General features: G+C 57.1%; 56 protein-coding genes (1 of these 56 only partly in view). 33 read left to right on the top strand and 23 right to left on the bottom strand.

Translation table 11 applies throughout. The annotated features are described in order from the left end of the window. Together hslO and AC07N8_RS23775 are read left to right on the top strand one after the other, a co-directional pair. On the top strand, positions 1–60 hold the 3' end of the coding sequence (gene hslO, locus AC07N8_RS23780) for an Hsp33 family molecular chaperone HslO (RefSeq protein WP_483840908.1). Its footprint begins 843 nt before the window's first position; only the last 60 of its 903 coding nucleotides appear in the window; its start codon lies beyond the left edge, outside the window; it ends in the stop codon at positions 58–60. 180 nt (positions 61–240) lie between these two features. After that, positions 241–1782, top strand: a complete 1542-nt coding sequence (locus AC07N8_RS23775) for a phosphoenolpyruvate carboxykinase (protein WP_483840909.1) — start codon at positions 241–243, stop codon at positions 1780–1782. A gap of 143 nt (positions 1783–1925) precedes the next feature. Here AC07N8_RS23775 and AC07N8_RS23770 read toward each other — a convergent pair whose 3' ends face one another. From AC07N8_RS23770 to AC07N8_RS23740, 7 genes are all read right to left on the bottom strand, one after another. Continuing rightward, the gene (locus AC07N8_RS23770) at positions 1926–2279 is read right to left on the bottom strand and encodes a DUF1493 family protein (protein ID WP_493145971.1); all 354 of its coding nucleotides are present in this window, start codon (positions 2277–2279) and stop codon (positions 1926–1928) included. 83 nt (positions 2280–2362) lie between these two features. Beyond that, on the bottom strand, positions 2363–2977 hold the full coding sequence (locus AC07N8_RS23765; protein ID WP_493145972.1) for a Fic/DOC family protein: 615 nt from the start codon (positions 2975–2977) through the stop codon (positions 2363–2365). Next, on the bottom strand, positions 2977–3147 hold the full coding sequence (locus AC07N8_RS23760; RefSeq protein ID WP_493145973.1) for a YhfG family protein: 171 nt from the start codon (positions 3145–3147) through the stop codon (positions 2977–2979). Before AC07N8_RS23760 ends, AC07N8_RS23765 begins: the two co-directional genes overlap by 1 nt. A gap of 259 nt (positions 3148–3406) precedes the next feature. After that, on the bottom strand, positions 3407–3703 hold the full coding sequence (locus AC07N8_RS23755; protein ID WP_483840911.1) for a hypothetical protein: 297 nt from the start codon (positions 3701–3703) through the stop codon (positions 3407–3409). A 228-nt stretch (positions 3704–3931) separates the two neighbouring features. Beyond that, positions 3932–5059: a hypothetical protein gene (locus tag AC07N8_RS23750; protein WP_483840912.1), complete on the bottom strand. Its 1128-nt coding sequence runs from the start codon at positions 5057–5059 to the stop codon at positions 3932–3934. A 75-nt stretch (positions 5060–5134) separates the two neighbouring features. After that, complete coding sequence (locus AC07N8_RS23745; protein ID WP_483840913.1) at positions 5135–5407, bottom strand: hypothetical protein; 273 nt, start codon at positions 5405–5407, stop codon at positions 5135–5137. A 318-nt stretch (positions 5408–5725) separates the two neighbouring features. After that, positions 5726–5872: a hypothetical protein gene (locus AC07N8_RS23740; RefSeq protein WP_483840914.1), complete on the bottom strand. Its 147-nt coding sequence runs from the start codon at positions 5870–5872 to the stop codon at positions 5726–5728. 263 nt (positions 5873–6135) lie between these two features. Here AC07N8_RS23740 and AC07N8_RS23735 point away from each other — a divergent pair, with 263 nt between their 5' ends. The 3 genes from AC07N8_RS23735 (at position 6136) to AC07N8_RS23725 (ending at position 9888) form a co-directional block, all read left to right on the top strand. Continuing rightward, on the top strand, positions 6136–8070 hold the full coding sequence (locus tag AC07N8_RS23735; protein WP_493145974.1) for a RecQ family ATP-dependent DNA helicase: 1935 nt from the start codon (positions 6136–6138) through the stop codon (positions 8068–8070). A gap of 141 nt (positions 8071–8211) precedes the next feature. Further along, positions 8212–9438 (top strand): 3-hydroxyacyl-CoA dehydrogenase, encoded by a 1227-nt coding sequence (locus tag AC07N8_RS23730; protein ID WP_493145975.1) that lies wholly within the window; start codon positions 8212–8214, stop codon positions 9436–9438. A 30-nt stretch (positions 9439–9468) separates the two neighbouring features. Further along, entirely contained in the window at positions 9469–9888 is a 420-nt protein-coding gene (locus AC07N8_RS23725) for an acyl-CoA thioesterase (protein ID WP_483840917.1), read from the top strand. 70 nt (positions 9889–9958) lie between these two features. Here the strand turns inward: AC07N8_RS23725 and AC07N8_RS23720 are convergent, their stop codons facing one another. The 4 genes from AC07N8_RS23720 to AC07N8_RS23705 all read right to left on the bottom strand — a co-directional run bounded on the left by AC07N8_RS23720 (position 9959) and on the right by AC07N8_RS23705 (position 14949). Continuing rightward, positions 9959–10447, bottom strand: coding sequence for a glycine zipper domain-containing protein (locus AC07N8_RS23720; RefSeq protein ID WP_483840918.1), 489 nt, complete (start codon positions 10445–10447; stop codon positions 9959–9961). Positions 10448–10784: 337 nt separating this feature from the next. Continuing rightward, complete coding sequence (locus AC07N8_RS23715) at positions 10785–13133, bottom strand: FdhF/YdeP family oxidoreductase (RefSeq protein ID WP_493145976.1); 2349 nt, start codon at positions 13131–13133, stop codon at positions 10785–10787. Continuing rightward, entirely contained in the window at positions 13130–13969 is an 840-nt protein-coding gene (gene fdhD, locus AC07N8_RS23710) for a formate dehydrogenase accessory sulfurtransferase FdhD (RefSeq protein WP_027922220.1), read from the bottom strand. Before fdhD ends, AC07N8_RS23715 begins: the two co-directional genes overlap by 4 nt. Positions 13970–14061: 92 nt before the next feature. Further along, the gene (locus AC07N8_RS23705) at positions 14062–14949 is read right to left on the bottom strand and encodes a LysR family transcriptional regulator (protein ID WP_123435391.1); all 888 of its coding nucleotides are present in this window, start codon (positions 14947–14949) and stop codon (positions 14062–14064) included. A 137-nt stretch (positions 14950–15086) separates the two neighbouring features. Here AC07N8_RS23705 and lysM point away from each other — a divergent pair, with 137 nt between their 5' ends. Further along, positions 15087–15527, top strand: a complete 441-nt coding sequence (gene lysM / locus AC07N8_RS23700) for a peptidoglycan-binding protein LysM (RefSeq protein WP_027922218.1) — start codon at positions 15087–15089, stop codon at positions 15525–15527. Positions 15528–15642: 115 nt separating this feature from the next. On the opposite strand, the gene yrfG is transcribed toward lysM, so the two are convergent. Continuing rightward, positions 15643–16305, bottom strand: a complete 663-nt coding sequence (yrfG, locus tag AC07N8_RS23695) for a GMP/IMP nucleotidase (protein ID WP_493145977.1) — start codon at positions 16303–16305, stop codon at positions 15643–15645. 90 nt (positions 16306–16395) lie between these two features. Here yrfG and nudE point away from each other — a divergent pair, with 90 nt between their 5' ends. Then, complete coding sequence (gene nudE, locus AC07N8_RS23690; protein WP_483840921.1) at positions 16396–16962, top strand: ADP compounds hydrolase NudE; 567 nt, start codon at positions 16396–16398, stop codon at positions 16960–16962. Beyond that, entirely contained in the window at positions 16959–17786 is an 828-nt protein-coding gene (cysQ, locus tag AC07N8_RS23685; RefSeq protein ID WP_483840922.1) for a 3'(2'),5'-bisphosphate nucleotidase CysQ, read from the top strand. The genes nudE and cysQ overlap by 4 nt, the downstream gene beginning before the upstream one ends. A gap of 160 nt (positions 17787–17946) precedes the next feature. Here cysQ and AC07N8_RS23680 read toward each other — a convergent pair whose 3' ends face one another. The 4 genes from AC07N8_RS23680 to rfbC form a co-directional block, all read right to left on the bottom strand. Beyond that, entirely contained in the window at positions 17947–18402 is a 456-nt protein-coding gene (locus AC07N8_RS23680; RefSeq protein WP_493145978.1) for a thioesterase domain-containing protein, read from the bottom strand. A 40-nt stretch (positions 18403–18442) separates the two neighbouring features. Continuing rightward, positions 18443–19834 (bottom strand): sigma-54-dependent transcriptional regulator, encoded by a 1392-nt coding sequence (locus AC07N8_RS23675; RefSeq protein ID WP_483840924.1) that lies wholly within the window; start codon positions 19832–19834, stop codon positions 18443–18445. Further along, positions 19831–21639: a sensor histidine kinase gene (locus tag AC07N8_RS23670; RefSeq protein WP_123435584.1), complete on the bottom strand. Its 1809-nt coding sequence runs from the start codon at positions 21637–21639 to the stop codon at positions 19831–19833. The genes AC07N8_RS23675 and AC07N8_RS23670 overlap by 4 nt, the downstream gene beginning before the upstream one ends. A gap of 104 nt (positions 21640–21743) precedes the next feature. Then, positions 21744–22289, bottom strand: coding sequence for a dTDP-4-dehydrorhamnose 3,5-epimerase (gene rfbC / locus AC07N8_RS23665; RefSeq protein ID WP_483840925.1), 546 nt, complete (start codon positions 22287–22289; stop codon positions 21744–21746). A 197-nt stretch (positions 22290–22486) separates the two neighbouring features. Between rfbC and AC07N8_RS23660 the strand changes: the two genes are divergently transcribed. The 10 genes from AC07N8_RS23660 to AC07N8_RS23615 all read left to right on the top strand — a co-directional run bounded on the left by AC07N8_RS23660 (position 22487) and on the right by AC07N8_RS23615 (position 32944). After that, on the top strand, positions 22487–25399 hold the full coding sequence (locus AC07N8_RS23660) for an aminotransferase (protein ID WP_493145979.1): 2913 nt from the start codon (positions 22487–22489) through the stop codon (positions 25397–25399). 213 nt (positions 25400–25612) lie between these two features. Then, positions 25613–26491: an N-carbamoylputrescine amidase gene (aguB, locus tag AC07N8_RS23655; RefSeq protein WP_483840927.1), complete on the top strand. Its 879-nt coding sequence runs from the start codon at positions 25613–25615 to the stop codon at positions 26489–26491. A gap of 5 nt (positions 26492–26496) precedes the next feature. Then, positions 26497–27603, top strand: coding sequence for an agmatine deiminase (aguA, locus tag AC07N8_RS23650; protein ID WP_493145980.1), 1107 nt, complete (start codon positions 26497–26499; stop codon positions 27601–27603). A gap of 245 nt (positions 27604–27848) precedes the next feature. Further along, positions 27849–28061: an HAD family hydrolase gene (locus AC07N8_RS23645; RefSeq protein WP_123435406.1), complete on the top strand. Its 213-nt coding sequence runs from the start codon at positions 27849–27851 to the stop codon at positions 28059–28061. A 300-nt stretch (positions 28062–28361) separates the two neighbouring features. Beyond that, the gene (locus tag AC07N8_RS23640; RefSeq protein ID WP_493145981.1) at positions 28362–28976 is read left to right on the top strand and encodes a DsbA family protein; all 615 of its coding nucleotides are present in this window, start codon (positions 28362–28364) and stop codon (positions 28974–28976) included. Between the two features lie 229 nt (positions 28977–29205). Further along, complete coding sequence (locus AC07N8_RS23635) at positions 29206–30492, top strand: OprD family porin (RefSeq protein ID WP_493145982.1); 1287 nt, start codon at positions 29206–29208, stop codon at positions 30490–30492. Positions 30493–30722: 230 nt separating this feature from the next. After that, positions 30723–31472, top strand: a complete 750-nt coding sequence (locus AC07N8_RS23630; RefSeq protein ID WP_493145983.1) for a 2OG-Fe dioxygenase family protein — start codon at positions 30723–30725, stop codon at positions 31470–31472. 46 nt (positions 31473–31518) lie between these two features. After that, a complete protein-coding gene (locus tag AC07N8_RS23625; protein WP_493145999.1) occupies positions 31519–31932 on the top strand; it encodes a GNAT family N-acetyltransferase in 414 nt (137 codons plus the stop codon). Then, positions 31929–32648: an AzlC family ABC transporter permease gene (locus AC07N8_RS23620; protein WP_493145984.1), complete on the top strand. Its 720-nt coding sequence runs from the start codon at positions 31929–31931 to the stop codon at positions 32646–32648. Before AC07N8_RS23625 ends, AC07N8_RS23620 begins: the two co-directional genes overlap by 4 nt. Further along, entirely contained in the window at positions 32627–32944 is a 318-nt protein-coding gene (locus AC07N8_RS23615; protein WP_483840931.1) for an AzlD domain-containing protein, read from the top strand. The genes AC07N8_RS23620 and AC07N8_RS23615 overlap by 22 nt, the downstream gene beginning before the upstream one ends. Here AC07N8_RS23615 and AC07N8_RS23610 read toward each other — a convergent pair. Beyond that, the gene (locus AC07N8_RS23610; protein WP_483840932.1) at positions 32861–33787 is read right to left on the bottom strand and encodes a LysR family transcriptional regulator; all 927 of its coding nucleotides are present in this window, start codon (positions 33785–33787) and stop codon (positions 32861–32863) included. The genes AC07N8_RS23615 and AC07N8_RS23610 overlap by 84 nt on opposite strands. A 417-nt stretch (positions 33788–34204) precedes the next feature. Here AC07N8_RS23610 and AC07N8_RS23605 point away from each other — a divergent pair, with 417 nt between their 5' ends. The 5 genes from AC07N8_RS23605 (at position 34205) to fic (ending at position 39759) form a co-directional block, all read left to right on the top strand. Continuing rightward, positions 34205–35218, top strand: coding sequence for a 2-keto-3-deoxygluconate permease (locus AC07N8_RS23605; RefSeq protein WP_077432267.1), 1014 nt, complete (start codon positions 34205–34207; stop codon positions 35216–35218). Further along, positions 35215–36495, top strand: a complete 1281-nt coding sequence (locus AC07N8_RS23600) for a four-carbon acid sugar kinase family protein (RefSeq protein WP_493145985.1) — start codon at positions 35215–35217, stop codon at positions 36493–36495. The genes AC07N8_RS23605 and AC07N8_RS23600 overlap by 4 nt, the downstream gene beginning before the upstream one ends. Positions 36496–36500: 5 nt before the next feature. After that, positions 36501–37502, top strand: a complete 1002-nt coding sequence (pdxA, locus tag AC07N8_RS23595) for a 4-hydroxythreonine-4-phosphate dehydrogenase PdxA (RefSeq protein WP_046031370.1) — start codon at positions 36501–36503, stop codon at positions 37500–37502. Between the two features lie 55 nt (positions 37503–37557). Further along, on the top strand, positions 37558–38331 hold the full coding sequence (locus tag AC07N8_RS23590) for a DeoR/GlpR family DNA-binding transcription regulator (RefSeq protein ID WP_483840934.1): 774 nt from the start codon (positions 37558–37560) through the stop codon (positions 38329–38331). Positions 38332–38634: 303 nt separating this feature from the next. Next, positions 38635–39759: a protein adenylyltransferase Fic gene (fic, locus tag AC07N8_RS23585; RefSeq protein ID WP_493145986.1), complete on the top strand. Its 1125-nt coding sequence runs from the start codon at positions 38635–38637 to the stop codon at positions 39757–39759. Between the two features lie 63 nt (positions 39760–39822). Here the strand turns inward: fic and AC07N8_RS23580 are convergent, their stop codons facing one another. The 3 genes from AC07N8_RS23580 to AC07N8_RS23570 all read right to left on the bottom strand — a co-directional run bounded on the left by AC07N8_RS23580 (position 39823) and on the right by AC07N8_RS23570 (position 43956). Continuing rightward, positions 39823–40116, bottom strand: a complete 294-nt coding sequence (locus AC07N8_RS23580) for a DUF3077 domain-containing protein (RefSeq protein WP_493145987.1) — start codon at positions 40114–40116, stop codon at positions 39823–39825. A gap of 895 nt (positions 40117–41011) precedes the next feature. Beyond that, complete coding sequence (locus tag AC07N8_RS23575; protein ID WP_493145988.1) at positions 41012–42043, bottom strand: DNA cytosine methyltransferase; 1032 nt, start codon at positions 42041–42043, stop codon at positions 41012–41014. A 71-nt stretch (positions 42044–42114) separates the two neighbouring features. Continuing rightward, entirely contained in the window at positions 42115–43956 is a 1842-nt protein-coding gene (locus AC07N8_RS23570) for an ATP-binding protein (protein ID WP_493145989.1), read from the bottom strand. Between the two features lie 423 nt (positions 43957–44379). Between AC07N8_RS23570 and AC07N8_RS23565 the strand changes: the two genes are divergently transcribed. From AC07N8_RS23565 to AC07N8_RS23555, 3 genes are read left to right on the top strand one after another with little or no spacing between them, the layout of a single operon-like run. After that, the gene (locus tag AC07N8_RS23565) at positions 44380–44601 is read left to right on the top strand and encodes a tautomerase family protein (RefSeq protein WP_123435413.1); all 222 of its coding nucleotides are present in this window, start codon (positions 44380–44382) and stop codon (positions 44599–44601) included. Next, entirely contained in the window at positions 44598–45254 is a 657-nt protein-coding gene (locus AC07N8_RS23560; RefSeq protein ID WP_493145990.1) for a DsbA family oxidoreductase, read from the top strand. Before AC07N8_RS23565 ends, AC07N8_RS23560 begins: the two co-directional genes overlap by 4 nt. Before the next feature lie 44 nt (positions 45255–45298). Continuing rightward, complete coding sequence (locus AC07N8_RS23555; RefSeq protein ID WP_493145991.1) at positions 45299–46009, top strand: SDR family NAD(P)-dependent oxidoreductase; 711 nt, start codon at positions 45299–45301, stop codon at positions 46007–46009. Positions 46010–46082: 73 nt separating this feature from the next. On the opposite strand, the gene AC07N8_RS23550 is transcribed toward AC07N8_RS23555, so the two are convergent. After that, complete coding sequence (locus AC07N8_RS23550; RefSeq protein WP_493145992.1) at positions 46083–47072, bottom strand: Abi family protein; 990 nt, start codon at positions 47070–47072, stop codon at positions 46083–46085. Between the two features lie 301 nt (positions 47073–47373). Beyond that, positions 47374–47586 (bottom strand): hypothetical protein, encoded by a 213-nt coding sequence (locus tag AC07N8_RS23545; RefSeq protein ID WP_094469636.1) that lies wholly within the window; start codon positions 47584–47586, stop codon positions 47374–47376. Positions 47587–47987: 401 nt separating this feature from the next. On the opposite strand from AC07N8_RS23545, the gene AC07N8_RS23540 reads away from it, so the two are divergent. From AC07N8_RS23540 to AC07N8_RS23515, 6 genes are all read left to right on the top strand, one after another. Continuing rightward, positions 47988–49430 (top strand): tyrosine-type recombinase/integrase, encoded by a 1443-nt coding sequence (locus tag AC07N8_RS23540; RefSeq protein WP_493145993.1) that lies wholly within the window; start codon positions 47988–47990, stop codon positions 49428–49430. Positions 49431–49950: 520 nt separating this feature from the next. After that, a complete protein-coding gene (locus AC07N8_RS23535; RefSeq protein ID WP_314639882.1) occupies positions 49951–50178 on the top strand; it encodes a helix-turn-helix domain-containing protein in 228 nt (75 codons plus the stop codon). 2 nt (positions 50179–50180) lie between these two features. Beyond that, on the top strand, positions 50181–51251 hold the full coding sequence (locus AC07N8_RS23530) for a toprim domain-containing protein (RefSeq protein WP_493145994.1): 1071 nt from the start codon (positions 50181–50183) through the stop codon (positions 51249–51251). Continuing rightward, positions 51248–52936 carry a DUF3987 domain-containing protein gene (locus AC07N8_RS23525; RefSeq protein ID WP_493145995.1) on the top strand — a complete coding sequence of 563 codons (1689 nt, stop codon included), beginning with the start codon at positions 51248–51250 and terminating at the stop codon, positions 52934–52936. The genes AC07N8_RS23530 and AC07N8_RS23525 overlap by 4 nt, the downstream gene beginning before the upstream one ends. Next, the gene (locus tag AC07N8_RS23520) at positions 52933–53505 is read left to right on the top strand and encodes a hypothetical protein (protein ID WP_493145996.1); all 573 of its coding nucleotides are present in this window, start codon (positions 52933–52935) and stop codon (positions 53503–53505) included. Before AC07N8_RS23525 ends, AC07N8_RS23520 begins: the two co-directional genes overlap by 4 nt. Then, complete coding sequence (locus tag AC07N8_RS23515; protein ID WP_493145997.1) at positions 53502–54107, top strand: hypothetical protein; 606 nt, start codon at positions 53502–53504, stop codon at positions 54105–54107. The genes AC07N8_RS23520 and AC07N8_RS23515 overlap by 4 nt, the downstream gene beginning before the upstream one ends. 677 nt (positions 54108–54784) lie before the next feature. Here AC07N8_RS23515 and AC07N8_RS23510 read toward each other — a convergent pair. Next, positions 54785–55036: a hypothetical protein gene (locus AC07N8_RS23510; RefSeq protein WP_103751198.1), complete on the bottom strand. Its 252-nt coding sequence runs from the start codon at positions 55034–55036 to the stop codon at positions 54785–54787. Between the two features lie 100 nt (positions 55037–55136). On the opposite strand from AC07N8_RS23510, the gene AC07N8_RS23505 reads away from it, so the two are divergent. Next, entirely contained in the window at positions 55137–56372 is a 1236-nt protein-coding gene (locus AC07N8_RS23505; protein ID WP_493145998.1) for a hypothetical protein, read from the top strand. Positions 56373–56523: the final 151 nt, after the last annotated feature.

The following is a 56523-nucleotide window of genomic DNA, read 5'->3' as shown; positions in this document are numbered from 1 at the left end:
GATATCGCTCAATTATTCGCCGGGGCGGGCGTCGACACGCCGTCAGATACCCGTCACTAAAACGGTTCAGCGCAGGTAAATTCACTGGTTAGCGCCGGTATTACGCCGTTACGACGGGAGGGCCCTACTCTTTTTGGGCTTTTCTGGCATAATCCGGCCCACTTTTTCTCGCGGTAGTAGTGCACGACTTTCTACTACAAAACGTTTGGAGCACTCGGCCACTGGCCGATGGGGAACCTCATGACGCAAGCCAATAACGCCGTGTACACCGATCTGAGTGTTGATGATCTGGTTAAAGAAGCCCTGAATCGCGGTGAAGGCGAGCTTGCCGATACCGGCGCGCTGGTTGTTCGCACCGGTCACCGTACCGGCCGTTCGCCAGTCGACCGTTTCATCGTTGACGAGCCGACCACTCAGGCCGCTATTGCCTGGGGCCCGATCAACCGCAAGTTCCCGGCCGACAAGTTCGATGCCCTGTGGGACCGCGTCGAGGCGTTCAACAACGCGCAAGAGCATTTCGTTTCCCACGTGCATGTAGGCGCGGCTGCCGATCACTACCTGGCCGTGAAAATGACCACCCAGACTGCCTGGCAGAACCTGTTCGGTCGTTGCCTGTTCATCAACCCGGCCGAGTACAACCCGGCTGGCCGTGATGAGTGGCAAGTGCTCAACGTCGCCAACTTCGAATGCGTTCCTGAGCGTGACGGCACCAACTCCGATGGTTGCGTGATCATCAACTTCGCACAGAAGAAAGTGCTGATCGCTGGTATGCGTTACGCCGGTGAAATGAAGAAAGCCATGTTCTCCGTGCAGAACTTCCTGCTGCCGGCTTCCGACGTGCTGCCAATGCACTGCGCTGCCAACATCGGCGAAGCAGGCGACGTGACCCTGTTCTTCGGTCTGTCCGGCACCGGTAAAACCACCCTGTCGGCCGATGAAAGCCGTTACCTGATCGGTGACGACGAACACGGCTGGGGCGAAGGCGTTGTCTTCAACATCGAAGGCGGTTGCTATGCCAAGTGCATCGACTTGTCCGAGAAGAACGAGCCGGTCATCTGGAAAGCCATCAAGCACGGCGCAGTCCTGGAAAACGTCGTTATCGACGATGCCAAGCACGCCGACTACGCTGACGTCAGCCTGACCCAGAACAGCCGCGCAGCCTATCCGCTGGAGCACGTTGCCAAGCGTTCCGAGCAGAACCTCGGTGGCGAGCCAAACGCTGTGATCTTCCTGACCTGCGACCTGACCGGCGTGCTGCCGCCAGTGTCGATCCTCAGCGAAGAACAAGCGGCCTACCACTTCCTGTCCGGCTACACCGCACTGGTGGGCTCGACCGAAATGGGTTCCGGCAGCGGCATCAAGTCGACCTTCTCCACCTGCTTCGGCGCACCGTTCTTCCCGCGTCCGGCTGGCGAATACGCAGAGCTGCTGATCAAGCGCATCCGTGGCTTCGGCTCCAAGGTTTACCTGGTTAACACTGGCTGGACCGGCGGCGGCTACGGCGTTGGCAAGCGCTTCAACATCCCGACTACCCGTGGCGTGATCGCAGCGATCCAGAGCGGTGCGTTGATCGGTGCTGAAACCGAACACCTCGACACCATCAACCTCGACGTGCCATTGGTTGTACCGGGCGTTGAGACTGGCCTGTTGAACCCACGTAACACCTGGGCTGACAAGGCTGCTTACGATGAAGCCGCTAAAGCACTGGCTGGATTGTTTGTCGAGAACTTCAAGAAGTTTGAAGTGAGCGACGCGATCAAGGCTGCCGGTCCTAAGTTGTAAGTGTTGGTTTGATGTAATGAAAAAGCCGCCCTTTGAGGGCGGCTTTTTTGTGGGCGTTCGGTTTTCAGCAATGACCCTACAACTGCCAATATTCCAGCTGAAAGCGCGTCAAACGACCAGAAGAATGGCACTTATAGGGTTGGCTAGATGCCTTCCAGTTTCTCCGTGTCCCACCGTTGTGTCTTGATAGTTTGGTAGAGCATGCCAATGGTCAGTGGGAGCTTGTCGCCACGACCCTTCGCGCGGCGCTTGAGGGAAACGTCAAAGCCGTCGGGCTGAAAGTAGCGATAGGCGTCGTAGTCCACCAAATCGACCCTGAACTGCTCTTCCAGCGCTTCCATCAAATGCTGCGCATCGGCACCGTCGCAACCCAGGTCGAAATTGATCGAGGTGGTCAGGCTGATGGTTTTGCGTTCGGGCAGACCGAGTTCTTCATGCAGCAACTGCATGAGCAAGTGCATGGTGTGGTCGTCGGGGAAGTTGGGGGCGAGGTTCATTGCTCAGGTGTCTGGTTGGGCTTACGCGGATCTTATTGGGGGGCTGACTTTGGGGGAAGGGTGGATCTAGAGGGTGAGATCGTTTAAATCCGCGGCAATGACCTGTCCAAAGGGTCACCGATGCATCGCTCAAAAATCGCTTTCAAACCACTGTAGTCGCACATTACTGCGTCTATATTCGCGGGTATCCAAGCGGCATCTTTGATAAGCCACCAATCGACAGCAAATCCTGCATTGATGATTATCTGTTCAAATAAAATGCGTTGAGCTCGGCCGTTTCCTTCTCGAAAAGGATGAATAACGTTGAGGTCACCATAGGCTTCGGCAATCTTTACGACTAATTCAGCTTTACCGATGCCTGCGAACCAGGCCGCACGTTCCATGACACGAAAGATTTTTTCAGCTTCCGGGATGATTCGTTCTGCCGTACAAAAAAGCGTCTCGCCCTTCTGAATGTTCACGGTTCTCAGCAATCCAGCCCATTCATAGACGTCTCCAAAAAGGGTCTTATGAACATGCTGTAGGAGATTGAGGTCGTATGGCGGGGGGAGGAGAGGTAAATTGCTGACGGCGATTTCTGAAAGTTCTCGCTCAGCTTTGTGTAGGATTTCTTCATCTTGGATATGGAGCAGATTACGCAGTACCCCGCTGTCGGGGTAACAATAGGGGTCTTGGCCGACCCCGTATTTATCGATCATCAGCGTGGATTCTGACGATATTTACTAAGAACCGATTCCCGTGAAGGGAGCGGTTTTTCAGCTTCGGAACGCGTGGTATCGAAGCCTTCAAGACGTAAGCTCGCCAGGTAATTTGACCGGCGGACTTTTTCGTAATAATCCTGTTTTTGCTGAAACGTCAGTTCGCTCATGACATCTGCCTCTCGATGCAAGGTTCAAGTGTAGCTCAAACGACCTAGCCAATTGGTCGGTATTCTTGATGCTTTGGAGCTTTAGGCGTGTAGCTCTGACGCTTTTGTTTATTGAAAAATATCCGATTCCGCATGGTTCATGATAATGACTAATACCGGATATTTAGGGGCATTTGATCGTTCCCACGCTCCGCGTGGGAATGCAGCCCGGGACGCTCTGCGTCCCAAGAGCCGGACGCGGAACGATCTTCACGCAGCATCAGGCTGGTGCTTTCCAGCCCATCATGCGTTGCTGGGCGACTTGCATCAGGTCGAAGCCGTCCTGGGTCAGCAGGTAAAGTGCGTGGGTAATGTGGGGGATGTCTTCGACGTCACCGTGTTTGAAGCAAATGCAGTGCAGGGTTTTAAGCAGGTCGCTGGATGCGCGGATGCGCTGCATGGCAGCTTCGAGGATGTCCTGGGGGTTGGCCTCTGTGTCGATGATCAGGGGCGGGGTATCGGTGAGGTTGGTTTGCAGGGGGCGGTAGCGATCAAAAAGAGGATTTAACGTTGTCACTGATGAACACCTATATGTAATGGGTAATGTGAGCTCTCTTTGTCGGGTGACCAAGCCCGAGTCGCTGATTTTGCAGCGACGGTCACGACTATAGGTCGAGCCACCAACCAGCGATAGACGACAAAGAGTCCAGACCTGTAGGAACCGGCCGAACCTCGGCTAGTCCCTTTCTATAGGAATTTTCCGCGACACAATTTCTCTCGTTTTCTCGATCCGGCGCCCCTCACTTCAACGAATATGCCGATAGGAATCCACATCCGCCAAGCCAGTGTTCAACCCGGTCGCCGGCGCGTAGATCGTGCCCCGCACCGCCGAGAACTTCACCCCGTTACTGCCCAGCGAAACATACCGCTCGCCCTGGTCCAGTTCGGTGAAGTAGGTGTACGAGTACTTTTCCATGGCTTTGTATTTTGCGGCGTCGCGGGTCATGGTGTTGTGATGGTTTTGCAGGTCGGCCGGGGTCAGGTTGAGGGTTTTGTTCAGCGGTACGCCCCAGCGCTTCAAGCACACTTCGGCAAAGTGGCGGACGATCAGGCCAGGCTCGGCCAGGGTTTTGGGGCCGCTGACACCATCGGCTGAGGCATTGCCGACCAGCGTGCCATGGCGGCCGGGCAGGGGGTAAATGTGGGTTCGGGTGCCGGTGGCCGTTTGCGGGATGACACAGCTGAAGCCTTTGGAGCGCTCGTCGCGGGCGTAGAAGCCGACATACTCCTTTACATTGGCATTGAGTTTTACTCTGTCTTCCTGAAAGTTACTGATGCCGGGTACGGGATCAATCGCAAAGATACTGACGGGAATGTTTTTTAATGCCGCATCTTTAAACATGGCGTTGGCCAGCATATGGCAACTTATGCCTCCACGGCTCCAACCGACCAAATTAACTTTGGTGGGGATAATGCCGTCTTTGCGGAAGGTCTTGATGATTTGTTCCTGTAATTTTTGTTGGGTCACGCTGCGTTCGCCATAATTATATTTACGCCATAGCCAGGAACCTTCGACTTTCACATCTTCAATCGGAATACCGGCAGCTTTGAGGCGGTTGTATTCGGTCTCGGTCAATTGTTCCCGCTGCCAGTCACATTTGCCTTTGATGACATTGACGGCGTGTTTGACGTTCTCCTCCCAGCCTTTTCCGAACAAGGTGCCGCTGAGGCCGTAGTCTTTGGACTGGGTGAACAGTTCATCCGCTTGCAGGTTACTGGTGCCGGGGCCATCGATCACGATCCATTCGGCAAACTCTCGCCCACCGTGCAGGGAAGCCAGGGTCGAAACCAGTTCGCCGTTCCAGTAAGTTGGATTTTTACTGTCAAATTTAGTCGAGCCGGTTCCGCAAAAGAAAATAGTTAAAGTGGTCATTGTTGTGCTCTTGTTTGATTAAAGAGCGGGCAGGTTAGTGTCGGTCGTTTAAATATTGAAAGTGATGGATTGTTTCTATGTTTGTGAGGGTGGTGTTCTTTGTCTGGCAATATCGAGAAGTTCACAGCCGTCCTGTGTTAATAAATACAGCGCATTTACTATGTTGGGAATATCTTTTACATCCGCCTGTTTGAAGCACAGGCAATAAAGCGTTTCGAGCAAGTCACTGGCCGCGCGCAAGCGTTGTTGCGCGGCGTCAAGGATCGCGCCGGTACTGGCAGCGGTATCAATGACCAACACGGGAGTTTCGCTGTAACTGGTTTTGAGTGGGCGATAGCGATCTTGCATGAGGTCCGTCCTGTTTTCAGCGGCGCGGCAAACTATAGGGGCCTGCATCGAAGCCTCGCAATACCGCGCAAATGGACAGGGTTTGTAGGGGATTTACTGCTGTTGTCGCCTTTTGCCTACGTGCGGCCCGAGGTTTTTTTCAGCAATACCCTTGGGAGGCGAATTTCCTACGGGATCGTCAGGCACAGCGCTTCAAACCTCGGAAGAGGTTGCTTCAGAATCTGTAGGACGTTTCGAAAACGACTGTGCGCTTACGGGGAATCAGCCCGGCTTAAGCTGTGTGGGCGAGCAAGAGCCGGGACACTTGACCCGCAGTTGTCAGGAAGTTCGCCAAGCCTGTTGGGTCGAACACTCCAGGGTGTCGCACGTAGCGAGTAACGGTGGCTCCGTCAGTGGTCCATCGCAGGCACTCAGCAGCAGGGACGTCAGGATCAGCGCAACAGCAACAATCGATTTTTGGAGCATGGTCATTCCTTGTTCAAATGCCGCGCCCATCAGGCGTCCTGCCGTGATGTGAAGTGCGCGGACGGTTGTTTTGCGAGAAAGACCTTACCGTCAGACTGAATGGCACTGCGAGGAACAAAGTGTTTCGTTTGTTTCATTCTGTGGCCAAGCCCCATAGGGCGACGCTGTATCATCCCGTATCGTTTTGGTCCCGACCTTTTCTCGACTCGCTGCGTTTGCCGGCTAGGCTTTGGGCTTCGCAGCGGTCAACGGAGTGACAGCTTATGCACAACACCCTGGAACAGGTTTTCGGTTATCCACAGTTTCGACCCGGCCAGGAGGCGGCAGTCAGCGCGGTGTTGGCCGGGCGCTCGGCAGCGGCGATTTTTCCCACCGGTTCAGGCAAGTCTCTTTGCTATCAGCTGCCGGCCCTGTTGCTGCCGCACCTCACGCTGGTGGTTTCTCCGTTGCTGGCGTTGATGCAGGATCAACTGGCGTTCCTGCAACGCCACGGCATTGCGGCGGGCAGTATCGATTCGGCGCAGAGTCGCGATGACGCCAGCGATGTGATGGCTCGGGCCAAGTCCGGTGAGTTGAAGATCTTGATGATTTCCGTGGAGCGGCTGAAGAACGAGCGCTTCCGCAACTTCCTGCAGCAAGTCCCCATCTCGCTGCTGGTGGTGGACGAGGCGCACTGCATCTCGGAGTGGGGCCACAACTTTCGCCCCGATTACCTCAAGCTGCCCGACTACCAGCGTCAGTTCAATATCCCGCAGGCACTGCTGCTGACCGCGACTGCGACGCCCAAGGTGATCGCCGACATGCAGGCCAAATTCGCCATCGCCCCGGAAGACGTGGTGACCACGGGTTTCTACCGGCCAAACCTCAATTTGTTGGTCGAGCCCGTTCGCGGTCAGGACAAACGCCGACGTCTGGTCGAATGGATGAGCGAACGCCCCAATCAGCCAAGCATCGTCTACGTCACCCTGCAAAAAACCGCTGAACACATCGCCGAACACTTAGGGCGCAACGGTATTCAAGCGGAGGCCTATCACGCCGGTTTACCTCACGATCAACGTGAAGGCATACAGAAGCGGTTCATGGCCGGACAGTCCAATTGCATTGTCGCCACCATCGCGTTTGGCATGGGGATCGATAAAAGCGACATCCGCAACGTGGTGCATTTCGACCTGCCCAAATCCATTGAAAACTACAGCCAGGAAATCGGCCGCGCCGGGCGTGACGGGCAGCCATCCGACTGCCTGGTATTGGCCAACCGCGACAGCCTCAACGTGCTGGAAAACTTTGTCTACGGCGACACACCTGAGCAGGACGGGATCCGCTGTGTGCTCGATGAAATGCTCGCCGCCGCGCCTGAGGGGCAGTGGGAGTTCTTGTTGGGGCCGTTAGCCGATCAAAGCAACATTCGCCAGTTGCCACTCAAGACCTTGCTGGTTCAACTGGAGCTTCGCGGCTTGATCGCCCCGCGTTACGCCTACTACGCCGAATACCGGTTCAAGTATTTGCAAGAGCCGGACGCCTTGCTTGCGCGGTTCGAGGGTGAGCGCAAGGAATTCGTCGCCGCGATCATCCAGACCTCCAGCCGCGCACGAACCTGGGCCACGGTGAATTTCGATGCGCTGTACGAGCAGCATCAGGCCGAGCGCAATCGGGTGGTCAAGGCGCTGGATTATTTCCAGGAGAAGGGTTGGGTCGAGCTTGAGAGCAAGCAGATGACCGAGGTGTACAGCTTGCTGCAAACGAGTTTTGACAGTCAGGCCTTGAGTGCCGAACTGCACGCTTATTTCACACAACATGAGCGTACCGAGATCGCGCGGATTCACGCCATGTTGGATCTGTTCGCCACTGACCGCTGCCTGGGCTACCGCCTGGCCGAGTATTTCGGCGACGAAAATGCGCCTCGGCAATGTGGGCATTGCTCGGTGTGTCACGGGCATGTGGCGCGGTTGCCTGCGCCGCCTGAATTGCCGACGCTTGTGGATAAAAATTTTGAAGCGCTGTGCGCTGACTTTATCCACAGGCATGAGCAACACACTGGCAACGTTCCATCTGCTGAACGGGTGACGCGTTTCCTGTGCGGGATCAGCGTGCCGCTGTTTACCAAGATGAAGGCGCGGGCTGTTTCAGGGTTCGCGGCGCTGGAAAACTATCCGTATGCCCAAGTGCGGGAATGGGCAGAGCAACATCTCTCGGGCTGAACCGCTCCCACAGGAATTTGCGGTGATCTTGCGGCCACATCCATCCGCTGAATGTTGCTCATCACAGGAATAAATTTCAAAAAACTACGATGGCTGACTATGGTGGGGGCTGTCTTTGGATCGCCAACAAGAGAGCAAATCATGAGCCAGACGCCATTCAATATTCAGCGCGCCGCCGTCATCGGGGCGGGCACCATGGGCCGTGGCATTGTCATGTGCCTGGCCAACGCCGGGGTGCCGGTACAGTGGGTGGATAACAATCCGCAGATGCTTGAACAGGCGCTGGCCACGGTGGCCGAAACCAACGCACATAATGTGCGACAAGGGCGTATCGATCAGGCTGAGGCCGATGCGCGTACTGCGCGAGTGACCGCAGTGGCGGATTACGCAGCGATCCGCGAGGTCGATCTGGTGATCGAAGCGGTATACGAAAACCTCGAACTGAAACAGAAAATCTTCCGCGAGCTGGACGGCCTGCTCAAACCCGAAGCGATTCTGGCCAGTAACACGTCGGCGCTGGATATCGACGCCATCGCCGCCGCCACTCGCCGTCCGCAGCAAGTGCTGGGCCTGCACTTCTTCAGTCCGGCCCACATCATGAAACTGCTGGAGGTGGTCCGTGGCGCCCAGACTGCGCCGGCGGTGCTTGATGCAGCGCTGGCACTGGGCAAGCGCATGGGCAAGGTGAGCGTGGTGGCGGGCAACTGCGACGGTTTTATCGGCAACCGCATGCTCAATACCTACGTGCTCGAAGCGCGCAAGATGCTGCTGGAGGGCGCTTATCCCTATCAGGTGGATGCCGCGCTGCAAGGTTTCGGTTTCGCCATGGGGCCGTTCCGTATGTACGACGTGGTGGGCGTCGACCTCGGGTGGCGCGCTCGGGAACTGTCGGGCACAGGGCAGGATGCACCGGAGGTTCGAGTGGATAACCGGCTCTGCGAGCTCGGGCGTTTCGGTCAGAAGAGTGGCAACGGTTATTACCACTACGAGCCCGGCAGCCGTCAGGCCGAGCACGATGTGGAAGTCGATGCGCTGGTGCTGCAGGTCAGCGAAGGATTGGGCTTCCAGCGTCGTGAGATCAGCGCTGAGGAGGTTCTTGAGCGTTGCTTGCTGGCACTGGTCAACGAAGGGGCGAAGATCCTTCAGGAAGGCATTGCGCAGTCCGCTCACGATATCGATCTGGTGTACCTCAACGGCTACGGCTTCCCGGCGGCCAAGGGCGGGCCAATGGCCTGGGCGGATCAGCAAGGCCTGGCAGACATCCACCAGCGCTTGATGGCCCTGGAAACCCGGCAGGGCGACCACTGGAAACCGGCACGCCTGATCGGCGAGTTGGCTGCGATGGGTAAAGGCTTTGCAGACCGGTAGACTTCAGCCACTTCCAGACGAGAGCTGCGCATGAACCAACGCACCGACTACCCACACTTCCAGCCCATCACCACGCGCTGGCACGACAACGATGCTTACGGTCACGTCAACAACGTCACCTACTACAGCTTCTTCGACACGGCGGTGAACACTTACTTGATCGAAGTGGGTGGCCTGGATATCCATGACGGCGAAGTGGTGGGTTTTGTCGTGAGTTCGGCGTGCGATTACTTTGCGTCCATCGCCTTTCCGGACCGGATCGAGATCGGCCTACGGGTCGGCAAGCTCGGCAACAGTTCAGTGCAATACGAATTGGCGGTGTTCAAGCACGGGGACGACGATGCCTGCGCGGCCGGGCGCTTTGTGCATGTGTTTGTCGATCGTGCTTCGAATCAGCCGGTGCCGATTCCTGCCGGGTTGCGTGGGGCGCTGGAGCGCCTGGTGGTGTAACCAAGGCAAAAAAAATCGCAGCCCAAGGGCTGCGATTTTTTATGTACCGGTCAACGAGGCGATTGAAGCCTTAGTCGCGGTAATACTTGTGATGCTTGCGATGCCCGTAGGCATGACCGCGGCCAGGGTGGCGGTCACGGTAGTAGCGACGATCATCGCCATGGCCACGATAGGAGCGATGATCATCGTCGTCATCATTGCTCTTGTTGCCCATGTAGTTACCCAGCGCGCCACCGGCGCCGCCGCCTGCTGCGGAGCCGATCAGGCTGCCGGTGGTGCCGCCCATGCTGCGGCCGACCACGTTACCGCCTGCTGCGCCCAGAGCACCACCGATGGCGGCTTCGCCGCGGCTGTGTTTGTTTGCGCCAACTGCGCTACCACCCGCGCCGCCCAGGGCCGCGCCGATGGTGGAACCTGTATTGCCGCCCAGCGATTGACCGACGACCGAGCCAAGAACCCCGCCCAATGCGCCGCCCACACCTGCTTCGGTGGTGCCGCCAGCAGAAGCAAGGCCACTGAACAAGCCAAGGGACAACAAGAGAATCGAGGAGAACTTCATGGAGGAACCTCAAGGGGATGACGGCGCGATCCTGAGGCTGTGTCAGGGTGGTGACAATCGAAATCCGACGAGTAACACGACTTCAGCACATTTCTATAAGTTACTGTTTTTTAGACGGAACTTAACTGTTTTTCGCCGGTCTTTAGTTACTTCGGATAGGCCGTTTCTTTATAGAAACGGCCTTTTTTGTGGGCGATTGGAAAGTGGTTGATCCGAGAAATTCGCCAAATGACCTATCGCCATCGCGAGCAGGCTCGCTCCTACAGGGATCTTGTATTCAACACAGATCCATTGTGGGAGCGAGCCTGCTCGCGATGGGGCCAGATCAGACGCTGCGTTAAGCCGATTTGGCCAATATCAACCCAGTCTCACTCGCCATTTCCAACCGGATCGCCACAAACTTCGACGTCGGCGTATGGCTGCCATCCCCGATGCTTTCCAGCGGCACCAGCGGATTCACTTCCGGATAGTAAGCCGCCGCTTGCCCCGCCGGAATATCAAACGCCAACAGCGTGAAGCCCTTCACGCGGCGCTCACGCCCGTCATCCCAGATCGAAACAATGTCGGCCTTCTGCCCCGGTTTGAAACCCAGGCGAATGATGTCGGCTTCGTTCACAAACAACACATCGCGCTGGCCTTTCACCCCGCGGTAACGGTCATCAAGACCATAAATCGTGGTGTTGTACTGATCATGGGAACGCATCGACTGCATGATCAGATCGGGCAGCACGCCCGTCGCGCGGGTGCGTTCGTGCACCAGGTCTTTGGGCAAGACGTTCGCACGGAAATTCGCACGGCCCGACGCAGTATTCCACTTACGCGAACCGGCGCTGTTGCCGAGGTAGAAACCGCCCGGATTCTTGACCTTTTCGTTGAAGTCCCGGAAGCCCGGGATCGTGTCGGCAATCAGATCGCGGATGCGGTTGTAATCGGCCACCAGCCAGTTCCAGTCCACTGGTTTGCTGCCCAGCGTGGCGGCGGCGATGCCGGCAATGATCGACGGCTCCGAGCGCATCTGGTTCGACAGCGCCTGCAGCTGGCCGTTGGAGGCGTGGACCATGCTGAACGAGTCTTCCACGGTCACCGCTTGCGGGCCTTCGGTCTGGATATCGATGTCGGTACGGCCCAGGCACGGCAGGATCAACGCGTCTTTACCGTGAGCCAAATGGCTGCGGTTGAGCTTGGTGCTGATCTGCACGGTCAGGTCGCAATTGCTCAACGCCTGGAAAGTGCGCGAGCTGTCCGGCGTGGCTTGGGCGAAGTTGCCACCCAGGCCGATGAACACTTTGGAGCGACCGTCGGCCATGGCATGGATCGCTTCGACCACGTTGTGGCCATTGTCACGCGGCACCTTGAACTGGAAACGGCGCTCCAGCGAATCGAGGAACGCCACCGGCGGACGCTCGTTGATGCCCATGGTCCGGTCGCCCTGCACGTTACTGTGGCCACGCACCGGGCACAGACCGGCACCCGGTCGGCCGATGTTGCCGCGCAGCAGCATCAGGTTGGCGATTTCCTGGATGGTCGCCACCGAATGGCGGTGCTGGGTAATCCCCATCGCCCAGCACATGATGACGTTCTTGGCCTTGACGTACATGCGTGCCGCTTGCTCGATCTCCACCAGGGTCAGGCCGGACTGCTCGACGATCTGTTCCCACGGCGTATCGTCGACGGCGGCCAGGTAATCCAGCACGTTGGCGCTGTGTTCGTTGAGGAAGTCGTGGTCGAACACCGCAGGCTCATCGGCCTTCTGCGCATCGCGTTCCCATTGCAGCAGGAACTTCGCCATGCCACGCATGATCGCCATGTCGCCGCCCAATGCCGGACGGAAGTACGCGGTGTTGGTCGGCTTGTCGCCGTTGGTGAGCATTTCGATCGGGTGTTGCGGGTGCTGGAAGCGTTCCAGGCCACGCTCTTTCAGCGGGTTGATACACACCACCTGCGCGCCGCGTTTCACCGCCTCGCGCAGTGGTTCGAGCATCCGCGGGTGGTTGGTGCCGGGGTTCTGGCCCCAGACGAAAATCGCGTCCGCATGTTCGAAGTCGTCAAAGGTCACGGTGCCTTTGCCAACGCCAACGCTCTGCGCCAATGCCACACCGCTGGCCTCGTGGCACATGTTCGAGCAGTCGGGGAAGTTGTTGGTGCCGTAAGTGCGCACGAACAATTGATAGAGGTACGCCGCTTCGTTGCTGGCGCGGCCCGAGGTGTAGAACTCGGCCTGGTTGGGGCTCGACAGGCCTTGCAAATGCTTGGCGATCAAGGCGAACGCGGCTTCCCAGCTGATCGGCTTGTAGCGATCGGTTTCGGCGTCGTAGCACATCGGCTCGGTCAAACGGCCCTGGTACTCGAGCCAGTAATCACTTTGCTCCAGCAACGAGCTGACGCTGTGCCGGGCGAAGAACGCACCATCGACACGGCGCTTGGTCGCTTCCCAGTTCACCGCTTTGGCGCCGTTCTCGCAGAACGCCACCATGCCGGCTTCCTTGGAGTCGCCCCAGGCGCAACCCGGGCAGTCGAACCCACCGTTCTTGTTGGTCTTGAGCATCATGCGCAGGTTTTTCAGCGCGTTGTCGCTGGTCAACCAGGCCCGGGCAACGCTGGCCAGCGCGCCCCAACCACCGGCCGGACCTTTGTAAGGCTTGTAACGAGGAACAGGTGTCTGGTCGGCTTGACGGTGTTGACTCACGCTTGATTCTCCAAAGCCGGGCTGTAGACCCGCGGCGCATTCTTCTGGGGCAGATGGATGAGGTTGAGGTTGTGACGTCGGGCCCATTGCACGGCAAGGCCCGTGGGCGACGACAGGCTGACGAGGGTCTGGATGCCTGCACGCAACACTTTCTGGATCAATTCGAGGCTGCAACGGCTGGTGACAATCGCCAGGCCGCCGGTGGTCGGGATCTTCTGGCGGATCAGCCCGCCAATCAGCTTGTCGAGGGCGTTATGGCGGCCGATGTCTTCGCGGCCCAGCAGCAACTCGCCCTGACCGTTCATGAACACCGCCGCATGCACCGCACCGCAGTGCTGACCGAGCGGCTGGAATGCGCCGATGCGCTGGCGCAGGCCATCGAGCCATTCGGCGGGCGGCAGTGGCGCGCCCGGCAATACCTTGAGGTCGGGCAATGCCTGTTCAACCGCTTCCACGCCACACAGCCCGCAACCGCTGGTGCCGGCCAGTTGCCGACGTTGCTGCTTGAGGTTCCAGAAGGCGCGATTGGCGATGGTCACTTGCGCGTATTGCGCCGACCCCGAGCCGCTGAGTTGCAGGTCATAGATGTCGGTGGCGTCTTCGATGATGCCGCTGCCCAGGCTGAAACCGACGATGAAGTCTTCAAGGTCAGTCGGCGTCACCAGCATCACCGCCTGGCTGATGCCGTTGTAGGCGATCGCCAACGCCACTTCCTCGGCGAGCGCGGTGCTGGCCGATTCGGTGTATTGGAGGTCGCTATAGCTGTAGGTCTGGCTTGCGTCTGGCGCGGGCGTTTCAAGGGCTGGCGCCGCGCAGGAAGGGCGCTTGGCGTTCATGGCATCACCGACGGATTGGTCAGGCTTAAGCCTAGGCGCGTCAATAGGTCGCGTCTAATCGCTATTACTGATCTGCCGATAGATGACGTCGATCAAGAGTCTGTCGGTGATTTCTGATAGATCGCGAAACAGGCCTCCGCCAAGGCCGAACGCGGTGCGCTTCGACGCATGATCAGCCCCAGCCGGGCGAGGGTCTGGGCTTTTTCGATGGGTTGCAGGCGCAAATGATCGGTGAGGTTTTCCAGGCCTCCATCCAACGGCATCACCGCGCAGCAGAGGCCGCCGTGCACCGCTTGTAACAATTGATGGACGGCGTCGGTTTGCAACAGGGGTTGGGGCGTCAGGCCGCGGCTGTGGAAGTTGTGGTCAATGGACTGACGAAAGTGCATGCCGCTGGTGAGCATGCCCAAGGGCAACTCGATCAGCGATTCCCATGTCAGCGGCGCTTCGCCGAAACTGAAGAAACGATGATCGTAGAGCAGGCCCATGCGGGTTTCGCTGAAGGCCAGCGAGTCGAAACGCTCGCCGTCCAGGCGTTCCAGGTAGGACACGCCGAGGTCGAGGCGGTTGTTCGCCAGTTGTTCGAGGATTTGCTCGGAGCTTAGGGCCGAGAGTTCGAAACGCAGGTTCGGGTGTTCGGCATGCAGGCGTTGCATCAAGGGCAGTGGGTCGAAACTCGACAGCGGCACCACGCCCAACCGCAGCGTACCGACCAGATTGCCGCGACACGCCGCGGCTTCAGCCTGCAAACCGTCGTAAGCAGCCAGCACCGTGCGCGCCCACGCCAGCACCCGTTCACCCGGTGCCGTGAAACCTTCAAAGCGCTGGCCGCGATTGACCAGTGGCAAATCAAGTTCTTCTTCGAGGCTGCGCAGGCGCATGGACAGGGTCGGCTGGGTGATGTGGCAGCGCGCAGCGGCTTGACCGAAGTGCCGGGTTTCGTCGAGGGCGATGAGGAATTTCAGCTGCTTGATGTCCATCTTCGCTCCAGGGCGCGGTGAGGGAGGGGATTCTAGCGCTTGCGCCGGATCAACGTCATTGGTCGGGTTGGAACCGGGGATTACAAGCTTGGTCTAGGCTTTTGCGTCTGGAACCCAAAACCCAAGGAGAGTGCACCATGAGTCTTTTGAGCTTTGTGAAAGAAGCAGGCGAAAAACTGCTCGATTTGCTGACCCCCGGCAATGCCAATGCCAGCGAACAGTTGAAGGAACACATCAGCAAGGTCGGCCTGGGTAACCCGAATGTGCAGGCCACGGTGGATGGCGACAAAGTGACCGTGACCGGGGAAGTCGGCAGCCAGGAGGAGAAGGAAAAGATTCTGTTGGCGGTGGGCAATATTGCCGGCGTGGGCAGTGTGGATGATCAGATCACAGTGACCGGGCCGGTGGCGGTGGCCGCGAGATTCGTCGTTGTTGAGAAGGGCGATACTTTAAGTGCGATTTCGTTACGCGTTTACCATGACGCCAACAAGTATCAAAAAATCTTTGAGGCCAACAAGCCAATGCTCAAGGATGTGAACAAGATCTATCCGGGACAAACCTTGCGGATTCCTGAGTAATCCCTGTGGCGAGGGAGCTTGCTCCCGCTGGGGCGCGAAGCGCCCCCAAAGTCTTTGCGACTGCTCCGCAGCCGAGCGGGAGCAAGCTCCCTCGCCACAATGACCGCATCTTGAATCAAAGCCCGGCAATCAGCTCCCGATAATCCCCCACCGCCGCAAACTCCGCCGTGTCCTTGGGCCCTTTGCGACTGTCCGGCTCACTCACCGCCAACAGATGCGCTACGCCAAAAGCGCGCGCACTGCGCAGGATCGGCAACGTATCGTCGATAAACAGACTGCGCGCCGGATCAAAGCCGATATCGGCCTGCAACGCCTCCCAGAATTGCGGATTCTCCTTGGGAAAACCGTAATCATGCGAGCTGATCAAACGCTCGAAATACGGCGCCAGTTCAATCCTTTCCAGCTTCAATGACAGCGAATCGCGGTGCGCATTGGTGATCATCACCACCCGCTTGCCGGCCTGTTTGATCGCCGCCAGAAACGTATCCGCATCCGGGCGCAAGGCGATCAAGTGCGCGGTTTCCAGCTTCAGTTCGCGCACCGGCAGTTTCAATTCGGCGCTCCAGAAATCCAGGCAGTACCACTGCAACTGGCCGGCATTGCGTTCGAACAGCGGCTGCAACTCCATCTCGGCCATGGCCCGGCTCACCCCGTGCAACTCGGCGTAACGCTGTGGCAAGTGCTCCATCCAGAAATGGTTGTCGTAATGCAGGTCCAGCAGCGTGCCGTCCATGTCCAGCAGAACGGTGTCGATGTCGCGCCAGGGCAGCAGGGACATAAAAAACTTCTCCAGCGGTAAAAGAGATATCCGAGGTCAACAATCAGGATAGGCCGGGTATAGTAACGCGTTCACGCCCAGGAGCTTTTCATGCGCCAGAAACCCACCGTACTCGCCCGCGAGATCGTCGCCACCAGCCGTCTGTTCTGTGTCGAGGAGCTGAAACTACGCTTTTCCAATGGCGTGGAGCGCACCTACGAGCGTCTGGTCGGCAAAGGCGCAGGCTACGGCGCGGTGATGATCGTGGCCATGCTCGATGCCGATCACGCGGTGTTGGTCGAGGAATACTGCGGCGGCACCGATGAATATGAACTGTCCTTGCCTAAAGGCCTGATCGAGCCGGGTGAAGACGTGCTGGCGGCGGCCGAGCGTGAGCTCAAGGAAGAAGCCGGGTATGGCGCGCGGCAATTGGAGCATCTGACCGAGTTGTCGTTGTCGCCCGGTTACATGAGCCAGAAAATCCAGGTGGTGCTGGCCACCGATCTGTATGAAGAAAGCCTTGAGGGCGACGAGCCCGAGCCGATGGGCGTGGAAAGGATCAACTTGCGTGAGCTGTCTGCGCTGGCACAGAACCCGCGTTTCACCGAAGGCCGTGCCTTGGCGGCGCTGTACCTGGCCCGTGATCTGCTGACCCAGCGCGGGGTGTATCTGCCATGAATTTTCCACATCCATTGATGGCGCCGGTGGTTGAACTGGCGTTGAAGGCTGGCGATGCGATTTTGCCGTTCTGGCGCACCGGCACGGCGGTGACGGCCAAGGCTGACGATTCGCCGGTGACCGCTGCCGATCTGGCGGCTCACCATTTGATTCTGGCCGGGTTGACCGCGCTGGACCCCAGCATCCCGGTGCTGTCCGAAGAGGACGCCAACATCCCGCAAAGCGTGCGCGCCGGGTGGCAGCGCTGGTGGCTTGTGGACCCGTTGGACGGCACCAAGGAATTCATTTCCGGCAGTGAAGAATTCACCGTCAACATCGCGCTGATTGAGCAGGGACGGGTGGTATTTGGCGTGGTGTCGATGCCGACCAACGGGCGTTTCTACGTCGGTGGTGCCGGTTTGGGCGCCTGGCGTGGCGACAAGGGCAGCTCGCCATTGCCGATCCAGGTCCGCGAAGTGCCTGCGGCGGGGGAAGCGTTTACGGTGGTTGCCAGTCGTCGACATTCGAGCCCGGAGCAGGAGCGCTTGCTGGCCGGGTTGAGCGATAGCCTGGGGGAGTTGCAATTGGCCAACATCGGCAGTTCGTTGAAGTTCTGTCTGTTGGCGGAAGGGGCGGCGGATTGTTATCCGCGCCTGGCGCCGACTTCGCAGTGGGACACGGCCGCGGCGCAAGGCGTGCTGGAAGGCGCGGGCGGCGAAGTGCTGGATTTGAGCGGTGCGCCGTTTTGCTATCCGGCGCGGGAGTCGTTGTTGAATGAATTCTTTTTGGCGCTGCCGGCGAAGGCTGCGTGGCGCGAAAAATTGCTGGAACTGGCCCGTTCCTGACCGCGGCTAGAAGGGCTTACCCCACAATCTGCCAACTATGCAAAACCCTTGTGGGAGCGAGCCTGCTCGCGAAGGCGGTGTATCAGACAACACTAATGTCGGCTGACACGCCCTCTTCGCGAGCAGGCTCGCTCCCACATGTTTTTGTGCTGGCCTCTACTCAGCGGTGCAGCACGTACTGCCCCGCAAACCGCACCGCATCCTCATCACTGTCGACATTCACAATCCTGGAATGCAGCGTCAACCGCGCCCGCCCATAACGCTGATACATCGCCAGAAACTTCTTCCACACCGCCGCACTCGGTGCCTGGCAAATCGCTGTCGCATCCATGGTCACTGGCAGTGGATAGCTGATCTGCCCTTCGTGAATCACGATGTGCCCGTCTTCAATCCCTTCTTCACGCAAGCGCAAATGCAGCCAGCCCCAACCCGCCAGCACCGCGCCGCAATACAGGCTGCCGCCGAACATGGTGCTTTTGTGGTTGACGTTGGCTTCCAGCGGCAAGTACAGGCGCAGTTGCTGGTCGTGCCAGTCGAGCACTTTGACGCCCATCGCCTGCGTCAGTGGGATGTCGTGATGGAGAATGGATTCCAGGTGACGACTGTCGCGGCTCATGCACGGACCTCTTGTTTGAAAGTGATGAATTAACGGACGCTCAATCGAGATCGTCGCTCGTACCGCTGGCGCTACCCGCGAAGTTCAGCCCATGTTTGCGCAGCTTGTCGTGCAAGGTTTTGCGCGGGATGCCCAGCGCTTCGGCGAGGCTGCGCACGGAGCTGTGAGAGCGCGCCAGTTCGGCGGCGATCAGGCTCTTTTCAAAGTTTTCCACTTGCTCGCTCAAGCCGCCGCTGACCCCTTCAACTGGCACGCTGCTTGCGCCATCCGACGTGTTGTTGTCCAGCGCCAGCTCCAGGCCCAAGGCAAAGCGTTCGGCGGCGTTTTGCAGTTCACGCACGTTGCCCGGCCAGGTGTGGCGCAGCAACAGGGCGCGTTGCCCCGGTTGCAATTCGTGGGGCGGTAAACCGTGGCGGGCGCTGGCTTCGTCGGCGAAGTGCTGGAACAACATCAACGCGTCTTCGCCGCGTTCGCGCAGCGGCGGAATGCGCAAGGGCGCGACGTTCAGGCGGTAATACAAGTCAGCGCGGAAGCGCCCTTGATCGGCGGACTGGCGCAGGTCTTCCTTGGTCGCGGCGATGATGCGGATGTCCAGCGGGATCAACTGATTGCCGCCCAAGCGCTCGACGACGCGTTCTTGCAGCAAGCGCAGCAATTTCACCTGCACATCCAGGCTCATGCTTTCGATTTCATCGAGAAACAGCGTGCCGCCATTGGCGAACTCGAACTTGCCGATGCGACGTTTTTGCGCGCCGGTGAATGCGCCGGGCTCGTGGCCGAACAGCTCGCTTTCCACTACCGACTCGGCCAGTGCGCCAGCGTTGATCGCCACGAACGGGCCATTCCGACGGTTCGACAAATCGTGCAGCGCACGGGCCACGACTTCTTTGCCCGCGCCGGTTTCACCGAGGATCAACACGTCAGCCTTGGTCGCGGCCAGTGCGCCAATCTGCTCGCGCAGGCGCAGCATCGGCGCCGATTGCCCAACCAGGCGGGTGCTCAGTTCGTTGCGATCACTCAAGGCCAGACGCAGGCTGCGGTTATCCAGCACCAACCGGCGCAAGGCCAGCGCACGGCGCACGCTGTCGAGCAGGGCATCGCTGGCGAACGGTTTTTCGAGGAAGTCATAAGCCCCGGCGCGCATGGCTTGTACCGCCAGCGGCACATCGCCGTGGCCGGTGATCAACAGCACCGGCAGCTCCGGGTCCTGGGCATGCAGTTCGGTCAGCAATTCGAGACCGTCCATGCCCGGCATCCGAATGTCGCTGACCACCACGCCCGGCCAGTCGCGCTCCAGTTGCGCGGCCAGGCCTTTGGCTTCGGCCAGCGGCAGGATTTTCAGGCCGGCCAGGTCCAGGGTCTGACTCAAGGCCTGACGCAAATGGGGATCGTCGTCGATCAACACGACCTGAATGCGATTGTCGATGGTCATGCACTTCGGTCCTCGGACGGTTGCAGGCTCACGCCCGGTGCGCCAGCGCGCAGCTTCAGGGTAATCAGGGCGCCACCTTCCTTGTGGTTGGCGAACGACAGTTCACCTCCGAAGGCACGCATCAGGGTTTCGCAAATCGCCAGCCCCAGTCCAAGCCCTTGTGTGCGGGTCTTGGTGGTGTAGAAGGGCTCGCTCGCACGCCCCAAGGCTTCCATGCAAAAGCCGGGGCCGTTATCGCGAATGTACAAAGTGACGCCGTCTGCGGTGGATTGGGCACTCAACCAGAGTTTACGTGGCGGACCTTTTTCGGTCAGCGCATCGAGGGCGTTGGCCAACAGGTTGCCGAGCACCTGACGCAGACGGGTTTCCCCGGCCTCGACCCACAGCGTGGCGGCGGGCAAATCGCGGATCAATTCGACTTCCATGCTGCGTCGACGCTTGGCCAGCAACGCCAACGCGTCATCCAGCGCCGGTTGCAGGGCCACGCTTTCCGGCGCGTGACGATCACGGCGGGCGAAGGCGCGCAGGTGAGCGATGATCGAGGCCATGCGCCCGGTCAATTCGCTGATCAGTTTGAGGTTGCCACGCGCATCGTCAGTGCGTTGATGATCGAGCAGCACCTCGGCATTTTCCGCATAGCTGCGAATCGCCGCCAGCGGTTGATTGAGTTCGTGGCTGATGCTCGCCGACATCGTGCCGAGTGCCGACAATTTGCCGGCCTGGACCAGATCATCCTGGGCGCGAACCAGCTCTTGCTGGGCATGCTCGCGCTCCAGCACTTCCTGTTTCAATCGGCGGTTGAGGCCTTCAAGGTCGCTGGTGCGCTCGGCGACCCGACCTTCGAGTTCACGCCGGGCCTTGGCTTCGAAGGCGATCCGTTCGAGGTAATGGCGTCGGCGCTGCATCATCAGCCCGAGCAACAGCATTACCACCAACAGCGTTGCGCCACCAATGGCGACCACCGTGCGCACCGGGCGATCGATCAGGGTGCGTGGGGCAAGGATGCTGACGTTCCAGCCGGTTTCGGCGATCTGCCGGGTCTGCGTCAGCCAGGCATTGGGATTGAGTTTCAGCGGCTTCGGATCGCGGGTCGGATACGGCTGGATCGCAGAAATGGCCTGGTTTTCTTCATCGCTCAACGGGCGGGTCGAGCGAAAGCGCCACTCCGGTCGCGAGGTGAGAATGACCACGCCGTTGTGGTCAGTCAGAAGAAGTTGTTCCGGGGTTTTGCCCCAGAGGCTTTCGGTGTGGTCCAGGTCGACCTTGACCACCAGCACGCCGATGACTTTTTCGCCATCGCGTACCGCGGCGGCGAAGAAGTAGCCGCGTTTGGCCGAGGTCGTGCCCAGGCCGAAAAACCGTCCGAGCCGCCCGGCCATAGCTTCACTGAAATAAGGCCGGAAGGAAAAATTACGCCCGACGAAGCTGTCATGTTTGTCCCAATTGGACGCCGCCAGTGTCTTGCCACGGGTGTCCATCAGGTACATGACTTCGGCACCCGTTTGGGTGCTGATGTTTTTCAGCAAGCGGTTGGCGTTGCCTTGGGTGACGCTATCGTCTGGCGCACCGAGTACGGCGCGCAGGGCCGGCAGGTCGCCGAGGATCTGCGGCAAGACTTCATAACGGTGCAACGTGCCCAGCAGGTTGGCGACGTACAGGTCGAGGGTCTGACGGTTCTGCCCGGCCAGTTCGCTGCGGTAGTAGCGCTCGGCCAAATGCTCCAGCGGCCACAGCAGCGGCGCCAGGCACAGCGCCAGCAGGGCGAGGCTGCGCCAGCGGGGTCTGCGAGGGAGGGTCGGAGTCATGAGCATCGAGCGCCTGAGGGTACAGGCGCATTATGCCTAGGCTTGATGGCGCAGTCTGCGCACCTTGGCCAAGTCGTGGTGGCGACGAAGATGCAGGCAGGGTTTCAGGAAAAGACTTCAGCGTCCTTGAAGAATGCGGCTGCCTGGTCTTTTCCGGACAGTTGCGGTGCGTCTTCCAGTTGCCAATCGATGGCCAGGTCCGGGTCGTCCCAGCGAATGCTGCGCTCGGCGGAGGGGGTGTAGTAGTCGGTGGTTTTGTAGAGGAATTCGGCGAACTCGCTCAGCACCACGAAACCGTGGGCGAAACCTTCCGGGACCCAGAGTTGGCGATGGTTGTCGGCCGACAGACGCACCGCTACCCATTTGCCGAAATGGGGTGAGCTACGACGAATATCCACCGCCACATCCAGCACTTCACCGGCCGTCACGCGGACCAGTTTGCCTTGGGTGTTTTCCAACTGGTAATGCAGGCCGCGCAGTACACCTTTTTGCGAACGGGAATGGTTGTCCTGGACAAACTGTGTGTCCAGCCCCGTCGCTTCTTCGAAGGCCTTGGCATTGAAACTCTCATAGAAGAAGCCGCGTTCGTCACCAAAAACCTTGGGTTCGATGATCAGAACACCGGGTAGGTCGGTGGTGACAACATTCATGGTGCTTCTCCGGTAATAGGCGTTGATGGCGGACATTCTTGCGCAAAGTGCCGAGGGAGGCGAGTACGACTTGATTTTTTCTAATCCGATCGCTGGTTGTGTTGAGTGTAAGGGCAGTTCAGGCAATCGAAAGGGGGTTGCGTATCGCCTCTGGCAGTGGCGATATAAGCGGCTAATAACATTTAAGAGGTCGCTGTATGCCGCTCGCCACGTTGATTCATCGCGCCAGTTTGCCCAGCCCGCAAGTGTCTGCGCAGCAAGCGCTAGAGCTGCTGGAGGGACATTACGGGCTGAGCGGAACGTTGCAGGCCCTGGGCAGCCAGCAGGATCTCAACTTTCGTGTGGACAGCGACAAGGGGCGTTTCGTCCTGAAAATCTGCCGCGGCGATTACTCGGCGCTGGAACTGCACGCCCAGCACGCGGGGCTCAAGCATTTGCGTGAGCAGTCCGGCGTGAAGGTGCCGCGAGTGATCCTGGCGAAAAATGGTGCTGATCTGCTCACGCTGGATGTCGCGGGTCAATCGGTACACGTGCGCCTGCTCGACTACATCGAAGGTCAGTCGCTCACCCATCTGGATCACCTGCCGGGTGCCGTGATGGCGGGTTTCGGTCAGTTGTGCGGCGAAATGGACCTGGCCCTGGCCGCGTTCGACCATCCGGGCCTTGAGCGCACATTGCAGTGGGACGCCCGTCACGCCAACGCATTGATCGGCCATTTGCTGCCGGTGATCAAGGATGACGCGCAGCGCCGGTTGATCGCCGAGGCTGCCGAGCGCGCCGAACGTCATCTGCAACCGCTGGTGGACAAGTTGCCGGTGCAGGCCATTCACATGGACATCACTGACGACAACGTGGTCTGGCAGCGCGATGCGCAACGCCAGTGGCAGTTGCAGGGCGTGATCGATTTCGGCGACCTGGTCCGCACCTGGCGCATCACCGATCTTTCGGTGACGTGCGCGGCGCTGCTGCACCACGCCAACAGCGACCCGTTCTACATTTTGCCGGCCATCGAGGCGTATCACGCGGTCAACCGTTTGCAGCCCGCAGAACTGCTGGCGCTCTGGCCGCTGATCGTCGCGCGTGCGGCGGTGCTGGTGCTCAGCGGCGAGCAGCAAGTCAGCATTGATCCGGGCAACCAATACAGCCGCGACAACCTGACCCATGAGTGGGAAATTTTCCGCGTGGCCACCTCGGTGCCGCTGGAACTGATGGAAGCGGCGATTCTGGCGTGTGTTGGCCAGAGCCTGCCGAGCATCGGCAGCGAAGGGTTCGCGCCATTGCTGCCAAGCCTGGTGGGGCGCGAGTTTGCGCTGATCGATCTGGGCGTCCTCAGCCCGCATTTCGAGGCGGGCAATTGGGAGCAGGAAGGGATCGACCAGCGACTGTTGACGGAAGCCGCCGCCACCCACGGGTTGGCCGCCAGTCGCTATGGGCAATACCGGTTGTCGCGAACCCGGCCAGACACTGCGGACGAGCCGGACACTTGCCCGTTGCACGTCGAGTTGCGAGTGCCCCACGGCACGGCGGTCGAATCGCCGTTTGCCGGGGTGGTTCATCAACCCTCGGCGGGCGTGCTGCAACTCGACGGTCCGCAACTGAGCGTACGGCTGTGGGGCGTGACCCCGTCGCTGCACGTGGGCGCCGCGCTGGTCAAAGGCCAGGTGCTGGGCTCGGTCAGCGGTCCGCTGATCGTGCAGTTGTGCCGAGGCACTGCGTTCAATGCGCCGCTGTTCTGCACACCTTCGCGTGCCCTGGCCTGGCAAGCCTTGTGCCCGTCGCCCGCGACATTGCTGGGGCTGGCTTGTGACGCTGAAGAGGAACTGGATTCGCAGACGCTGCTGGCGCGCCGCAGTGCCAGTTTCGCCCGGACCCAAAAGCACTATTACATCGACCCGCCGCGCATTGAACGCGGCTGGCGCAACCACCTGATCGACATGCAGGGCCGCTCCTACCTCGACATGCTCAACAACGTCGCGGTGCTCGGCCATGGTCATCCGCGCATGGCGGCGGTCGCCGGTCGCCAGTGGTCGCTGCTCAACACCAACTCGCGTTTCAACTATGCGGCGGTCGCCGAGTTCTCCGAGCGCTTGCTGAAGCTGGCGCCGGACTCCATGGACCGGGTGTTTTTGGTCAACAGCGGCAGCGAGGCCAACGACCTGGCGATTCGCCTGGCGTGGGCCTACAGCGGCGGGCGCGACATGCTGAGCGTGCTGGAGGCCTATCACGGCTGGACGGTGGGCGCCGATGCGGTGTCGACGTCGATTGCCGACAACCCCAAGGCCTTGAGCAGTCGTCCGGACTGGGTGCATCCAGTCGTCGCGCCGAACACGTATCGCGGGGAATTCCGTGGCCCGGACAGCGCGCCGGACTACGTGCGCAGCGTCGAACACAATCTTGCGAAAGTCGCTGCACAAGGACGCAAGCTGGCCGGTTTCATTTGCGAACCGGTGTACGGCAATGCCGGCGGAATCTCGTTGCCACCGGGCTATTTGCAACAGGTCTACGCCATGGTTCGCGCCCAGGGCGGTGTGTGCATCGCCGATGAAGTGCAGGTCGGCTATGGGCGCATGGGTCATTTCTTTTGGGGTTTTGAAGAGCAGGGCGTGGTCCCGGACATCATCACCATGGCCAAAGGCATGGGTAACGGCCAGCCGTTGGGCGCGGTGATCACCCGCCGGGAAATCGCCGAAGCACTGGAGGCCGAAGGTTATTTCTTCTCGTCGGCGGGAGGCAGTCCGGTCAGTTGCCAGATCGGCTTAGCGGTGCTGGATGTGATGGAAGAAGAAAAGCTCTGGGAAAACGCTCAGGAGGTGGGCGGCTATTTCAAGGAGCGCCTGGAAGCGCTGATCGATATTCATCCGCTGGTGGGCGCGGTGCACGGCTCCGGGTTCTATCTGGGCGTCGAGCTGATCCGCAACCGCGACACGCTGGAACCAGCAACCGAAGAAACCACGGCGCTGTGTGATCGCCTGCGCGAGCTGGGGATTTTCATGCAGCCGACCGGTGATTTCCTCAACGTCCTGAAGATCAAGCCGCCGATGGTGACCTCGCGTCAGAGCGTGGATTTCTTTGTCGACATGCTTTCGAAGGTGCTCGTGGAGGGCCTGTAAACCCATAACCCTGTAGGAGCGAGTTAATTCGATAGATATCGGCTTTTAAGCAAAAAAAAATGACAGAAGGTTTCTTGGTGGCTTCTAAAGCCGATATTTATCGGCTATAAAGTCACCGCTGCCTTGCTGTGGACGATCCACAGCTTGCGCTTCCCATTTCTGTCACGGGTCGATGCCACACTCGACCCCAAGCCTTTGCTCAGGAGCCGATTCATGAGCCGTATCGTTACCGTCGCCGCTACCCAGATGGCCTGTTCCTGGGATCTTGAAGCCAATATCGAAACCGCTGAGAAGCTGGTCCGTGAGGCGGCAGCCAAAGGCGCGCAGATCATCCTGGTCCAGGAATTGTTCGAAGCCCCGTACTTCTGCCAGAAGCCCAACGCGGATTACCTGCAACTGGCCACGACCGTTGAAGACAACGTCGCGATCAAGCACTTCCAGAAAGTCGCCAAAGAACTGCAAGTGGTGCTGCCGATCAGCTTCTACGAATTGGCCGGCCGCGCGCGTTTCAACAGCATCGCGATCATCGATGCCGACGGTTCCAACCTCGGGATTTATCGTAAAAGCCACATCCCGGACGGCCCTGGCTACCACGAGAAGTACTACTTCAACCCGGGCGATACCGGTTTCAAAGTGTGGAACACCCGTTACGCGAAAATCGGCGTGGGCATCTGCTGGGACCAGTGGTTCCCGGAGTGCGCCCGCAGCATGGCGTTGCAAGGCGCGGAAATCCTGTTCTACCCGACCGCCATCGGCAGCGAACCGCACGACAAGACCATCTCGTCCCGTGATCACTGGCAGCGTGTGCAACAGGGCCATGCCGGCGCCAACCTGATGCCGCTGATCGCCAGCAACCGCATCGGCAACGAAGAGCAGGACGGCTACGACATTACCTTCTACGGCTCTTCTTTCATCGCCAATCAGTTCGGCGAAAAAGTTCAGGAGCTCAACAAAACCGAAGAAGGTATTCTTGTGCACACTTTCGACCTCGACGAACTGGAACACATTCGCAGCGCGTGGGGTTCGTTCCGTGATCGTCGCCCGAACCTGTACGGCGCACTGAAAACTCTCGACGGTTCCCTGGAGTCCTGATTCTCATGACCACTTTGCACACCACGCCTCGCGCCGACGGCTTCTACATGCCGGCCGAATGGGCGCCACAAACCCAGACCTGGATGATTTGGCCCGAGCGCCCGGACAACTGGCGCCTGGGTGGCAAACCGGCGCAAGCCGCACACGTGGCGGTGGCAAAAGCCATCGCGCGTTTCGAGCCGGTGACCGTCGCGGTTTCCGCAGGCCAGTACGAAAACGCTCGCGCCCGTCTCGACGTGCCGAATATTCGTGTGGTGGAAATGTCCAGCGATGACGCGTGGGTGCGCGACACCGGCCCGACGTTCGTCATCAATAACCGTGGCGAAGTCCGTGGCGTGAACTGGGACTTCAACTCGTGGGGCGGTTTCGACGGCGGCCTGTATTCGCCGTGGAACCGTGACTCGCAGGTGGGCGGCAAGATCCTCGAGATCGAGCGCAGCCAGCGTTACCGCACCGAGGGCTTCGTGCTCGAAGGCGGTTCGATTCACGTCGATGGCGAAGGCACCCTGATCACAACCGAAGAATGCCTGCTTAACCGCAATCGCAATCCGCACCTTGATCGTGCAGAAATCGAAGCGGTGCTCAGCGCCAATCTGGCTGTGGATAAAATCATCTGGCTGCCGGACGGTTTGTTCAACGACGAAACCGACGGCCATGTGGATAACTTCTGCTGCTACGTGCGCCCGGGTGAAGTATTGCTGGCCTGGACCGATGACCCGCAAGACCCGAACTACCAGCGCTGCCAGGCCGCCATGAAAGTCCTGCAAAGCAGCACCGACGCGAAGGGTCGCCCCTTCACGGTGCACAAGATGCCGATTCCGGGGCCGCTGTACGCGACCGAAGAAGAGTGCGCGGGTGTCGACCCGGTGGACGGCACTCAAGAGCGGAATCCAACCGTTCGTCTGGCCGGTTCCTACGTGAACTTCCTGATCGTCAACGGCGGCATCATCGCGCCAAGCTTCGATGACCCGCTGGACGGCCCGGCAAAGGAAATTTTGCAGACGCTGTTCCCGCAACACGAAGTGGTGATGGTGCCAGGCCGGGAACTGTTACTGGGAGGCGGTAACATTCACTGCCTTACCCAACAGCAACCCGCACCGCACAAGGAGTGAGTGGGGTTGTAACAGCCTGAGTCGATTGCAAAATCAACCGGGTTCAGGCGAACCCTCCCCGCACCCTGAAAAGCCCGCAGCCCTTATGGACCGCGGGCTTTTTTGTATCCGCTTGTCGACAGTTCAGAAACATTGGCACAGCTCTTGTATCTGTCATCGCGTGAAACAGGGAGGGGGAGGACTGCGATGTTCTGTCATAAACCTTGGATAAGTTAGCCGCTCACAAACCAGGAGAGAGCGCTGAAATGAACGCCGAAGTGAACGTAGTGAGCGAGCGGGCGTTGCATCCCCTGGCAATTAATAGCGAATCGCTCCAGGTCCTTGCGCACTGGTTCAAATCCAATGGAACGCGTCAGATCAGTGAACCTGATCCGCGCCGGATGATGATCGAGCGCTACCCCGCTGGCTTGTTCAGCGAGGCGGAGCTGGAAGCGTTGTGGGATGTGATGGAAGGATAAGAAAAATAAACAAAGGATTGATAAAGCGCTGCCGGGATGGCGGCGCTTTTTTATGGCCGATGGTTTTTTCAGGGACTGTAGGAGTGAGCCTGCTCGCGATAGCGGTTTTTCAGTCAACACTCATGGCGACTGATACACCGCCATCGCGAGCAGGCTGACTCCTACAGGTTTAGCGATCGGCCGGCGCCATTCGACCGATCGACGAAACAGACTGAAAGCCATTCCAGCGTTTTTCCGCAACCACCTGAGGATTAGTCTGCCGGCATTGAATTTTCCTAACTTCGATGCCGGAGCCTTCTGATGATCCTTCATTACATTTATGACCCGTTGTGCGGCTGGTGCTACGGCGCCAAACCATTGGTGCAGGCGGCCCAAGGCGTGTTGCCGGTAATTGTCCACGGTGGCGGCATGATGACGGGCGCCAACCGCAAGGCTGTTTCACCACAACTGCGCAACTACGTGATGCCCCACGATCGACGCATTGCCGAGTACAGCGGTCAGCCGTTTGGCGAAGCGTATTTTGAAGGTCTGCTGCGCGATGAAACGGCGGTGTTCGATTCCGCTCCGCCGATTGCGGCCGTGCTGACCGCCGAACAAATCGCCGGGCGCGGGATTGAGTTGCTGGGGCGTTTGCAGACGGCGCATTACGTTGAAGGTCGACGCATCGCTGATGAATCGGTGCTGCTTGAATTGGCAAAAGAGATCGGTCTGGAGCCCCTGGCCTTCGAAGCGGCATTAAAAAGCGCCAATACCGAGCAGCACATCAAAGACAGTCGCGCCCTGTTGGCCAAGTTCGGCGGACAAGGTTTTCCGACACTGGCACTTGAGCGAAATGGCCAGTTCACGCTGGTCGATGTCAGCCCTTGGCTCGGCAAGCCCGAGGCGTTTGCGACTTGGCTGGCGCAACTCGCTTAGACGTTTTTCTTCTATCCATAGTCAATTCATCAAATTGACACAGCATTATGGGCGCGACTAGGATCCCGCCCAACGCCTGTGGCTAACCGCCACGACTCACAAAATAATAAAAGGTCCGCCACGATTTTCTCGTGCGCGGGCCTTTTTGTTTTGGGGTGAAAAAAGAGTGCGATAGCGCCGTTTCAGCCGTTCGACACAGCGCGTTTCAACCCGAAATAAGGAAAACAAAATGTTGAACAAGCGAATCAGCCTGATCGCTCTGGGGATGTTGAGTGCTACACAGGCCATGGCTAACGACCAGGCCGAGTCCAAGGGTTTCGTTGAAGACAGCAGCCTCAAAGTGCTGCTGCGCAACGCCTATATCAACCGTGATTACAAAGACGGCAACCCGGATAAATCCGAGTGGGGCCAAGCGGCCATCGGCACGTTCTCGTCCGGTTTCACCCAAGGCACCGTTGGTGTGGGTGTCGACGCTTTCGGTCTGTACGCCCTCAATCTGGAGCGCAGCGAAGACCGTAGCGGTGCGCAAGGCATCGACTTTTTCAAAAAGGGCGACAGCGGCCAGCCGGCTGACGATCTGTCCAAGGGCGGCGCTGCGATCAAATTCCGCCTGTCCAGCACCACGCTGACCTACGGCGACCAGATGCCGGCCCTGCCGGTGTTGAGCTACGACAACTCGCGCCTGCTGCCAGAAAGCTACACCGGTACCTTGATCACCTCCAAAGAGATCAAAGGCCTGCAACTGGACGCCGGTCGTTTCACCGCCGAATCGCGTAAAAGCGCTGAAGGTCGTGACAGCGGTGGCTTGAAGTCGATCAACGTCTTGGGCGGTAGCTACCAGTTCACCGAGCAATTCAAAGGCGCGCTGTACGCTTCCGACGTCGAAGACGTGTTGAAGAAGCAATACGTGAATGCCAACTACATCTTCCCGATCGACAAGGATCAGTCCCTGACCCTGGATTTCAACGGCTACCGCACCAAGCTGGACGATTCCTACGTCCGCGAAAACGGTATCACCGGCGATGACAACAAGATCTGGAGCCTGGCCGCGACCTTCGCCACCGGCCCGCACTCGTTCACCCTCGCGCACCAGCGCAGCACGGGCGACAGCAACCTCGGCTACGCCTACGGCGGCTATCAGAAAGACCAGGGGCGCGTGGGCGACGGTGGCAACACCATCTACCTGGCGAACTCCTACTGGTCCGACTTCAACGCAGAAGACGAACGCAGCTGGCAGTTGGGCTACGGCCTGGACTTCAGCGCGTTTGGCGTTCCGGGCCTGACGTACAACGTGGCGTATGTGCGCGGTGACAACATCACCACGTCCACCAGCGAAGGCGGTACCGAGCGCGAAATCTTCAACCAGTTCAAATACGTCGTGCAAAGCGGCCCGGCCAAAGACCTGAGTGTGAAGCTGCGCAGCTCGGTGCTGCGTGTGTCGCAGAAGTCCAGCGAGTACAACGTCAGCGGTAACGAACTGCGTGTGTTCGTGGATTACCCGATCAACGTCTTCTGATGATCGAGTAAGCGTTAAAAAATCGAAAATCCCTCGACCGGCTCGGGGGATTTTTTTGCCTGGTGAGGGTTAAAAAGCGCTAGAAAACGCTGTTTTCAGTCGTAAAAGGTCAAATTGCAGCTACTTCAAACGCCGTTTCAAGCAACGCTTGATATGCCTGAAATTCTTTCTCATGGACGCAAATCCTGTGCTCTCTAGATTAGGTTGCTAAATGCACGGAGATTTTGAAAATGCTCGTTTTGAACAAAGAAGTGGGCGAATCGCTACGGCGCGACAAATACGTCAACGTCAAAAGTAGTGACTTCAATCTGTTCGGTCACTTCTCCGACTTCGTCAGATTGACCAGAAGTTGGGAAAACATGGAGCCCGACAGTTACTACGGTCAGGCTGAGGCGGGCAATCGGTACCGACGCTACAGCGATTTCGAATACAACCCGAAGACTCGTGAACTGACGCAGCTGGAGCACCGCGCCTACGTCCAGTCCAAGGCCAACAATGCCTATGTGGGCGGAATGGTTCGGCACTTTCAGGACTTCTCCGATGAAATCATCCATTCGCCGGTGATGCGCAGCCTGATCGACACGGATTTCGAGGTGTACAAAAACGTTCTGCCGCCGGAACTGCACGATGAAATCTGGCAATGCCAGATTCACCAGATCCGTATCGAGATCAAACCAGGCAAGCAACTGGAGATCACCCCGGAAGGTATTCACTGCGACGGTTACCCGTTCAGTGGCGTGCATTTCTGGGGACGCAATAACGTGGAGGGGGCGGAAAGCCGCTTGTACAGCGCCCATGAACAAGAGCATCTGGCGTCGACGACTTACACGGACATTCTCGATACCACTTACTTCCTGGATCGGGACATGCGCCACTACGTCACGCCGGCGCGCAACACCCATTCCCACGCCATGGCCTATCGGCAAATTCTGGCGATTTCCTTCTCGCGGCCCGGGACCGCTTTCGACATTGTTCGCTGAACAGTACAACGCCGCGATCAACCTCGCTGAGTGCCCTGCACCGGTGATGTTGAGGCGTACGACAGCCAAGGACGCACAGCGCCTGGAGCGCTTCTTCCGGCAATTCGAAGAGGTGTCCTTCTGCGAATGGCAGGACGCCAAGTGCCTGCGCGGTGTGTTGGTGCAAAAGACCACCACCGCCTTCATCGCGCTCGACACCAGCGGCGAAATTGTCGGCGCGGTGCTCGGCGGCATGCTGGGTAGTCGCGGCACGATCAACCATTTGGCGGTGAGCCCGTTGTATCGCAGCCAGGGCGTCGGTCAACGGCTGGTTGAAGCGGCCTCGGCGGACATGAAACGCGTGGGCGTGCTGCGCATGTTCCTGTTTGTCGACGATGCCAACCTCGCCGGCCAACGCTTTTGGAGTGCCCAAGGGTTTTATGAGCCACGCGGCGAAAGAACATTTGAGAGGGATCTATGAATGAGACGTCCAGCAGCCGTCCGCTGATGGTCGGGCCGCAACAACGTTCGCGCACCTTTGCAGAAGCCAGCCCGGTAGTGGCGGGCTATTTCACGGTGTCGTTCGTGTTCGGCCTGATGGCGGTCAATGCCGGGATGCCAGTGTGGTTGCCGGTCGCCATGTGCCTGTTTGTCTACGCCGGTGCTTCACAGTTTGCCGCGCTGGCACTGATTACCAGTGGCGCGTCGCTGACCACCATTGTCCTCACCACATTTTTGATCAACGCGCGGCACATGCTGATGTCCGTTTACATGGCCAAGGCGTTGCAGGCGATGGGACTCAGTCGTCTTGAGCGTTGGTGTTACGCGGGTGGGTTGACCGATGAATCGTTCGCTTTCCACAGCGTCAAACTGGGCAAAGGAGCGCCGGTCAATGTGCGCTACCTGATTGGCTTCAATCTGTTTTGCCACACGTCGTGGGTGCTCGGCGGTTTGCTCGGGGCGATTTGCGCGCAGTACGCGGCGCACTTGATCAAGTATCAGCTCGACTACGCGCTGACGGCGATGATGCTCTACGTCCTGGTTTCGCTGTGCAATACGCGTAATAAACTCATCGCTGCACTGGCCGCTGTCGCCTGCATGGGCGCACTGAGCCTGGTCGGCAGCTCGCCGTTCAACGTATTCATCGCCACCTTTGTGGGCTGCGGGGTGGGTGTATGCCTGACCAAACGTTTCTGATTCTGGTCGTCGTCCTGATGATGGCCGTGACCTTCCTGCCGCGTGCGCTGCCGCTGCAAGTCAACACCGACCATTGGCCGCCCTTCGTCGCCCGTGCGCTGGAATACTTGCCGGTGGCGATCGTCGCTGCCATCAGCGTTACGCCGTTGTTGATCAAGGATCAGCACGTGCAGCTCGATCGCCCGGAATTTTATGCCGCGATTCCGACGTTGTTATGTGCGTACTTCAGCAAAAACCTCTTTCTCTCCGTTGCGGTGGGAACGGCTGCGTACATTGCGCTCGGTTCGTTCCTGTAGCGGCAGGTCGACCACATCGTGCAACGCCTGGCCCGACAACTCAGGGTTATTGACCGCCAACCGCACTTCGAGGGCATCTTCGAAGCCAGGGAAAATGGTCAAGCCGTTACGTTGGGCCGCATCACGGGACACCATGCCGAGGCCATCCATTTGCGTGATCAGCGACAGCGTCAGCGTTTCACTGCAGGAGTAGACCATCCGCTTGTTCGACTCGTAATTGCCCAGACCGGCGTCGAGAAAGCGCAAGAAGCTGTGGGAGTACGGACAATCGTCAGCCGGCCGAACCTGAAACTTGTTGCCAAGCATCACCAGCGGATCATGTTCCTGGCCGCAATGGGCACCGACCACCTGCACCTGGACGTCGGGCAGGATAATGCTCGGTAATCCCGGCTGCTGCGGGCCGATCAACACCGCCAGGTCGAAGTCTTCGTTCTTCAGCTTGCTGAGGTTCTCCATCGACTCGGCGTAGCTGAACTCCAGCTGATAGTCGGGAAACACCTCAATCAGGCGTCCGATCATTCGCCGATTGAAGTCAGACGAAAGCGTCGTGTTCAGCGCCACCCTGAGCGTGCGCTGCCCAGGCTCTTTCAACGCGGCGACTTTTTCTTCGAGTTGCCGCGTGGCCACTAACACCTTGTCCATGAAAGGCGTGAGCTCCGTGCCCTGCGTGGTCAGGGTCAACCCCTTGTTGGAGCGACGAAACAACCGAAAACCAAACTGCTCTTCGACCTTGTTCAACTGCGCAGCCAATGCCTGCACCGTTAAACAGGAATGCTCTGCCGCCGCCGACAATGAGCCGGTCTGCACAATGCGCATCAGGTTGCGTAGGGTTCTGCTATCCATTGGGTAATGCCCTCTAAAGTGGGCTGGCTATTGTTGAGTACCTGGCCGTCGGTTGGGCGATACGTGCTGGCTATAATCCTGCACCTGAACCCGCTTGTCCCGAGTTTAGTAGCGAAATGATGCGGGCGTCCGATGGTTGGAGGGTTGCGCAGGATCGAGGGTTTTCTGGGGAGGGTGGGTAATCGGGGTCAAAGAATGCTCGGACCGGGAGGTTTGGGCATTTTTTTGCGTTTTGTTTTCCCCTGTCACAGCAGGCTCCTCCACCACAAATGATCAAAACGATCATTTGAATGATTGATTTGCGCAATTTATGACGAAAGCCTAAGATAAATTTGACTGAATTAATCACTGCGTGATCGATTCAGTCAGTTTCGAGGTGATAAACGTCTTGCCAAACAATTATAAAAGGAGACCCTCGTGGCCCAAATTCCTATCAAGCGCACCATAGAACGCATCCCTGGCGGCATGATGATTGTCCCGCTGCTGATCGGTTCGCTGGTGGCTACCTTTCTTCCCGATACACCGAAGTTTTTCGGCTCTTTCACCAATGCGCTGTTCACCGGGGCATTACCCATCCTCGCGGTGTTCTACGTTTGCATGGGCGCGAGCATCAACATCAAGGCCACGCCTTACCTGCTGAAGAAGGGCGGCACGCTGCTCATCACCAAAGTCGGCATCGCCGTCCTGATTGGCATTGTGCTTGGGCACTTCCTGGGCGAGCAGCCGGTTTCGTCAGGTCTGTTCGCCGGTATTTCCACGCTGGCGATCGTTGCTGCGATGAACGACACCAACGGCGGGTTGTACATGGCGCTGATGGGGCAATACGGTCGATCCGAAGACGTCGGTGCCTACTCGGTCATGTCCCTGGAGTCCGGGCCTTTTCTGACGATGGTCACCTTGGGTATCGCCGGCCTGTCGGCCTTCCCGTGGCCGACGCTGGTGGGCAGCATTCTGCCGCTGGCCCTGGGCATGTTGTTGGGCAATCTTGACCGTGACATGCGCGATTTTCTGGCCAAAGCCGTTCCGGTGATGATCCCGTTCTTCGCCCTGGCACTCGGCGCCAGCCTGGATTTGCATAACGTCTGGCAGGCCGGTTTGCTCGGTCTGGGAATGGGTGTTGCGGTTGTCGTGTTGACCGGTATCCCGCTGTTCTTCGCTGACCGTTTGACCGGTGGCACTGGCGTCGCCGGCGTCGCAGCGGCCACTACCGCCGGGAACGCCGCCGCCGTGCCAGCACTGATCGCGGCGGCCAATCCGGTGTACGCAGAAGCGGCCAAGAGCGCGACCATATTGGTCGCTGCTTGTGTCGTAGTGACCGCGATTCTCGCGCCGCTGCTCACCGCCGCCGTTGCAAAGCGCGTGCAACAACGCAATCCCGTCGTTATCCCTGAACCGGAGATCGAGCCTCAAAAGCAGGAGGCCTTGCGATGAGGATTCTGATCATCGCGGACGATTTGTCGGGCGCGGCAGATTGCGCCATCGGTTTTGCGAGCGCGGGGCTACAAACGGTGGTCACGCTCGACCCTTTGAATGACAAGGCTGACGCTCAGGTGATTGCGGCCGATACGGACACTCGACGCCTCTCTCCGGAGCGGGCCGCCGAGCGCACCGTCGCTGCATTTAAAGCGCTGCATCAACCTGGGCAGCGACTGTATAAAAAGATTGACTCGACCTTGCGTGGCAACTGGGCGGCCGAAGTCGCTGCCCTGCAACCGTTGGCAGGCCTGGCCATCGTCGCCCCGGCGTTTCCCGCCACCGGGCGTACGTTGCGTGGCGGTCGGGTGTTCGTGAACGGCCAGCCACTGGAAACCACCGACACCTGGAAACTCGAAAACGCCGACCGCCCGGCTGACGTCGAAGCGATGCTCATCGCCGCAGGCCTTAGCACCGCGAAGCTGGACCTCGACACCTTGCGCGGCAACGAAAATGCGCTCGCACAGCACATTATCGAAGTCGCCCGCAGCGGCACGCAGGCGTTGATCGTCGACGCACAAACCGAAGATGACCTGCTGACCCTCGCTCGCCTGACCGCGTCGATGGAACAGCCGCTGTTCTGGATTGGTTCGGGTGGTCTAGCTCGGGAAATAGCCGGTCTTCCTGGCTTCAGCGAAACAGGTTTCACGGCCATCGAACCGGATGCCGTCGAAAAAAGTCAGGCGCCTATCCTGATACTCGTCGGTAGCCTTTCCGGAGTCTGCGATCGGCAATGCGCACTGCTCAAGGAGCGTGGCGGCGTCAGCGAATTGGTCGTACCGCCCGAGGTCCTTCGCCAGGGCACAACGCATGTCGATTGGGCGACGTGGCAGGCGCGCATCGGCGAGCAACTGGACGGCTGGAGTGACCTGCTGCTGCGCATCGGCCGCGATGAAGCGTTCGATCCCCAGGAGGGCGCGCAACTTTCGACCCTGCTGGCCGTGTTGGTAGAGCCACACTTTGCCAAAATCGGCGGCTTGATCGCCACGGGTGGCGAGACGGCGCGGGCCATATTGACCACCGTCGGCATCGACAGCCTGCAACTGCTGACGGAAATCGAAGCCGGCGTCGCCTTCGCCCGCCCGACCGTTTCCCGGCAGGGCCATCGTCCCGGCATCGTTACCAAGGCAGGCGCGTTCGGCACCGATCACGCCTTGTATGCGGCATGGCAACACTTGAGCGACAACGCCAATCGCTCCCCGTCCAAACGCACACGAATCCAAGGACTCCAATGAACACTATGAACAACTACCTCCCCATCATCGGCATCACCATGGGCGACGCCACGGGCGTCGGCCCGGAAATCATCGTCAAGAGCCTGACTCATGACATCGTCTACCAGCAATGCCGACCACTGGTGATCGGCGATGCCCGTCGCCTGGAGCAGGCCAACGTCATCGTCGGCGGCAGCGCCAAAGTGCGCCGCATCGAAGACGCCTCCCAAGCGTTGTACGAGGCCGGCACCATTGACTGCATCGACCTCGACCTGATCCCCGACGACCTGCCGTTCGGTGAACTGTCGCCCATCGCCGGTGACGCCGCTTATCAATACATCGCCCGCGCTGTGCAACTCGCCGAGGCCAGCCAGATTGATGCCATTTGCACCGCGCCATTGAACAAGGAAGCGCTGCACGCCGGCGGCCACAAATACCCGGGCCACACCGAAATGCTCGCGCACCTGACCAACGTCGACGAAGTCTCGATGATGCTGGTGGCGCCGCAGCTGCGGGTGATTCACGTCACCACCCACATCGGGATCATCGACGCGATCCGCAAGATCGAACCGGGCCTGGTCCAGCGCACCATCGAGCGCGGCAACGCGACGCTGATCAAGGCCGGCATTGCCAAGCCACGAATCGGCGTGTGCGGGATCAACCCGCATGCCGGTGAAAACGGTCTGTTCGGTTATGGCGAAGAGGAAGAAAAGATCATCCCTGCGGTGAAGCTGTTGCAGGAACGCGGCCTCGACGTAACCGGCCCGCTGCCCGCCGATACGCTGTTCTTCCGCGCCGGGCGCGGCGACTTCGACCTGGTGGTGGCGATGTATCACGACCAGGGCCACGGCCCGGTCAAAGTGCTGGGGCTTGAAGCCGGTGTGAACGTGACCGTGGGCCTGGACGTGATCCGCACTTCGGTCGACCACGGCACTGCTTTCGATATCGCCGGCAAGGGCATCGCCGATGAACGCAGCCTGCTCGAAGCGCTGCGCCAGGGTGCGGAGCTTGCCACGCGACGGGGATGAGGCGCATGGGCGCTGTCGTGTAAGATCGACCACCGTCCACACAACGAGACCCGCCATGAAAGCCTCCGAACGCCACCGCGCCATCCTCGATCTCGTACGCATTGGCGATGCCAACGTCGAGCAATTGAGCGCGGCGCTCGGGGTCTCGGAAGCGACCGTGCGACGTGACCTGACCATGCTCGCCAAACAGCGGCACCTGGTGCGCACCTACGGCGGCGCGACTTCGGTGGTTGGCGTTCATGAGCCGGAAGCTTCCCTCGAAGAACGCAAGACCAGCCAGTGGGAACAGAAAGACGCCATCGCCCAAGCGGCGGCGGCTCACGTTCAGGATGGCGATACCGTATTGCTCGATGGCGGCACCACCTGCGCCGCGCTGGCTCACCATTTGTGTTCACGGCAAGACGTGCATGTGGTGACCAATAATCTGCTGGCGGTGATGACCCTGGCCAACGCGCCGGGCGTGCGCCTGACCCTGATCGGCGGCGATCTGCGCAGTTCGAGCATGAGCACATTGGGGCCGTTGGCGGAACTGACGTTGAGCCGGCTGAGCGTCGACAAGGCCTTTCTGGGTGCGGACGGTGTGGTCGCGGAGTTTGGTTTGTGTGAAGCGAGTGCGCAGCAGGCGTATCTCAAGGAATGCATCATCAAGCGTGCGGCGCAGATTGTTGTCCTCGCCGACACCGACAAACTCGGCCGCGCGCGGCAACAGCATTGGACGCCGATTGAGCGGGAGTGGCGGTTGATCACCGGTTCCACCGCAGATGAAGCTGCGCTAGCGCCGTTTTATGCGCTTAAGCAGATCACGGTGGAAACCGTCGACGTCGCTTGATTGCTCACCTCTGTGACGAGGGAGCTTGCTCCCGCTGGGCTGCGTAGCGGCCCCAAAATCTGACAAGCAACGCCGATGGTTTGCACTCAAGCACTAGCAATCGCCCCTCGCGACAAGACTCATGTCGCAAAAATCCAATTTCGGCGACACGTGTCGCCAACATGTCGTCCGCGGCGACACGTTCCGAAGACGTGTCGCAAAAAGTGAAAAATTGCGACACGTTATGGCCTCATGTCTACACTGGCGACATGAGTGAAGGCTATTTCTGCTCAAAAAACATACAAAATGACCAGGATCGCATCCATGACCGAACCGTTACTGCCATGGCAGGCTGACAGGCCATACAACCAACTACCTTTGTTACCGCCAGGAATTGAGATAGAAACACGTGCCGTCCTCAAAAAGTGTATTGAGGCACGCACCGCTTTGGCCGAGTTGAAGCAAGCGGCAGAGTTGATCCCGAATCAGACGGTCCTGATTAATACAATTCCCCTGCTGGAAGCGAAAGACAGCTCGGAAATAGAAAGTATCGTCACCACCACGGATTTGCTGTTTCAGCATGCTCAAGACACTGAAAACCATGCAGACCCGGCGACCAAGGAAGCGTTGCGTTATCGGACGGCGTTGAATCAAGGCTTTCAATCCCTGGCCCAACGACCGCTGTCCACCAACACCGCTGTAGAAATCTGTCGCACCCTCAAGGGTGTGAACCTGGATATCCGCCGGACGCCGGGTACCCAACTCGCGAATGACCGCACCGGTGAAGTTATCTACACCCCGCCCGAGGGGGAGGAGCATTTGCGTAACCTTCTCGCCAATTGGGAACGCTTTCTGCACAATGAAACCGACCTTGATCCCCTCGTTCGAATGGCGGTCGGGCATTATCAATTTGAGGCTATCCATCCTTTTATCGACGGTAACGGTCGAACCGGACGGGTTCTCAACACCTTGTTTTTGATCCAGGAAGGCCTGTTGAACCTGCCTATCCTCTACCTCAGTCGCTACATCATTGCCTACCGAGCCGATTACTACCGGCTCTTGCTGGAAGTCACGACTAAACAGGCTTGGGAACCATGGTTGTTGTTCATGCTGAGCGCCGTGGAAGAGACTGCTCGTTGGACGACGGCCAAGATTGCGGCCATTCGGGCATTGTCCGAACACACCACACAGTTTGTGCGTGAGCAACTGCCAAAAACCTACACGCGTGAACTGGTCGATGTCATTTTCGAGCAGCCTTACTGTCGTATCAGCAACGTCGTCGAGAAGAAAATTGCTCAGCGCCAGGCGGCGTCTCGTCACCTGAAAGACCTCGTAACTATCGGCGTTTTGGAAGAGGTTCAAGTCGGTAAGGAGAAGCTTTTTATCCATCCGAAACTGATGCAGCTACTCATCCGCGACAGCAACGAATTCAGGATTTACGCTGGTTAAGACATGTGAGTGGAAACTAAAAAGCCCCGATTGATTCGGGGCTTTTTCATGCGTGCGATTTGTTTATGGTGCGACGTTACTGGCGCGGTTGTTACACGGTGCGGCAAGTACCTTCACTACGTCATCAATGATCGCCTTACTCATATCCTGTAAATAATGCGACGCCCAGGCATGCCGGTCGGTATCGCGAACCATGGCTGCGTCTGATGCGAGCAGTTTGGCAATGTGAAGTAGGTCAGAGGCGTGGGAGAGGGCCTGGATCACCGGGACGCCGGCGTTGATGCGGAACAGCGGTTCGTTGGCGTGGTAGGAGAAAGGGGTGAGGCCGATGGTTTTCAGGTCTTGGGGGTTGGTCATTGGGCACCTCCGGTTTTTGGGCGGTGGAGGGTAATGACCGGTACAGCAGCGGTGGGAATCTTCAACGGATCAATAACGTGCATTAGCAATACTCCAAAATCAAAGTAGAGCTGCCACGTTCGTTCTCAGGCGAATGGGTGGCAGCTATGCGCAGGCTGAGAAACCGGTATGCACGACCCGGCAGACCCGAAGGTCTCCCACGCATAGCCGCCATTACACGGAAATGCAGGCACAAAAAAGCGCCGGCAATCGTGATTTAGGGCGCTGGTGCGCGCGCATATTACCCGGGTTCTCAGGCCCGGTCGCTGAATTGGCAGCGACGGCTTGAAGGTAGCTTGAGAGGGAAAGATGCGCAATCGTGGCTAGGTGGTGGCGTGGCTTTGCTGAAATACAAATATCAGGCAGCCATAATTTGTATTGAACCAACTTAGAATTTGATTGAGTCGCGACAGAACGCTTTTAGAACAGGTTAAAAAGGTTCTACTAGACTTCATGCGTGAAATGAAGGAGAACCGCATCGGCACTATTTTTTCGGGTTAGGCCTTAGCAAACGGATGAGTGCGTCGAACTTTACGTGTCGTTGTCAGGTATGCACCAGAAGAGCGTTATATTTAAACTGACAATAAAGATATGTAAGGATGCAGACTATATATAGAGAGCTATCTACGAGGAATGATTGCTTTTAAGTGTGTTTTGACAATCGAAAAGCTTAGGAGGGTCGGTACATTTGTCTAAAATAATAAAATAGGGAGGGGGGGTACGTGATTTATTATTGTAGACTCCGTTGGAGTTGCGAACTACCACTTGCTTTTTTAAATACAGCTTAAGGCAGGGTGTTGAAGGCCTTAAAATAAAGATGACGTCAGCGGCAAAAAATTGAATTTTTAACTTTATCTTATTCAGTAATTCCATCAGTTAGTGCTTTAGCATGTGCGGCAATAAAAGGTGGTGGCAAAGCGTTACCAATCATCAAGGCTATTGATTCTTTTCCATGCGACACATCAAATTTATAATCAATTGGAAAGCCTTGAAGCAATGCTGCTTCTCTCAGCGTTATAGTTCGGTTGTAAGAAGGATGCAAAAATCTGCCTTTGGATGGATTTATACATCCACTGGTTATCGTGGGAGCTACATTATCCCAAGACATTCTGCCGTAAACATCTTTAAATCCGTTACTCTTTTTATGACATGCAAGTACCATATTTTCTGGTAGGTCGGATCGACTTCCGCCATTCTTTGGTATCAGTGATATTAGGTGCTTCACATGAGCGGTTCTACGTTCTGGAACTGCATGAACCTTATCTTTTGTTTTTGAGGGACTGCCAACATTTGATAATGCGTCACGAACGGAAACTCGATGTTCTGATTTTATTGCATGTTTTGGAGTATGAACTCGAGATGCTAGTAAAATTAACCGCTTGCGACGTTGCGGAACATTGTAGTCAGCAGCATCCAACACATTTACCGTGTGTGTATAGCCGAGTGCTGATAGGGTATTGCATACATGTTTGAATACTTCATCGTTAGCAAGCGCTGGAACGTTTTCCATCATAATGGTTTTTGGTAGCAATGCTTCCGTGAAGCGAAGAAATTCGCTGATTAATTCGTTTCTTGGATCATAAACTGAAAAGGCTTTATTACGTGTCCGTAACCTAGAAAAACCTTGGCACGGAGGGCACCCAGCTAGCAATGTAAGCTCACCCTTCTTTATTCCAAGCTCTAACATCAGATTGTTAGGGTCTATGTTGCGAATATCGTGCTCATAAAGTCGTATGTTAGGGTGGTTTAGCTTGTAGGTTTCTTGAGCTTTAATATCTATCTCTACCGCCGCCTTCACATCGAAACCGGCCTGCTGCAGTCCGACTGTAAGGCCGCCGCAACCGCTAAAAAGATCAATTGCAGTTAACGATTTTTCTGATGTGCTCATTGGAAGAGATAGGTGCTCATGGCTAGATTGAACAAGTTCTATTGCGGTGCATTTTACTTCAAAATATATAATTATGCACGCTTTAAGTTAAATGCGAAGTTCTTTAGAATATCTGCTATCTCCTTTAGTTCTTGTGATGCATCTCTACCCATTCCAAGAAGTACGGAGCCAAACGCATCTATTTCCTCGCTTGTTGCGGGAGTTCCTTTGTTTTCAGATGCCAGTTTCTCTAACTGCGACTTACATTTTTGAGAGTTGCCTGCTGCGTCTTTGTCGAGTCGATTTGTAGCTTTTAAAGCGATTTCTTCTGGTGAAGAAAGAGGTAGATAATTAAGGTTTCCAGCAATCCATTTTAGGTAACGTCGCCGTACTTCAATAAGTTGTAATTCATTACCGCCTGCATTCCCTCCGTCGATAAGGAATTGAGGCTCCGTGTCGACAATTTCTTTTATCATTTTGCCAAGATCTATATTCTTTGCAGCAGGGATATCTTCAGGTTTTACAAATGGGCCTTTTTTCTGGTCGCCGTCAAGTAACACAAGAACGTTAGGCGATGCATCACCCTCCATAAGTACTGGGATTCGGAACTTCAAAACGGCGCTAGAACCCCCAGGAAGATATTCTACACGGAATATTTTTCGAAGGGCCTCATCCTCGAGAAGTTGCAAAGATTGCTGCACAGTAGTTTGTGCTAATCTGTCTTCGACGATGACTATTATTTCTTTTGAGTCTAAAACACCTAAGCGCTGAAAAGCAGCATAGGGGTGAGTAGAAGGCAGAATAGAAAATGAGCCATCTTGGAGCTGAACAAATGTCTTAATAGCGTTATGGGGTAGAGCTGCAATTAGGTGTGGGGAGTGTGTGGAGAACACCACTTGTAGCTTGTTTTCTTTTGCGGTTTTCGCTATAAATGCCAAGAGGCGTTCTTGGGCTCCGGGATGTAACGAAACTTCCGGTTCGTCTAACAATAGCAGGCTTCCAGGTTTTGCTTCTAATGCTTGAGCTACGCAGCTTGTTACGGCTACTTCACCACTGCCGGCAAAAGCTTCGCTATACTGCCCGTGATCCGTTATGAACCTAATGCTGAGGTTGCCGTCTCCTCTAAAAAGACGATGTTTAACAAGTCTAGCTTCCTTGTACTCTCTACCCAATATAAAACTGACGGCTGAAAGCTCTTCCGGATTTAAAATTCTATTTTCGGTTGCTACTTTTCTATTGTTAAGAATTAGCGATGTGTCCTCTAGCTCTAAAATTTTAGCAAGGCGTGCTGAATCTCGACGAATGAGTTCTTTTTTAGAGTTTATAGTTTTTGCGCCAACTTTTTTTAGCTGGCCTTTTTCTATAGGGTCTTTTCCGAAATAGAAGTATTTGTCGAAAGCGCTTAGCTCTCTACGAAAATTTATATATACAACTTTTCGATTTACCGGGTTCCAACGATCGAGGCTTCGACCTTCGATTTTTCTACCTTTGGCTATATTTGGTATAGCCATAGAGTCACCTGGCGACTCCTTTGTGGGTTCCCAGTAATTGGGGTCTTCTTTCCCGTCTCGTCTCTTTTGTACACGAGCTTTTCTGGTTTCTACTATGGCTTTATGTGCAATATTGTAGTGGCCATAAATAAATCTATTAGGGCTGCCTTCACCCTCTTCTATCGGGTCTACCTCTGTGCTAAACCAATACTCCCCCGTAGATTTTCTAATTGGTGCACCATAAAGAGCGTTTAATACTGATGTTTTCCCTGATCCATTTGGCCCAACCAATGCTGTGATTGGAAATTCGAAGTCAAGCCTTGTATTGGGCGCCATATTTTTATAGCGAGGGAATCGAATATGCGTTATATACTTGGGGAATATTTTATGAACGTTCTCGCTCATTTTTAATAAATTATTAATTTCAGAGTTGAGATCGATCATTCTTACTGTTGTCCCTAGTGTAGTGCTTAAATAAGCTACTGAATAGTAAAGCGGTGAAGGCCTATCCATGCGCCACTTTTGCTGCCCGCAAAGGCAGTCTGCACTAAAATGCCATCATTTCGCCATTTGTTTCAAGATGATTTTTCGTGATGCGGTACATTGGGCACCCCGCAATTCGCAAAAAAGTGCTCAGCGCTTTTGACGAAAATAATTTTGAATCTATTTGATGGCAGTTATTCGGCGTGTTGCACGGAGCCTTAGATTCGTCATCTCGTTCGTAGAGACGTAGATGCTACATAACTCATTACACCAAGTAACTAATGATGTTCCCGCCCCCACCTTTATCCCCTCCAGCTAACTCCCTACATTGAGCTCCATCGCCTACCCATTCATTCCGAAGGGCAGGTCACTGGAGATTCCCTCATGCCTTTTGTCAGCGTTCGCATCACCCGCGATGGCGTTACCTCAGAGCAGAAAGCTCAGGTGATCGCCGAAATCACTGAAACCCTGGAACGCGTCCTCAAAAAGGATCCGCACCTGACCCACATCGTGATCGAGGAAGTCGACACCGATAACTGGGGCTACGCCGGCATCACTACCACCCAGTACCGCAAAAAACTGGCTGAGGCGGAGGGCAAGCCATGACCGCATCCGTCTCCATCGACTTCATTTCCGACGTGGTGTGTCCGTGGTGCGCGTTGGGCGCGACGGCGCTGGAGCAGGCGATCGAGAACGTGGCCGGTGAAGTGTCGGTCGAGCTGACCTACAAGCCATTCGAGTTGAACCCGGACATGCCGGCAGTCGGCGAAAAAGCTGTTGAGCATTTAATGCGCAAGTATGGACGCACCGCCGAAGACGTCGCCGCCGGCAAAGCCATGCAAATCGAACGTGGCGCGGCCATCGGCTTCACGTTCGATCTGGAGAAGCGCACGCACTTCTACAACACGTTTGATGCGCACCGGTTGCTGTTGTGGGCGTTGCAGGAAGGTCGGCAGATCGAGTTGAAGAAGATCCTGTTGCGCGCTTACTTCACCGACGGCCAGAACCCGAGCAACCGCGAAACCCTGGCTCGTCTGGCCGGGGAAGCAGGACTGGATGAGGCAGCTGCGCAGGAAGTGTTGGCATCGGGTGCGTTTGCGACAGAAGTGCGCGAGCTTGAGGAGTTCTACCGCCAGCACGGCATCAACTCGGTCCCGGCCATGATCCTCAACGGTCGTCACTTGGTGTCCGGCTCGCAGTCGGTCGAGTACTACGAACAAATGCTGAGACAAATGGCCAAGGCCCCCGCCGAAGCCTGATTACTTACTTTTTTAAATCATCTTTTAATTAGCAGAGGTTCATCATGAGCACTTCGAACAAAGTCATCGTTATTACTGGCGCCTCCCAAGGCCTCGGCGCAGGCATGGTCAAAGCGTTCCGTGATCTGGATTACAAGGTTGTCGCCACTTCGCGTTCGATCAAGCCGTCTACCGACCCGGACATCCTCACTGTGGCGGGCGACATCGGCGACCCGGCTGTTGCGCAGCAAGTGATCCGTGAAGCGATCGCACGTTTTGGCCGCATCGACACTTTGGTCAACAACGCCGGGATCTTCATCGCCAAGCCGTTCACTGCGTACACCGCTGAAGACTACGCCAATGTGTTGTCGGTGAACTTGAATGGCTTCTTCTACATCACCCAACTCGCGATCACCGAGATGGAAAAGCAAGGCAAAGGCCATGTGGTTAACATCACCACTAGTCTGACGGACCACGCCGTTGATGGTGTGCCATCGGTTCTGGCTTCGCTGACTAAAGGTGGTTTGAATGCAGCGACCAAGTCCTTGGCGATTGAGTACGCCAAGCGCGGGATTCGGGTGAATGCGGTTTCCCCAGGCATCATCAAGACGCCGATGCATGGTGAGGAAACCCATGAAGCGCTGGGGAATCTGCACCCGGTTGGGCATATGGGCGAGATCGGTGACATTGCTCAGGCGGTTGTTTATCTGGATAGCGCGAACTTTGTTACTGGTGAGATTCTGCACGTGGATGGTGGGCAGAGCGCTGGTCACTAAAAGCTTGGCTCACAAATCCCAGAAACAACAAAGCCCTCGTATTTCTACGAGGGCTTTTTTTCACTTCGGGTTCTTATTCCAGGTGCCATTGCGGTTGACGTTTCCAATCGCCAGGAAAGCCCATCAGGCTTAAATTCGTTGATTCCAGATGCTCCATGATTTCTGCGACACGAGGTTTCCACTGGCTGTCGGGACTGATCAAATCGGTTAGATACGCGAGGATCGTCAATACGATATAAAGCCGCTGTTTGGGCTGAGGTCTGCTGGCAGCTGCGTTTGGGATATTCCACTCTTTGGGTAGCGAGGGCCGAATTGAGAGTTCTCTGTTCCATAACCGCGAGTGGTGGGCGCAACAGTTTCGTATGAAGGTCAGGGTGTGGAGCCACGAAGCCAATACATCGAACGGCAGACTGAATCTGGCGGCAATAGCTTTCTTGTCGGCACTTCTGCCTATGGCATTGAATAGGGTGGATACCGTACCGAGACTGAGTTCTTCAAGAATCGCCCATGCGGGCGGCAGTTCGGGAAAGACATAGGTCGCGCCGTAGTATCGAAAATAATTATCACGCATGCGGTTTTCGATTCTCTGCTGCTGAAGGTCGTCGTCCTGTCGCCCTTTCTTGATACGGTCTGTTTCACGTTCGAATTTATTTCGCTCTTTGCTCAACTTGTCTCGAAGGGGGCGTAAGAGTTCGGTGTGCGAATAGGACGAGGAGAACACCGAGGCATTGGCGATCCAGTCAGCCCCATACTTGGGGCACATGTGGCTGCTGATGCTTGCTCGTATGGCGACCTCGACCCTCTCGATGGCGTCCATGGTTATGCGTCGCAACGAGCCATCGAATCGGTAGATGTCGACTACGGCTTTCAGAGTGCTACCGGGTTTGAAGGTATGTTCTGGCCCTTGCTCTTGGAAGGGGCGCATATAGGGGCTCAGGCGAAACAGCGTGACCACTTCGAGGAAACGCATGGCCCGGTCGTCGTTAGCGACTTGCAGGCCTCGTTGCTTTAGCAGTTCCAATTGCTGTTCTACGCTGAGGGCCGGTTTGTCGAAGGACCTCATGTAGCTTTTCTCCAGGCAAAAAAAACCCGCACGATTTGAGCTTGCTGACTGGGTCAACCTAGGCTTGGCGGGTGTGTTGGGGTGCATTATAGGTAGGTGTGAGACCCCGTCAACGTTGCACTGGCGCGAATTTGTAACGTGCAGGTGCGCAGACAATGTTTGGTTTGGCGCTGGAGGCAAGGTTTTGTTGGCTTCTGTAGCAGCCAATGTGTTGGCGTTCCGGGGATTGTCTCCAAACCCCAGAAACAACAAAGCCCTCGTATTTCTACGAGGGCTTTTTGTATGTTGCCCGCAACATTTGCTACAGACAAAAAAGCTCTACATCTTCGTCGTCGGGGACTTCGTCCGTGACAATCACTCGTGCGTGCGCGCTGTGCTCGTCCTCCATGCGCAACCCGAAGTAGCGGGTATCGTTGGCGTCCCAAAATGCCTCTATCTGCGCCATGGGTGCATGTTCCAGCAGCACCTCGGCGCTGTGCTCCAGGATGATCGAGTAACGTCGTTCGGTGTTCATTACAAAGGGGCTCGCAACGGCGGAGAGGGTTGTGCATAAGCACTGCTGTCATTATGCCGCTTCACAGCTTTTCGACCGTAACCGCTCATCGTTTCGGGGAGGTATGTAGATGCGCGGTATCAGAATTGGATGCGCCCCACAAACAAAAAAGGCCCACCTTTCGGTGAGCCTTTTTCGATATTGCGTATGGTGCCGGCACCAGGAGTCGAACCCGGGAACTACTGATTACAAGCGGCTTGTTCCGGTGTTTTTTCAAGATTCAGTAAGTATCGAAAATCCGTAATACCCCTATATATAAAGGGTATTATCCGTGCTTCGTTGTTTCGTCTCGTTGCACGTTGTAGTCTTCAGTTAACTGAGAAGCTGTGACCAAAGCTGTGACCAAGACTGAGGCGCGACCAATGGCGAGCAATACATCGAAAACTGTGAACGACCAGAAAGTGCGGAGTATGACTCCAGGCTGCTCACCTCTGGTCGAAAGCCTGCCGGGACGTGGCACCGGGGCACTGGTATTCAAGCGTCCGAACGAAAGCTCGCCCGCTTGCTACTACCGCTATCACCTGGCTGGCAAGCAAGTGCTAACCAAGCTAGGAGTGTATCGACGCACTCCTCGTGAGGTCGGCTTTACCTTGCCGGAACTGCGCGACCAAGCCACGGCAATGGCGCAGATAGCTAAAGCTCACGGCGACGTTAAGGGGTACTTGGCACAGCAGGAAGAAGACGCTGAAGCGGCACGTATCCAGAATGAGCGCGCTGTCGAGTTTGCTCGCCTGAAGGCGGAGGAGGAGGCTCGAGAGCTTCATCATCTAGCCGAAGTCGAAGCGTCACGCGGCACCTTCGGAGAGTTATTCCTCGACTACATCGAATCGCGCCGGGAGAAGGCCACTGTCGGCGTCGTCAAGGAACTGGAGCGGTTATATCAGACCAATATGCTGGCTCCTCACGCCAGCGTCATGGCAATGAAGGCGCGAGATATTCGCCCCGAGCACATTCTCGCCATACTTAATCCGATCTGGGATCGCGGTGCGAAGGTACAGGCCGACCGAATGCGTTCGTTCTTGGCTGCGGCATTCAATCATGGCCTGCGTGCCGAGAACGCGGTTGGCAGGTCCAGCGCCAAGAGCTACAACCTCGAGAACAACCCGGCCATGTTGGTGGCAGTCGAGAAGGTATCGGCCCCCGCAACCCGTGCGCTTTCTGATGCGGAGTTGAGAAAGTTCTGGGGAACCGTCGAGACCACCGAAGGCGTCGGGCCGGTCATGGCGCTGTTGTTCAAGTTCGTCATTGCCACAGGCGGGCAGCGCATCTTCAACATTTGCCAAACCACTTGGGATGACTACGATCTGGAAGCTGGCACCGTGCGCTTGATACACCGCAAAGGGCGCGGAGGCCAAGCTATGAGTAGGCCACACCTAGTCCCGTTGACTGAACGGGCTGTCGCCATTCTGAGGTGTGTTAGGGAGATCAACGGCTGTCATTCTTGGCCGTGGACCACCACTGGAAAGCAGCACATCGTCGTCAGCAGCCCGACCCATGCAATTGCTGACTGGCTGAAGTCAAAGCACGCAGTGATAAGCGGTAAGCAGACTCCCAGCTTCTCGCCACGCGACTTGCGCCGCACGTGCGCCCAATTGATGCAGCGACACGGAATCAGCGATCAACTATCCGATCTGCTGCAAGCTCACGGCCAGACTGGCGTGGCGAATATGCATTACCGCAATAGCCCGGAGGCGGCATTACCGGAGAAGCGGCGTGTCATCGAGCTGTTCGAGCGTGCGCTTGCGAAGGTGTTGAAAGAGCAGCAGACCGCTAAGGTGGTGCCGCTGTCGAGAAAAAGTAAGTGAAAGTGAAAAAAACAAAAATATTTTCTAGTGCATTTGGTGCGATATGCGGAGGTATGGTCAGGTACGGTTCGCGAACACTGAAATGCAATTAAGTATCGTTTGCTAATACGTACTTGTACGGTCCGCGCACCTCGCTACTATGCGGCTACTGGCTAGACGTACAACACCCAGATGAAACGCCCTGCACGCTGTGGCGGGGGGTTGCTGGTAACGTAGTTGCTGCTGGAATGCAGGCAAAGAAAAGCCCTCGACACTGCGAATGCCGAGGGCTGATCTGGGGGGACGGAACACCGTCCTTTTGCATACCGGCAAGGCCAGTACATACCCCAAGGTAGAAGCTTTTGAGACGGCTTCAATATCTACAGGCAAGGCTTGTAGACAACGGGAGTGTAAGTCACCTGAATTTGGCGTCAATTCAAATTCGTTCCGTCCGACCGACGTAGACCCCCGTCGTGCGGCACTCGTGACTTTCTATCCTGCACTGAGGGGAATCCCATTCAGTTCGAAATGGATGCCCAAAATGAGTCAACAAAACAATAGTGTCAGTCCTTCCACTGCATCACCCAATCTGCCGATTCCCGGCACCTTCGGCACCACCGCGCAGCTCTGCACTCGCTACCAAGTCAGCCGCACGACCTGGTGGCGCTGGTCGCAGATGGCTGGCTTCCCGCGTGCCGTTCGCTTCGGTCGCTCGGTTCGCTGGCCGGTTGAGGCCGTCGAAGCCTTCCTGACCCCGCAGGAGGCGTAACCATGCGCATCAAAAAACCCGCGAATAAGCGCGGGCCGGCAGCGTTCGGCCTGAAGAAAGTCAGCGCTGGCAACCTTGCACTGGCGCCTATCCATGTTCAAATTCAACGCATGGCCGATGCGGCCCTGCGCGTTGCGGACAATCTGCTCTCCGATTGGCTGCCGGATGGCACTCGCAAGGGTAAAGAGTACTGGCCGACCAACCCGGTACGCGGTGACCGTAAGCCGGGGTCGTTCAGCATCAATTTGCACACCGGTAAATGGAACGACTTCGCCAGCGGCGACAAAGGCGGCGACCTTGTGTCGCTGCTGGCCTATCTGCGCGGCTGCTCTCAGATGGAGGCTGCCCACATCCTTGCCGGACAACTCGGGCTGCAGTTCGGTGGTGACCACCAGCGTGACCTTGTTGACGAGGAGGTCGCGCGCCAGCGTTCTGCCCGCCAGCGTGAACAGCGTCAGCAGCAACACGATGAAGAAAAGCGGGCCGAGTGGGAGGAGGCCGCCGCTAGTGCGCGTCGCGATTGGGCGCTCGCTCGCCTGGCGAACACCAGCCATCCGTATATGGTCCGCAAGCGCATCAAACCCCAGCATCTGCGTCAGCTCGGCAACGAGCTGCTGGTTCCTATCTACTGGCGCGGCGAATTGGTGAACCTTCAACGTATCAAGTCCGATGGCAGCAAGCTTTTCCTGTCGGGTGGCCGGATCAGCGGTTGCTACTGCCTGTTCGGGCATATCGAGTCCGGCATCGAGCTCTTCGTCGTCGAAGGCGTTGCGACGGCTGCCACCCTTCACGAGCAGACGGGCAAGCCGGTTGCCGCCGCAATGAGCGTCGGTAACTTGCTGCCGGCTGGTTTGGAGTTGAAGCGCCTCTATCCCAATATTGTGCTGGTCATCGGCGGCGATGATGACCGTGCCAAGGAAGCTGAGGGCAAGCCCAACTCCGGCAAGCTGGCTGCTATTCATGCGGCTGCGATGCTCGACCAGAAGTACGTGCTGCCGGCCTGGCCGAAGGATGCGCCGCTGCATCTGTCCGACTTCAACGATTTGGCTGCATTGCTCGAGGACCGGGAATGAACGCGCCCCTGATGACCGAAGTTCAGATCCCGACAGGGCTGGCACCTAAGCCGCTGCTACCGGATACCGCGCCGCCCACGCCTTATCCCTTGGACGCTCTGCCCTACGTGATGCGCGGCGCAGTCGAAGCCATTGTCGAGCATGCAATGGTGCCTGCCGCTATCGCCGGGCAATGCGTTATTGGTGCCGCCACCCATCTGGCGCAGACCAGGGTCAACGCTTGGCACCCCAAGGGCAAACCTGAAGGCGCGCTCTGCTCGCAGTTCATGCTGTCGCTGTTCGATTCGGGGGAGGGCAAGTCGAGCGCGCGTGATTTGGCCTTCAAGACAATTGACGAGGCGGAGAAGGATGCGCTCGCTCGCCATCGCCAAGCATGCGCCGGGATTGAGACAATGGTTGCTGGCCTGAAAGGCAAGGCACGCGAAGATTTCTTGTCTGCACACCCGCTGCCGCCCGATCCGAAAACCCAATACAGCGATGCGACTTTCGAACCGCTGGTTGGTGATTTCATCCGCGGCAAGGCGGCTGCAAGCTGGGACACTGATGAAGGCGGGCAAATGCTCGGCGGTCATTCGCTCAAGGCTGACACCGTGGCCGCCACTCTTGGCGGCCTGACGACAGCCTTCAGTTCGGGGAAGTTCGAGCGCACCCGCTCGCGCGGCAACCTGGAAGGCTCCGGCGTAGCCTACAACCGCCATCTGAGCATTCACTTGATGGCGCAAGCTGTAACCGTGGCGGAGGCATTGAGCAATCCGTTGTTGGTCGGGCAGGGCTTCCTTGCACGCTTCCTGCTCGCGGCGCCGGATAGTCTGGCCGGCACCTGCTTCATCACTATCGAGTCACTGCAGCGCAAGGCTTATGCAGACCCGCGCCTGCAAGCGTACTGGTCACGCTGCAAAGAAATCGCCGCCAGCCCGGAATATATTGACCCGGAAACCAATGAAGTCGCCCCACCCGTGTTGGAGCCTGATGCAGAGGCTACACAGGTATGGGTGGATTTCCAAAACGAGATCGAAAGCGAGCGGGGGCCGCTCGGGATGTTCGCTGATCTGAAGCCGTTCGCCGCCCGAAGCGCCGAACAGGCGTTGCGCCTGGCTGCGGTGCTCGGCTGCTATGAGGGCGTCAAGCAGATCGATGCCGACTGCATGCGTCGCGCTTGCATGCTGGCGCGCTATTCCCTCAATGAGTGGCTGCGCTACGTCGAGGCAGGCGTGAAAGATCCCGATATGAAGCTCGCCGCCGGGCTGATGAGCTGGTTGCGCGGTCACAAGCACAAGGCCGACTGGCAAGAGTTTCACGTTAATGATCTGGGTAAGTCGGGGCCACCTGCGGTTCGTTCGGCCAAAGTGCGTGACAAGGTTCTGGCCGTTTTGCTGAAGCACCATCACCTGCTGAGCAGCGACGGCAAGCAATTCAAGATCAACCCTCTTGCGGAAGTTGCGGATTCTGCGGAAATCCTGCAGTTGCGTGGCTTTGCGATTGCGGAAAATCTGCGGAACGTTGCGGAAGTTGCACCGCTTGCCCGCGCCCCCCGTCCAGCATCTGCAGCGCTTCCGCAAACTTCCGCACCGCTTCCGCACGCTGAAGCCCAGCATTTGCGTGGCCTTCCGCACAATCCGCAGAATCCGCAACCCTCTGCATCCGCAAACGCTAAAAGCGAACAGATGTGGGAGTTGAAGCTTTGAGCGCTGTCGAGCTGATGCACCGCGCGAGTGCGGCCGGCGTCGAGATGGTGGTCGGCCAAGATGGCTGCCTGCAACTGCGTGCGGTTCATCCTCCGTCTGACGACCTGCTGGCCGAGTTGGCCGCGCACAAGATCGAGATCATCATCGTACTGAATGCGGCAAACGACTCGATGCCGTCGAGTGCTTGGCTTTCCAGTGTCGCAGACCTGCTCGATACCTGTCCTGCCGAACTGCTGGAAGAGGGGCATTTGGAGCCGCACGACCTTGTCGAATTAGCCGATGCGGACGTCGTGATCTTGGCCGACATGATCCGCGCTAGCCCTGCGTGGATCAACCGGATGCAACGGGGCGAACAAACGCCTGAGATCCACGCCGTTGAGGAGGTTGAGCCGCAACAGATCATCCTCACCGCGGCTACGGCGTCACAGGCATGGCGAGAGGCTGATGCGGCAAACACCAACCACCTGATGAGTTGCAACGAATGTCATGCAGCAACGGGTCGTTACTGCGCGGCTGGTGTGGATCTGCGCCAGCGTTATAAAAACACCCCGATGGAGGCGAGTGAATGAACGATGCTCCAGCAGTGGAGTTTGTCATCGAGGAGAATGAGGAAAAGGCCAATGCCTGCAATTACCTTACTCCGGAGTGCGTGAACGCCGCATTGCTTGTCAGTAGTAATCTGCTCGGCAAGACGCCGTTCCCCGATGCTGTCCTCGAACTGGGTCGGCAGACGGCTGCAATTAACCGCGGCGACATGAGACGAGCGGAAGACATGTTGGTGTCGCAAGCGCACTCGCTGGATGCTTTATTCGTGCATCTTGCGGGTCGGGCACTGTCGTCTAAAAACATGGATGGGCTGGAGTCCTTCATGCGTCTCGCACTTAAGGCCCAGAACCAGGCTCGGGCCACCTTGCAGACCCTGGGCGAACTCAAAACTCCCAAGCAGGTCGCTTTCGTGAAGCAGGCGAACATTGGCAATCAGGTCCAGGTCAACAACGGCATTAAAGAGAAGCCCGCGCGCACGCGGAAAACCAAAAAAGCGCAGAACGAACTATTGGAGGTTGAGCATGGCGAACGGCTGGACACCCGAGCGACGGGCGCGGCAGGCGCAGCTGATCCGGCAATGGCGACCATGGGACCGAAGCACCGGACCACGCAGCACCGAGGGTAAAGCGGCTTCATCGCGCAATGCATGGGCTGGCGGGATGAGGCCCCTGCTGCGAGAACTGGCCGAAGAGCTGCGAGAGCAGGACAAGATTCGTCGCGAGATCTTGGATTGAGCGAAACGCCACGGATGGCGTATTACTAAGTTCTTACTCGTCCGAATTTATTGGCGCGTATCACTTTGAGTTATCCCGAGAAAGTGCAACGAAAAACACCTTTCCTCAATTGGGAGATCACGGCGCGTGTAGCCAATTTTCTCGCATTGTGCGTTGCAGCTGAGGTGCACCTAAAAACAACACTGCGGTGGGGATATGACAACGCCTCTGATGGGGTTGCCCCAATGAGTGAATCAACCACACTCCCCTTAAGCATACTGTATGACTTCTCGCTTCCATCGAGGAGAAACTGGAAATGAAGTGGTTCGATTTCAAAACCAATGAAGTGATTCAGACGTAGATCAACAACAGGTAGTTTGTCCACTGAAAAGCCAGCCATGGCCGTCCTACTTTTATCGAATAAAGCACTGCCTGTAGAACCCCTCGCGAGAGGCAACAACCGGCCAATAGCGGTCATCAGGTGTCTACAGAAAAAGGGGCTATTCAGTCGGTTGGTACCGGCAACTGGAGGTGGTTGATGAGAGGCATGCACTCGCCGCCTCTCATCGTGGGAAAGCACTCACTACGGTTATGCCGGCGATAAGCCATCATCCGTGTCTGCACCCATTACGGCGTCAATACTTTTTTTTGAAACAACCATCTTCTTGCTGGCTACCGCTTGGATGGCCAAGTAACCAGAAACCTGATCAGCCGTGAAGCTGGAGCCTCCACCGAGCTTGTGATTCATCGCGGCGGCAGCTGCCTCACTCCCCCATTCCTTTTCGATCGCATTGATTCGACCGTAGTTTATTTCTCTGAATACTGGTTCAAGTAGTGGCATTGTCGTTTTCCTTTAGTGTTTGCCAAATGGCACCGCCACATTAGTTTCCCCGCCGCTCAGGTACTATCCCAACTAGGAAATTCCAAATTGGGGTAGATACATGCCTTCACCGCAAACGACCGAATCAGGCCAATTCAACAAGTCCGATTTGGCACTGATAATCTTCATGGAATACGCCAAAAGGCTTGCCTTCCTAAAGAAGCCTGAGCAGTTCGCTCGGATCAGGCTATCAATGCAATCCATTGAGAATGCTGTTGATGTGGCCTTTCATGATCATAGGCCGCACGAAGACAATGGCGACTTTGACGATGACTATTGGGATCAGGAGGAACAGGTTAGCTTCGTTCTAAACACAATTTTCTGGGGAAATGACTGGCTTGCAGAACAGAACCTAAGCGACGAAGCCAAATCAAAAATTGCCGAAATAGCTGACTTGCATAGATCAGAGCAGGAAGAGCTGCGTGGTGAGTTTGCAGGCTACTACCTAGGCTTTTCTTGGCATTCCTTCGTGAAACGAACGGACATGCTGGAGCTGTATTGCTGGTGGCGCAATTTATCGGACGACACTTTCCGCGCCGCACATTTCATGGAGGATGATCCCTATAGCAGTAAAAGCCGACCTCATCAGAATGAAGAGGGAATACGGACAATCAGCTTCTATAGCTGCCCCGTCACTACACCCATGACGAGTGGCAAATCACGGGTAGATCATGCGAGGACTCTTGATGACAAAATAGTCATCAACGGCCATCTGATAGAGGATTCGATAGTGCTGGTCATTCCCAGGTCAGTAACACGCCCCACTGCATCTGAGCTAGAACTGGCCATGCAGTTTGGCGACTGGGAAGACCCTGACCGCGAGGTACTGAATTGGACTATGGCTCCTACTATTGCCCCGAGCGAAATGACGGCACAGCAGCGAGTAGAATATGAAGATTCGCGCCGAATGTTAGAGCTAATTCAAAGCCCTAAACGAGGTACTACGGTCGATTTAGAGCTGGCTGTTGCTGTCAGAAAAGAGCGTGTAAAGCCCGAAAGGCTCTTTACTAGGGCCGATAGCATTGCGCCTTTGCTTGAGGGCATCCTCGTCTGGGATTACTACCATGATTTCAGATTCCACTCTCATTACGTCTGGGATCGTCCGAGCCAAAAAGTTTCTAAAGCTAAATCCGCAGCAGCGATGAGTGACTTGCTCACAGAGGTATTCGCCAAGAAAGACGAAATTAGCGAAGCCAAGAGCCGGAACTTTGATGCACGGGCTTTAGAAAAGCGCTACGAAATAATCAAAAAGGCGATCGAGGTCTATGACTCTAAGGCCCACCCTTGGAGTAAATAGTGAATAGCCCCTGTTTCTGTAGACACCTGATGACCGCTTTTGGCCGATTTCTGCCGTTCGTGACGGGCAGCAATCGGCCGATTCTGTTGAAAAAGTCGGATTTTCAGATCACCTGAACTCAGGCACGGCCACCACCAGAGAACCTACTCAC

This window comes from Pseudomonas sp. GW821-FHT10C09, assembly GCF_059415465.1.
The sequence above is the reverse complement of the archived record's forward strand: the minus strand, read 5'-3'. Positions and strand labels throughout refer to the sequence as shown.

Coding starts and splice junctions, on each gene's coding strand:
- AC07N8_RS23645 (WP_123435406.1), top strand. CDS start 27,849: ATGAACGCCGAAGTGAACGTAGTGAGCGAGCGGGCGTTGCATCCCCTG.
- AC07N8_RS23510 (WP_103751198.1), bottom strand. CDS start 55,036: ATGCCACTACTTGAACCAGTATTCAGAGAAATAAACTACGGTCGAATC.
- AC07N8_RS23610 (WP_483840932.1), bottom strand. CDS start 33,787: ATGGATAGCAGAACCCTACGCAACCTGATGCGCATTGTGCAGACCGGC.
- AC07N8_RS23705 (WP_123435391.1), bottom strand. CDS start 14,949: ATGGACATCAAGCAGCTGAAATTCCTCATCGCCCTCGACGAAACCCGG.
- fdhD (WP_027922220.1), bottom strand. CDS start 13,969: ATGAACGCCAAGCGCCCTTCCTGCGCGGCGCCAGCCCTTGAAACGCCC.
- yrfG (WP_493145977.1), bottom strand. CDS start 16,305: ATGTCCCTGCTGCCCTGGCGCGACATCGACACCGTTCTGCTGGACATG.
- AC07N8_RS23735 (WP_493145974.1), top strand. CDS start 6,136: ATGCACAACACCCTGGAACAGGTTTTCGGTTATCCACAGTTTCGACCC.
- AC07N8_RS23765 (WP_493145972.1), bottom strand. CDS start 2,977: ATGATCGATAAATACGGGGTCGGCCAAGACCCCTATTGTTACCCCGAC.
- AC07N8_RS23600 (WP_493145985.1), top strand. CDS start 35,215: ATGAGGATTCTGATCATCGCGGACGATTTGTCGGGCGCGGCAGATTGC.
- AC07N8_RS23675 (WP_483840924.1), bottom strand. CDS start 19,834: ATGACCATCGACAATCGCATTCAGGTCGTGTTGATCGACGACGATCCC.
- AC07N8_RS23775 (WP_483840909.1), top strand. CDS start 241: ATGACGCAAGCCAATAACGCCGTGTACACCGATCTGAGTGTTGATGAT.
- AC07N8_RS23515 (WP_493145997.1), top strand. CDS start 53,502: ATGAACGATGCTCCAGCAGTGGAGTTTGTCATCGAGGAGAATGAGGAA.
- AC07N8_RS23630 (WP_493145983.1), top strand. CDS start 30,723: ATGCTCGTTTTGAACAAAGAAGTGGGCGAATCGCTACGGCGCGACAAA.
- aguA (WP_493145980.1), top strand. CDS start 26,497: ATGACCACTTTGCACACCACGCCTCGCGCCGACGGCTTCTACATGCCG.
- AC07N8_RS23720 (WP_483840918.1), bottom strand. CDS start 10,447: ATGAAGTTCTCCTCGATTCTCTTGTTGTCCCTTGGCTTGTTCAGTGGC.
- AC07N8_RS23570 (WP_493145989.1), bottom strand. CDS start 43,956: ATGATCGATCTCAACTCTGAAATTAATAATTTATTAAAAATGAGCGAG.
- AC07N8_RS23540 (WP_493145993.1), top strand. CDS start 47,988: ATGGCGAGCAATACATCGAAAACTGTGAACGACCAGAAAGTGCGGAGT.
- nudE (WP_483840921.1), top strand. CDS start 16,396: ATGCGCCAGAAACCCACCGTACTCGCCCGCGAGATCGTCGCCACCAGC.
- AC07N8_RS23640 (WP_493145981.1), top strand. CDS start 28,362: ATGATCCTTCATTACATTTATGACCCGTTGTGCGGCTGGTGCTACGGC.
- AC07N8_RS23625 (WP_493145999.1), top strand. CDS start 31,519: ATGTTGAGGCGTACGACAGCCAAGGACGCACAGCGCCTGGAGCGCTTC.
- AC07N8_RS23635 (WP_493145982.1), top strand. CDS start 29,206: ATGTTGAACAAGCGAATCAGCCTGATCGCTCTGGGGATGTTGAGTGCT.
- AC07N8_RS23545 (WP_094469636.1), bottom strand. CDS start 47,586: ATGAACACCGAACGACGTTACTCGATCATCCTGGAGCACAGCGCCGAG.
- AC07N8_RS23760 (WP_493145973.1), bottom strand. CDS start 3,147: ATGAGCGAACTGACGTTTCAGCAAAAACAGGATTATTACGAAAAAGTC.
- AC07N8_RS23565 (WP_123435413.1), top strand. CDS start 44,380: ATGCCTTTTGTCAGCGTTCGCATCACCCGCGATGGCGTTACCTCAGAG.
- AC07N8_RS23680 (WP_493145978.1), bottom strand. CDS start 18,402: ATGAGCCGCGACAGTCGTCACCTGGAATCCATTCTCCATCACGACATC.
- AC07N8_RS23590 (WP_483840934.1), top strand. CDS start 37,558: ATGAAAGCCTCCGAACGCCACCGCGCCATCCTCGATCTCGTACGCATT.
- AC07N8_RS23525 (WP_493145995.1), top strand. CDS start 51,248: ATGAACGCGCCCCTGATGACCGAAGTTCAGATCCCGACAGGGCTGGCA.
- pdxA (WP_046031370.1), top strand. CDS start 36,501: ATGAACAACTACCTCCCCATCATCGGCATCACCATGGGCGACGCCACG.
- AC07N8_RS23660 (WP_493145979.1), top strand. CDS start 22,487: ATGCCGCTCGCCACGTTGATTCATCGCGCCAGTTTGCCCAGCCCGCAA.
- aguB (WP_483840927.1), top strand. CDS start 25,613: ATGAGCCGTATCGTTACCGTCGCCGCTACCCAGATGGCCTGTTCCTGG.
- AC07N8_RS23530 (WP_493145994.1), top strand. CDS start 50,181: ATGCGCATCAAAAAACCCGCGAATAAGCGCGGGCCGGCAGCGTTCGGC.
- AC07N8_RS23750 (WP_483840912.1), bottom strand. CDS start 5,059: ATGACCACTTTAACTATTTTCTTTTGCGGAACCGGCTCGACTAAATTT.
- cysQ (WP_483840922.1), top strand. CDS start 16,959: ATGAATTTTCCACATCCATTGATGGCGCCGGTGGTTGAACTGGCGTTG.
- AC07N8_RS23555 (WP_493145991.1), top strand. CDS start 45,299: ATGAGCACTTCGAACAAAGTCATCGTTATTACTGGCGCCTCCCAAGGC.
- AC07N8_RS23730 (WP_493145975.1), top strand. CDS start 8,212: ATGAGCCAGACGCCATTCAATATTCAGCGCGCCGCCGTCATCGGGGCG.
- AC07N8_RS23620 (WP_493145984.1), top strand. CDS start 31,929: ATGAATGAGACGTCCAGCAGCCGTCCGCTGATGGTCGGGCCGCAACAA.
- AC07N8_RS23615 (WP_483840931.1), top strand. CDS start 32,627: ATGCCTGACCAAACGTTTCTGATTCTGGTCGTCGTCCTGATGATGGCC.
- AC07N8_RS23550 (WP_493145992.1), bottom strand. CDS start 47,072: ATGAGGTCCTTCGACAAACCGGCCCTCAGCGTAGAACAGCAATTGGAA.
- AC07N8_RS23725 (WP_483840917.1), top strand. CDS start 9,469: ATGAACCAACGCACCGACTACCCACACTTCCAGCCCATCACCACGCGC.
- lysM (WP_027922218.1), top strand. CDS start 15,087: ATGAGTCTTTTGAGCTTTGTGAAAGAAGCAGGCGAAAAACTGCTCGAT.
- rfbC (WP_483840925.1), bottom strand. CDS start 22,289: ATGAATGTTGTCACCACCGACCTACCCGGTGTTCTGATCATCGAACCC.
- AC07N8_RS23770 (WP_493145971.1), bottom strand. CDS start 2,279: ATGAACCTCGCCCCCAACTTCCCCGACGACCACACCATGCACTTGCTC.
- AC07N8_RS23745 (WP_483840913.1), bottom strand. CDS start 5,407: ATGCAAGATCGCTATCGCCCACTCAAAACCAGTTACAGCGAAACTCCC.
- AC07N8_RS23505 (WP_493145998.1), top strand. CDS start 55,137: ATGCCTTCACCGCAAACGACCGAATCAGGCCAATTCAACAAGTCCGAT.
- fic (WP_493145986.1), top strand. CDS start 38,635: ATGACCGAACCGTTACTGCCATGGCAGGCTGACAGGCCATACAACCAA.
- AC07N8_RS23560 (WP_493145990.1), top strand. CDS start 44,598: ATGACCGCATCCGTCTCCATCGACTTCATTTCCGACGTGGTGTGTCCG.
- AC07N8_RS23535 (WP_314639882.1), top strand. CDS start 49,951: ATGAGTCAACAAAACAATAGTGTCAGTCCTTCCACTGCATCACCCAAT.
- AC07N8_RS23740 (WP_483840914.1), bottom strand. CDS start 5,872: ATGCTCCAAAAATCGATTGTTGCTGTTGCGCTGATCCTGACGTCCCTG.
- AC07N8_RS23670 (WP_123435584.1), bottom strand. CDS start 21,639: ATGACTCCGACCCTCCCTCGCAGACCCCGCTGGCGCAGCCTCGCCCTG.
- AC07N8_RS23575 (WP_493145988.1), bottom strand. CDS start 42,043: ATGAGCACATCAGAAAAATCGTTAACTGCAATTGATCTTTTTAGCGGT.
- AC07N8_RS23580 (WP_493145987.1), bottom strand. CDS start 40,116: ATGACCAACCCCCAAGACCTGAAAACCATCGGCCTCACCCCTTTCTCC.